General features: G+C 64.6%; 57 protein-coding genes and 1 pseudogene (2 of these 58 only partly in view). 34 read left to right on the forward strand and 24 right to left on the reverse strand.

Annotated features, from left to right (window positions below; genetic code table 11):
- On the reverse strand, window positions 1-79 hold the 5' end (the start) of the coding sequence (locus B3P22_RS15200; RefSeq protein ID WP_296271555.1) for an MFS transporter. It extends 1,082 nt beyond the left edge of the window; only the first 79 of its 1,161 coding nucleotides appear in the window; it begins with the start codon at window positions 77-79; its stop codon lies beyond the left edge, outside the window.
- 131 nt (window positions 80-210) lie between these two features.
- Between B3P22_RS15200 and B3P22_RS15205 the strand changes: the two genes are divergently transcribed.
- The 5 genes from B3P22_RS15205 to B3P22_RS15225 all read left to right on the forward strand — a co-directional run bounded on the left by B3P22_RS15205 (window position 211) and on the right by B3P22_RS15225 (window position 4,214).
- Complete coding sequence (locus tag B3P22_RS15205) at window positions 211-1,008, forward strand: hydroxymethylpyrimidine/phosphomethylpyrimidine kinase (protein WP_197855486.1); 798 nt, start codon at window positions 211-213, stop codon at window positions 1,006-1,008.
- Window positions 1,005-1,628, forward strand: a complete 624-nt coding sequence (gene thiE, locus B3P22_RS15210; protein WP_296271556.1) for a thiamine phosphate synthase — start codon at window positions 1,005-1,007, stop codon at window positions 1,626-1,628. Before B3P22_RS15205 ends, thiE begins: the two co-directional genes overlap by 4 nt.
- Before the next feature lie 21 nt (window positions 1,629-1,649).
- Complete coding sequence (hemL, locus tag B3P22_RS15215; RefSeq protein WP_296271557.1) at window positions 1,650-2,939, forward strand: glutamate-1-semialdehyde 2,1-aminomutase; 1,290 nt, start codon at window positions 1,650-1,652, stop codon at window positions 2,937-2,939.
- The gene (locus B3P22_RS15220; RefSeq protein ID WP_296271558.1) at window positions 2,939-3,571 is read left to right on the forward strand and encodes a DUF6962 family protein; all 633 of its coding nucleotides are present in this window, start codon (window positions 2,939-2,941) and stop codon (window positions 3,569-3,571) included. Before hemL ends, B3P22_RS15220 begins: the two co-directional genes overlap by 1 nt.
- A gap of 94 nt (window positions 3,572-3,665) precedes the next feature.
- Window positions 3,666-4,214 (forward strand): tetratricopeptide repeat protein, encoded by a 549-nt coding sequence (locus tag B3P22_RS15225; RefSeq protein ID WP_275546773.1) that lies wholly within the window; start codon window positions 3,666-3,668, stop codon window positions 4,212-4,214.
- Window positions 4,215-4,324: 110 nt separating this feature from the next.
- On the opposite strand, the gene B3P22_RS15230 is transcribed toward B3P22_RS15225, so the two are convergent.
- Window positions 4,325-4,648: a DUF1820 family protein gene (locus tag B3P22_RS15230; protein WP_197855491.1), complete on the reverse strand. Its 324-nt coding sequence runs from the start codon at window positions 4,646-4,648 to the stop codon at window positions 4,325-4,327.
- Window positions 4,649-4,823: 175 nt separating this feature from the next.
- Here B3P22_RS15230 and miaB point away from each other — a divergent pair, with 175 nt between their 5' ends.
- The 5 genes from miaB (at window position 4,824) to lnt (ending at window position 10,431) form a co-directional block, all read left to right on the forward strand.
- On the forward strand, window positions 4,824-6,167 hold the full coding sequence (miaB, locus tag B3P22_RS15235; RefSeq protein WP_296271559.1) for a tRNA (N6-isopentenyl adenosine(37)-C2)-methylthiotransferase MiaB: 1,344 nt from the start codon (window positions 4,824-4,826) through the stop codon (window positions 6,165-6,167).
- A 220-nt stretch (window positions 6,168-6,387) separates the two neighbouring features.
- Window positions 6,388-7,380 (forward strand): PhoH family protein, encoded by a 993-nt coding sequence (locus tag B3P22_RS15240; RefSeq protein ID WP_197855493.1) that lies wholly within the window; start codon window positions 6,388-6,390, stop codon window positions 7,378-7,380.
- Window positions 7,373-7,828 (forward strand): rRNA maturation RNase YbeY, encoded by a 456-nt coding sequence (ybeY, locus tag B3P22_RS15245; RefSeq protein WP_296271560.1) that lies wholly within the window; start codon window positions 7,373-7,375, stop codon window positions 7,826-7,828. Before B3P22_RS15240 ends, ybeY begins: the two co-directional genes overlap by 8 nt.
- Window positions 7,829-7,952: 124 nt before the next feature.
- Entirely contained in the window at window positions 7,953-8,792 is an 840-nt protein-coding gene (locus B3P22_RS15250) for an HlyC/CorC family transporter (RefSeq protein WP_197855495.1), read from the forward strand.
- A 115-nt stretch (window positions 8,793-8,907) separates the two neighbouring features.
- Window positions 8,908-10,431 carry an apolipoprotein N-acyltransferase gene (gene lnt / locus B3P22_RS15255; RefSeq protein ID WP_296271561.1) on the forward strand — a complete coding sequence of 508 codons (1,524 nt, stop codon included), beginning with the start codon at window positions 8,908-8,910 and terminating at the stop codon, window positions 10,429-10,431.
- 107 nt (window positions 10,432-10,538) lie between these two features.
- Here lnt and B3P22_RS15260 read toward each other — a convergent pair whose 3' ends face one another.
- Both B3P22_RS15260 and B3P22_RS15265 read right to left on the reverse strand, forming a co-directional pair.
- On the reverse strand, window positions 10,539-11,309 hold the full coding sequence (locus tag B3P22_RS15260) for a YdcF family protein (RefSeq protein WP_296271562.1): 771 nt from the start codon (window positions 11,307-11,309) through the stop codon (window positions 10,539-10,541).
- Between the two features lie 88 nt (window positions 11,310-11,397).
- A complete protein-coding gene (locus B3P22_RS15265) occupies window positions 11,398-11,826 on the reverse strand; it encodes a hypothetical protein (protein ID WP_197855498.1) in 429 nt (142 codons plus the stop codon).
- A gap of 178 nt (window positions 11,827-12,004) precedes the next feature.
- Between B3P22_RS15265 and leuS the strand changes: the two genes are divergently transcribed.
- The 6 genes and pseudogenes from leuS to lipA all read left to right on the forward strand — a co-directional run bounded on the left by leuS (window position 12,005) and on the right by lipA (window position 19,296).
- Entirely contained in the window at window positions 12,005-14,617 is a 2,613-nt protein-coding gene (gene leuS, locus B3P22_RS15270) for a leucine--tRNA ligase (protein WP_296271563.1), read from the forward strand.
- Between the two features lie 53 nt (window positions 14,618-14,670).
- Entirely contained in the window at window positions 14,671-15,282 is a 612-nt protein-coding gene (gene lptE / locus B3P22_RS15275) for an LPS assembly lipoprotein LptE (RefSeq protein WP_275546778.1), read from the forward strand.
- Between the two features lie 55 nt (window positions 15,283-15,337).
- Window positions 15,338-16,366, forward strand: a complete 1,029-nt coding sequence (gene holA / locus B3P22_RS15280; RefSeq protein ID WP_296271564.1) for a DNA polymerase III subunit delta — start codon at window positions 15,338-15,340, stop codon at window positions 16,364-16,366.
- Between the two features lie 249 nt (window positions 16,367-16,615).
- A pseudogene (arfA, locus tag B3P22_RS15285) lies at window positions 16,616-16,753 on the forward strand (alternative ribosome rescue factor ArfA); the annotation flags it as partial.
- Window positions 16,754-16,843: 90 nt separating this feature from the next.
- Window positions 16,844-18,100 carry a lytic murein transglycosylase gene (locus tag B3P22_RS15290; protein WP_296271565.1) on the forward strand — a complete coding sequence of 419 codons (1,257 nt, stop codon included), beginning with the start codon at window positions 16,844-16,846 and terminating at the stop codon, window positions 18,098-18,100.
- A gap of 143 nt (window positions 18,101-18,243) precedes the next feature.
- On the forward strand, window positions 18,244-19,296 hold the full coding sequence (lipA, locus tag B3P22_RS15295; RefSeq protein WP_296271566.1) for a lipoyl synthase: 1,053 nt from the start codon (window positions 18,244-18,246) through the stop codon (window positions 19,294-19,296).
- Window positions 19,297-19,362: 66 nt separating this feature from the next.
- Here lipA and lipB read toward each other — a convergent pair whose 3' ends face one another.
- From lipB to B3P22_RS15350, 11 genes are all read right to left on the reverse strand, one after another.
- Entirely contained in the window at window positions 19,363-19,980 is a 618-nt protein-coding gene (lipB, locus tag B3P22_RS15300) for a lipoyl(octanoyl) transferase LipB (protein ID WP_296271567.1), read from the reverse strand.
- A gap of 5 nt (window positions 19,981-19,985) precedes the next feature.
- Window positions 19,986-20,264, reverse strand: a complete 279-nt coding sequence (locus B3P22_RS15305; RefSeq protein ID WP_003240204.1) for a DUF493 domain-containing protein — start codon at window positions 20,262-20,264, stop codon at window positions 19,986-19,988.
- A gap of 201 nt (window positions 20,265-20,465) precedes the next feature.
- On the reverse strand, window positions 20,466-21,641 hold the full coding sequence (locus B3P22_RS15310) for a D-alanyl-D-alanine carboxypeptidase family protein (protein WP_197855505.1): 1,176 nt from the start codon (window positions 21,639-21,641) through the stop codon (window positions 20,466-20,468).
- A gap of 108 nt (window positions 21,642-21,749) precedes the next feature.
- The gene (locus B3P22_RS15315; RefSeq protein ID WP_197855506.1) at window positions 21,750-22,763 is read right to left on the reverse strand and encodes a septal ring lytic transglycosylase RlpA family protein; all 1,014 of its coding nucleotides are present in this window, start codon (window positions 22,761-22,763) and stop codon (window positions 21,750-21,752) included.
- Window positions 22,760-23,770, reverse strand: a complete 1,011-nt coding sequence (gene mltB, locus B3P22_RS15320) for a lytic murein transglycosylase B (RefSeq protein ID WP_296271568.1) — start codon at window positions 23,768-23,770, stop codon at window positions 22,760-22,762. The genes B3P22_RS15315 and mltB overlap by 4 nt, the downstream gene beginning before the upstream one ends.
- 18 nt (window positions 23,771-23,788) lie before the next feature.
- Window positions 23,789-24,892, reverse strand: coding sequence for a rod shape-determining protein RodA (gene rodA / locus B3P22_RS15325; RefSeq protein ID WP_174447369.1), 1,104 nt, complete (start codon window positions 24,890-24,892; stop codon window positions 23,789-23,791).
- Window positions 24,893-24,930: 38 nt separating this feature from the next.
- On the reverse strand, window positions 24,931-26,823 hold the full coding sequence (gene mrdA / locus B3P22_RS15330) for a penicillin-binding protein 2 (RefSeq protein ID WP_013717178.1): 1,893 nt from the start codon (window positions 26,821-26,823) through the stop codon (window positions 24,931-24,933).
- Between the two features lie 10 nt (window positions 26,824-26,833).
- Window positions 26,834-27,301 (reverse strand): 23S rRNA (pseudouridine(1915)-N(3))-methyltransferase RlmH, encoded by a 468-nt coding sequence (gene rlmH / locus B3P22_RS15335; RefSeq protein WP_013717179.1) that lies wholly within the window; start codon window positions 27,299-27,301, stop codon window positions 26,834-26,836.
- 9 nt (window positions 27,302-27,310) lie between these two features.
- A complete protein-coding gene (gene rsfS, locus B3P22_RS15340) occupies window positions 27,311-27,664 on the reverse strand; it encodes a ribosome silencing factor (RefSeq protein WP_026042034.1) in 354 nt (117 codons plus the stop codon).
- Between the two features lie 65 nt (window positions 27,665-27,729).
- The gene (nadD, locus tag B3P22_RS15345) at window positions 27,730-28,389 is read right to left on the reverse strand and encodes a nicotinate-nucleotide adenylyltransferase (RefSeq protein WP_181565213.1); all 660 of its coding nucleotides are present in this window, start codon (window positions 28,387-28,389) and stop codon (window positions 27,730-27,732) included.
- Window positions 28,390-29,655, reverse strand: a complete 1,266-nt coding sequence (locus B3P22_RS15350; protein WP_013717181.1) for a glutamate-5-semialdehyde dehydrogenase — start codon at window positions 29,653-29,655, stop codon at window positions 28,390-28,392. It abuts the gene before it with no gap.
- A gap of 248 nt (window positions 29,656-29,903) precedes the next feature.
- On the opposite strand from B3P22_RS15350, the gene B3P22_RS15355 reads away from it, so the two are divergent.
- Both B3P22_RS15355 and B3P22_RS15360 read left to right on the forward strand, forming a co-directional pair.
- Window positions 29,904-30,623 carry a DNA-3-methyladenine glycosylase gene (locus B3P22_RS15355; RefSeq protein ID WP_296271569.1) on the forward strand — a complete coding sequence of 240 codons (720 nt, stop codon included), beginning with the start codon at window positions 29,904-29,906 and terminating at the stop codon, window positions 30,621-30,623.
- On the forward strand, window positions 30,620-31,936 hold the full coding sequence (locus B3P22_RS15360; RefSeq protein WP_296271570.1) for a bifunctional DedA family/phosphatase PAP2 family protein: 1,317 nt from the start codon (window positions 30,620-30,622) through the stop codon (window positions 31,934-31,936). The genes B3P22_RS15355 and B3P22_RS15360 overlap by 4 nt, the downstream gene beginning before the upstream one ends.
- Before the next feature lie 9 nt (window positions 31,937-31,945).
- Here B3P22_RS15360 and B3P22_RS15365 read toward each other — a convergent pair whose 3' ends face one another.
- The 3 genes from B3P22_RS15365 to B3P22_RS15375 form a co-directional block, all read right to left on the reverse strand.
- A complete protein-coding gene (locus tag B3P22_RS15365; RefSeq protein ID WP_296271571.1) occupies window positions 31,946-32,530 on the reverse strand; it encodes an LON peptidase substrate-binding domain-containing protein in 585 nt (194 codons plus the stop codon).
- Window positions 32,531-32,591: 61 nt separating this feature from the next.
- Window positions 32,592-33,308 carry an LrgB family protein gene (locus B3P22_RS15370; RefSeq protein ID WP_296271572.1) on the reverse strand — a complete coding sequence of 239 codons (717 nt, stop codon included), beginning with the start codon at window positions 33,306-33,308 and terminating at the stop codon, window positions 32,592-32,594.
- The gene (locus tag B3P22_RS15375) at window positions 33,305-33,664 is read right to left on the reverse strand and encodes a CidA/LrgA family protein (RefSeq protein WP_197855515.1); all 360 of its coding nucleotides are present in this window, start codon (window positions 33,662-33,664) and stop codon (window positions 33,305-33,307) included. The genes B3P22_RS15370 and B3P22_RS15375 overlap by 4 nt, the downstream gene beginning before the upstream one ends.
- Before the next feature lie 387 nt (window positions 33,665-34,051).
- On the opposite strand from B3P22_RS15375, the gene B3P22_RS15380 reads away from it, so the two are divergent.
- From B3P22_RS15380 to B3P22_RS15400, 5 genes are all read left to right on the forward strand, one after another.
- Complete coding sequence (locus B3P22_RS15380) at window positions 34,052-34,507, forward strand: MaoC family dehydratase (RefSeq protein WP_296271573.1); 456 nt, start codon at window positions 34,052-34,054, stop codon at window positions 34,505-34,507.
- Between the two features lie 136 nt (window positions 34,508-34,643).
- Entirely contained in the window at window positions 34,644-36,368 is a 1,725-nt protein-coding gene (locus B3P22_RS15385; RefSeq protein ID WP_296271574.1) for a C13 family peptidase, read from the forward strand.
- A gap of 30 nt (window positions 36,369-36,398) precedes the next feature.
- Window positions 36,399-37,040 (forward strand): oxidoreductase, encoded by a 642-nt coding sequence (locus B3P22_RS15390; RefSeq protein WP_296271575.1) that lies wholly within the window; start codon window positions 36,399-36,401, stop codon window positions 37,038-37,040.
- Window positions 37,041-37,056: 16 nt separating this feature from the next.
- A complete protein-coding gene (locus B3P22_RS15395) occupies window positions 37,057-37,401 on the forward strand; it encodes a DUF5629 family protein (RefSeq protein WP_275547523.1) in 345 nt (114 codons plus the stop codon).
- Window positions 37,402-37,404: 3 nt separating this feature from the next.
- Window positions 37,405-38,016 carry a class I SAM-dependent methyltransferase gene (locus B3P22_RS15400; protein WP_296271576.1) on the forward strand — a complete coding sequence of 204 codons (612 nt, stop codon included), beginning with the start codon at window positions 37,405-37,407 and terminating at the stop codon, window positions 38,014-38,016.
- A 4-nt stretch (window positions 38,017-38,020) separates the two neighbouring features.
- Here the strand turns inward: B3P22_RS15400 and B3P22_RS15405 are convergent, their stop codons facing one another.
- Together B3P22_RS15405 and B3P22_RS15410 are read right to left on the reverse strand one after the other, a co-directional pair.
- Entirely contained in the window at window positions 38,021-38,662 is a 642-nt protein-coding gene (locus B3P22_RS15405; protein WP_296271577.1) for a response regulator transcription factor, read from the reverse strand.
- Window positions 38,663-38,684: 22 nt separating this feature from the next.
- A complete protein-coding gene (locus B3P22_RS15410) occupies window positions 38,685-40,598 on the reverse strand; it encodes a sensor histidine kinase (RefSeq protein WP_296271578.1) in 1,914 nt (637 codons plus the stop codon).
- A gap of 141 nt (window positions 40,599-40,739) precedes the next feature.
- On the opposite strand from B3P22_RS15410, the gene B3P22_RS15415 reads away from it, so the two are divergent.
- The 6 genes from B3P22_RS15415 to B3P22_RS15440 all read left to right on the forward strand — a co-directional run bounded on the left by B3P22_RS15415 (window position 40,740) and on the right by B3P22_RS15440 (window position 48,513).
- Window positions 40,740-42,359: an acyl-CoA synthetase gene (locus B3P22_RS15415; protein WP_296271579.1), complete on the forward strand. Its 1,620-nt coding sequence runs from the start codon at window positions 40,740-40,742 to the stop codon at window positions 42,357-42,359.
- Between the two features lie 100 nt (window positions 42,360-42,459).
- Window positions 42,460-43,833, forward strand: coding sequence for a solute carrier family 23 protein (locus B3P22_RS15420; protein ID WP_296271580.1), 1,374 nt, complete (start codon window positions 42,460-42,462; stop codon window positions 43,831-43,833).
- Window positions 43,834-43,890: 57 nt separating this feature from the next.
- Window positions 43,891-45,663: an acyl-CoA dehydrogenase C-terminal domain-containing protein gene (locus B3P22_RS15425; RefSeq protein ID WP_296271581.1), complete on the forward strand. Its 1,773-nt coding sequence runs from the start codon at window positions 43,891-43,893 to the stop codon at window positions 45,661-45,663.
- A gap of 128 nt (window positions 45,664-45,791) precedes the next feature.
- A complete protein-coding gene (locus B3P22_RS15430) occupies window positions 45,792-46,970 on the forward strand; it encodes an acetyl-CoA C-acetyltransferase (protein WP_296271582.1) in 1,179 nt (392 codons plus the stop codon).
- Window positions 46,971-47,007: 37 nt separating this feature from the next.
- Window positions 47,008-47,874, forward strand: coding sequence for an MBL fold metallo-hydrolase (locus B3P22_RS15435; RefSeq protein ID WP_296271583.1), 867 nt, complete (start codon window positions 47,008-47,010; stop codon window positions 47,872-47,874).
- A 159-nt stretch (window positions 47,875-48,033) separates the two neighbouring features.
- Entirely contained in the window at window positions 48,034-48,513 is a 480-nt protein-coding gene (locus B3P22_RS15440; RefSeq protein WP_296271584.1) for a YbaK/EbsC family protein, read from the forward strand.
- Window positions 48,514-48,636: 123 nt separating this feature from the next.
- Here B3P22_RS15440 and B3P22_RS15445 read toward each other — a convergent pair whose 3' ends face one another.
- From B3P22_RS15445 to mpl, 4 genes are all read right to left on the reverse strand, one after another.
- Window positions 48,637-48,924 carry a YceK/YidQ family lipoprotein gene (locus tag B3P22_RS15445; protein ID WP_296271585.1) on the reverse strand — a complete coding sequence of 96 codons (288 nt, stop codon included), beginning with the start codon at window positions 48,922-48,924 and terminating at the stop codon, window positions 48,637-48,639.
- Entirely contained in the window at window positions 48,921-49,205 is a 285-nt protein-coding gene (locus B3P22_RS15450; RefSeq protein WP_296271586.1) for a DUF2845 domain-containing protein, read from the reverse strand. Before B3P22_RS15450 ends, B3P22_RS15445 begins: the two co-directional genes overlap by 4 nt.
- A 14-nt stretch (window positions 49,206-49,219) precedes the next feature.
- Window positions 49,220-49,849, reverse strand: a complete 630-nt coding sequence (gene ubiX, locus B3P22_RS15455; protein WP_148119056.1) for a flavin prenyltransferase UbiX — start codon at window positions 49,847-49,849, stop codon at window positions 49,220-49,222.
- Between the two features lie 120 nt (window positions 49,850-49,969).
- Window positions 49,970-51,322, reverse strand: a complete 1,353-nt coding sequence (gene mpl / locus B3P22_RS15460) for a UDP-N-acetylmuramate:L-alanyl-gamma-D-glutamyl-meso-diaminopimelate ligase (protein ID WP_296271587.1) — start codon at window positions 51,320-51,322, stop codon at window positions 49,970-49,972.
- Window positions 51,323-51,568: 246 nt separating this feature from the next.
- Here mpl and B3P22_RS15465 point away from each other — a divergent pair, with 246 nt between their 5' ends.
- The 5 genes from B3P22_RS15465 to B3P22_RS15485 all read left to right on the forward strand — a co-directional run.
- On the forward strand, window positions 51,569-52,024 hold the full coding sequence (locus B3P22_RS15465; RefSeq protein ID WP_296271588.1) for a GNAT family N-acetyltransferase: 456 nt from the start codon (window positions 51,569-51,571) through the stop codon (window positions 52,022-52,024).
- Window positions 52,025-52,112: 88 nt separating this feature from the next.
- Window positions 52,113-52,940 carry a zinc-dependent peptidase gene (locus tag B3P22_RS15470; RefSeq protein WP_296271589.1) on the forward strand — a complete coding sequence of 276 codons (828 nt, stop codon included), beginning with the start codon at window positions 52,113-52,115 and terminating at the stop codon, window positions 52,938-52,940.
- A gap of 77 nt (window positions 52,941-53,017) precedes the next feature.
- Window positions 53,018-53,545 carry an inorganic diphosphatase gene (gene ppa / locus B3P22_RS15475; protein ID WP_197855527.1) on the forward strand — a complete coding sequence of 176 codons (528 nt, stop codon included), beginning with the start codon at window positions 53,018-53,020 and terminating at the stop codon, window positions 53,543-53,545.
- A 150-nt stretch (window positions 53,546-53,695) separates the two neighbouring features.
- Entirely contained in the window at window positions 53,696-55,321 is a 1,626-nt protein-coding gene (locus B3P22_RS15480) for a methyl-accepting chemotaxis protein (protein ID WP_296271590.1), read from the forward strand.
- Between the two features lie 2 nt (window positions 55,322-55,323).
- A protein-coding gene (locus tag B3P22_RS15485) for a chemotaxis protein CheW (protein WP_296271591.1) crosses the window boundary here: on the forward strand, window positions 55,324-55,500 show its beginning. 318 nt of this gene lie beyond the right edge of the window; only the first 177 of its 495 coding nucleotides appear in the window; it begins with the start codon at window positions 55,324-55,326; the stop codon falls past the right edge of the window.

Below are 55,500 nucleotides of genomic sequence, written 5' to 3' on the forward strand. Positions count from 1 at the left end.
GCGGATAGAAAGGAATGATCAGGTTGTCGGTGATCACCGCCAGGGCGGTCATCATGATCAGGCAGGTACGCAACGTCATCGGAGGCAGTCGGGCAAGGCGGCAGGGCGCGCATGATGCCATTTACCGGCTGGCCAAGGCCAATCCGGACGACAAACCCAGCGCCATGCCATGCAGCGTCTGACGGGTGGTTAGTGATAAGCTCGCGCACCATGAAAACGCCAAACTCCCGCCCCGTAGTGCTGTGCATGTCCGGTCACGACCCCAGCGGTGGTGCCGGCCTGCAGGCCGATATCGAAGCCCTGCTGGCTCAAGGCTGCCACGCCGCCCCGACGGTGACCGCCCTGACCGTGCAGGATACCGTCAACGTCACCGATTTCCGTGTGCTCGATCGCGACTGGGTGCTGGCCCAGGCCCGCGCCGTGATCGCCGACATGCCCGTGGCCGCCGTCAAACTGGGCATGCTCGGCTCGGTGGAAATGGTCGAGAACGTGCTCGAAGTGATGAGCCAGCTGCCGGGCGTACCGCTGGTCTGCGATCCGGTGCTGCGTGCCGGCGGCGGCGGTTCGCTGGGCAAGAACGACGTCGGCTACGCCATGCGTGAACGGCTGTTCGCCGTGTCTACCATCGCCACGCCGAACCTGCCGGAGGCGCGCATCCTCGCCGATCTGCCGGAGGGCAGTGCCGACGAATGCGCCGAGAAGCTGCTGCCCTTCATCGAGCACCTGCTGATCACCGGCGGTCATGGCGACGAGGTCGAGGTGCACAACCGCCTGTACAGCCGTGACGGCAGCCGCCACACCTTCACCTGCGCGCGCCTGCCCGGCAGCTATCACGGCTCCGGCTGCACCCTGGCCAGCACCCTGGCCGGCCGACTGGCGCTGGGTGAAGAGCTGGTCAGCGCTGTGAAGAGTGCCCTGGACTACACCTGGCGCACCCTGCGCGACGCCGAAGAACCCGGCCACGGCCAGTACGTGCCGCGCCGCCTGCCGCTGGATTTCTGCTCGTGAATCTTCGCGGCCTCTACGCCATCACCGACACACCGCTGCTGGCCGGTGGCAAGCTGCTGCCCTACGCCGAAGCGGCGCTGATTGGCGGTGCGCGCCTACTGCAGTACCGCGACAAATCCGCCGATGCGCTGCGCCGTTTCGATGAAGCGCAGGCCCTGGCCGAGCTGTGCCAACGCCATGGAGCTACGTTGATCATCAACGATGACCTGGAACTGGCTGCGCGCCTGGGCGTCGGCCTGCATCTGGGCCAGACCGACGGTTCGCTGGCCGCCGCCCGCGCCCGCCTCGGCGCAGATGTCGTGATCGGCGGCACCTGCCATGCCCAGCTGGAACTGGCCGAGCGTGCCGTCGCCGAAGGCGCCAGCTATATCGCCTTTGGCCGTTTCTTCAACTCCAACACCAAGCCCGGCGCCCCGGCCGCCACCGTGGAGTTGCTGGATCAGGCCTGCACGCGCTTTGCCCAGCCCATCGTCGCCATCGGCGGCGTGACCCAGGAAACCGCACCCGGCCTGATCGCCCGTGGCGCCAGCATGGTGGCCGTGATCCACGCCCTTTTCGCCGCGGACTCCGCCCTCGAGGTGCAAGACCGCGCCCGCGCCTTCGCCGCGCTGTTCGATTGATCCTTTCAGAGAGAACCTGCCATGTCCCGCTCCGAAATCCTCTTCGCCAACGCCCAGAAGCACATCCCCGGCGGCGTCAACTCGCCAGTGCGCGCCTTCCGCAGCGTTGGCGGCACGCCGCTGTTCTTCAAGCACGCCGAAGGCGCCTATGTGACGGACGAGGATGACAAGCGCTATGTCGACTATGTTGGCTCCTGGGGCCCGATGATTCTCGGCCACAGCCATCCGGACGTGCTCGAGTCCGTGCGCCGCCAGTTGGAGCACGGCCTGTCCTACGGCGCGCCGACCGCGCTGGAAACCGAGATGGCCGAGCTGGTCTGCTCGCTGGTGCCGTCGATGGAGATGGTGCGCATGGTCAGCTCCGGCACCGAGGCGACCATGAGCGCCATCCGCCTGGCCCGCGGCTACACCGGCCGCGACAGCATCATCAAGTTCGAAGGCTGCTACCACGGTCACTCCGACAGCCTGCTGGTCAAGGCCGGCTCCGGCGCCCTGACCCAGGGCGTGCCGAACTCCGCGGGCGTACCGGCAGCCTTCGCCAAGCACACCCTGACCCTGCCGTTCAACGACATCGACGCCGTGGCCGAATGCCTGGCGCAGGTGGGTAAGGAAGTGGCGTGCATCATTGTCGAGCCGGTGGCCGGCAACATGAACTGCGTACCGCCGGCACCGGGTTTCCTCGAAGGCCTGCGCGAGCAGTGCGACAAGCACGGCGTGGTGCTGATCTTCGACGAGGTGATGACCGGTTTTCGCGTCGCCCTTGGCGGCGCACAGGCGCACTACGGCGTCACCCCGGACCTGACCACCTTCGGCAAGATCATCGGTGGCGGCATGCCGGTCGGCTGCTTCGGCGGCAAGCGCGCGATCATGGAATGCATCGCCCCGCTCGGCCCGGTCTACCAGGCCGGCACCCTGTCGGGTAACCCGCTGGCCATGGCCGCCGGTCTGACCACGCTGAAGCTGATCAGCCGTCCCGGCTTCCACGCCGAGCTGACCGACTACACCACGCGCATGCTCGACGGCCTGCAACAGCGTGCCGATGCCGCCGGCATTCCCTTCGTCACCACTCAGGCTGGTGCGATGTTCGGCCTGTACTTCAGCGGCGCCGACGATATCGTCACCTTCGCCGACGTGATGGCCAGCGACAGCGCGCGCTTCAACCGCTTCTTCCACCTGATGCTGGAGGGTGGCGTGTACCTGGCGCCGAGCGCCTTCGAAGCGGGCTTCACCTCCATCGCCCATGGCGAAAAGGAGCTGGAGATCACCTTCGTCGCCGCCGAACGCGCCTTCGCCGAGCTGAAAAAAGCCTGATGCAATACAGCACCGCCTTCAGTGATGCGCTACTGGCCCTGGCGTGCGCCGCCTGCGTCGTATGGATCGGCCGGGCGCGCAGGCGCTACGGCGAGGGCGATCAGCCGGCGCTGTTCTGCGCCCTGCTCGGCTTTCTACTGCCGGCTGCGGCGGCCGGCGTTGGCGTGATTCGCTACGGCTTCGATCCGAGCTGGCAGGCCGCGCATTTGTGGCTCACCCAGGCCAGCAGCTTTCTCGGCCTGCCTTTGCTCGGCGCCGCGGCACTGGCGCTGGGGCGCGGCTGGGCCTGGAGTCGGCCGAACTGGGGGCGCATCGTCCTCGGCCTGTGCGCCTTCTTCGAGCTGTTCCGCCAGATGGGCTACCTGGAGGACTACCGCCTGGCGCTGAACCTGGCCACGCTGGTGCTGATTCTCTATGCCGGCGCAGTCCAATGGCCGCGCCGGGCGCCAGCGATCAGCGCAGCTGTTGTGGTGGGATTGTTCCTGATGGCCGGCCTGGCGGTCGGCACCGAGGGCGTGATTGGACCGCTGCGCCGTATCGACCTGTTTCACGTGCTGCTGATACCGGCCTATCTGTTGCTGGCATGGCTGCTGTTGAGCCTGCCAGGAAACGCGAACAAACAGCCTTTGTAACAAGCGCGCGGTTTATTCATAATGCGACGGTCGGCACGTTTTGCGCCGACCGGGCACGACACCCGCCCTGAACTGCCGAGGTCCCGTTATCCAGATGAACCGCACCGGCCGCACCCTGTCCCTGGGCTGCCTGTTGCTTTTCCTCCCGCTGTTTGCGTTCGCAGGCGGCAACTCCCTGCTGATCCCCGCCAGCGGCAGCTGTGCGCTGAACGCCTCTCCCGAAGAAATGCCCGATGCCCTGGCCAGTTGCCAGGAAATGGCGCGCGCCGGCAACATGCAGGCCGCCTTCGAGCTGGGCGAGTACTATTACGACGGCAAGCGCACCCCGCGCGATCTCAAGCAGGCCCTGACCTGGTTCGAGCGCGCTTCGTTGCAAGGACACGCCGAAGCACAGTTGCGTCTGGGCACCATGTTCTTCCGTGGCGAAGGCGTACCGGCCAACAACGTGCAGGCCTACATCGTGTTGAAGATGGCATCGGTCAATGGCTCGGACGAAGCCATGGACAGCGCCGATGTGGTATCGGCACAGATGCGTCGCGATGAACTGGAAATCGCCAGCCAGGTGCTGGGGCAGATCTTCCGCAGCTACCTGCTCGAACTGCAGACCGCCGAAGGCCGCTCACCTTTCGCGCCGTTGCCCTAAAACGGGCGGCGATCCGCTTCATCTGTAGGGTGGGCTTCAGCCCACCAAGTAGACTGGTGGGCTGAAGCGGAACGCCGCCCGGCCCACCCTACCTGACTGCAACTTGTCGCTTATTTGTCCGGCATCGGCATGGGGAATGGCATCACGTTGCCGCCGCCCTTGGCCTCGCTGATCTTCGCCGTGCCCAGGCGCTCCACCTCGTCGATGCGGATGATCGCGTGCATCGGCACGAAGCTGCGCACAACGCCTTCGAACTGCGCCTTGAGCTTCTCCTCACTGGGGTCGACCACCAGCTGGCTGCGCTCGCCGAAGACGAACTCCTCCACCTCCAGAAAGCCCCACAGATCGCTTTGAAAGATCTGCTTGGCATACATCTCGTACACCTGGCCCTGGTTCTGGAAAATCACCTTGTAGATGGGGTCGCGCTTGCTCATGGAGACTCGAAGGCAGGAAAAACGGGGCGCGCAGGATAGCACAGCGCCGCACGCGTAGCCCGGACGCAATCCGGCGATGGACGACGACGCGCTTGCCGTGGCCGCAAGCTTGTAGCCTGTCGCCCACCTCTCCCCTATAATGCGCGGTCATTTTTTAACCACCTCAGACAGTGCCATGACCAAGAAGCTCTATATCGAAACCCACGGTTGCCAGATGAACGAGTACGACAGCTCGCGCATGGTCGACCTGTTGGGCGAGCATCAGGCCCTGGAGGTCACGGAAAAACCCGAAGAAGCCGACGTGATCCTGCTCAATACCTGCTCGATCCGCGAGAAGGCGCAGGACAAGGTGTTCTCCCAGCTCGGCCGCTGGCGCGAGCTGAAGCAGGCCAACCCGGACCTGGTGATCGGCGTCGGCGGTTGCGTGGCCAGCCAGGAAGGCGCGGCGATCCGCGACCGCGCCCCCTATGTCGACGTGGTCTTCGGCCCGCAGACCCTGCACCGCCTGCCGGAAATGATCGACGCCGCGCGCGTGACCAAGGCCGCCCAGGTGGACATCAGCTTCCCCGAGATCGAGAAATTCGACCGCCTGCCCGAGCCGCGCGTCGACGGCCCCAGCGCCTTCGTCTCGGTGATGGAAGGCTGCAGCAAGTACTGCACTTTCTGCGTGGTGCCCTACACCCGCGGCGAGGAAGTCAGCCGCCCGCTGGTCGACGTGCTGATGGAGATCACCTCGCTGACCGAGAAAGGCGTCAAGGAAGTCACCCTGCTGGGGCAGAACGTCAACGGCTATCGCGGCGAAGCCCCGGATGGCCATATCGCCGACTTCGCCGAGCTGCTGCATGCCGTGGCGGCCCTCGACGGTATCGAGCGCATCCGCTACACCACCAGCCACCCGCTGGAGTTCTCCGATGCGATCATCCAGGCCCACGCCGAGATTCCGCAGCTGGTGAAATACCTGCACCTGCCGGTGCAGTCCGGCTCCGACCGCATCCTCGCGGCGATGAAGCGCAACCACACCGCGCTGGAGTACAAGTCGCGCATCCGCAAGCTGCGCGCTGCCGTGCCGGACATCCTGATCAGCTCGGACTTCATCGTCGGCTTCCCCGGCGAAACGGAAAAAGACTTCGAGCAGACCATGAAGCTGATCGAGGACGTCGGCTTCGACTTCTCCTTCTCCTTCATCTACAGCTCGCGCCCCGGCACCCCAGCCGCCGACCTGGTCGACGACACCCCGGACGAGGTTAAGAAACAGCGCCTGGCCCTGCTGCAGCACCGCATCAGCCAGAACGGTTTCGAGAACAGCCGGCGCATGGTCGGCACGGTGCAGCGCATCCTGGTCAGCGACTACTCGAAGAAAGACCCGGGCATGCTCCAGGGCCGTACAGAGCAGAATCGCATCGTCAATTTCCGCTGCGATAACCCGCGCCTGATCGGCCAGTTCGTCGACGTGTTCATCGATGACGCCCTGCCGCATTCGCTGCGCGGTACTTTGCTCGATGAACAGACGCTGCACTGACGCACACGTGCTCCCAACGGGCGACTCCATCGCCGTGGGAGCGGACTTGTCCGCGAATGTTTCCGGATAACACTCGCGGACAAGCCCGCTTCCCAAAATAGTTGCGAGATGCCATGCAGGGGGCTCTTTCCACGGCATTCGCCAACCGGGCTTTGCGCCACGAGCGACCGGCGTTATGCTGCCTTTCACTACTCAGACAAGTGACGATCACACCATCACCTTGAACGCCTCTCTAGAACCTCATCGTTTCACCCTCGAACCCTTCGAGGCCCGCCGTTTCGCCAACCTCTGCGGCCAGTTCGACGAGCACCTGCGCCTGATCGAAGAGCGCCTCGGCCTGGAAATCCGCAACCGTGGCAACCAGTTCGAGATGCTCGGCAGCGCCGACAAGACTCAGGCCGCCGAGCAACTGCTGCGCAAGCTGTATCGCGAAACCAAAGCCACCGAGCTGTCGCCCGACCTGGTGCACCTGTATCTGCAGGAATCCGGCGTCGAGGAACTGGTCAACCCGAGCAACCTGCCGCAGGTGACCTTGCGCACCAAGAAGGGCGTGATCAAGCCGCGTGGTGCCAACCAGCAGCGCTACGTCAAGGCGATCCTCGACAACGACATCAACTTCGGCATCGGCCCGGCCGGTACCGGCAAGACCTACCTGGCCGTGGCCTGCGCGGTGGACGCGCTGGAGCGCGAGCAGGTGCGCCGCATCCTGCTGGTGCGTCCGGCGGTCGAAGCGGGCGAGAAGCTCGGCTTCCTGCCCGGTGACCTGGCACAGAAGATCGACCCCTACTTGCGCCCACTCTACGACGCGCTCTACGAAATGCTCGGCTTCGACCATGTGGCCAAGCTGATCGAGAAGCAGGTGATCGAGATCGCGCCGCTGGCCTACATGCGCGGCCGTACGCTTAACAACAGCTTCATCATTCTCGACGAGAGTCAGAACACCACCGTCGAGCAGATGAAGATGTTCCTCACCCGTATCGGTTTCGGCTCCACCGCGGTGATCACCGGCGACATCACCCAGGTCGACCTGCCACGCGGCACCAAGAGCGGCCTGGCGCACGTCATCGAAGTGCTGCGTGATGTGCCCGGCATCAGCTTCACCCACTTCAAGCCGAAGGACGTCGTGCGCCACCCACTGGTGCAGCGCATCGTCGAAGCCTACGAGCGTCACGATGCACGCCTGAACGGCAAGGGCGACAGCCACGATGCTTGAGCTCGACCTGCAACTGGCCACTGACGGCCAGCACCCGGACGAGGCGCAACTGCGCCGCTGGTGCGAACTGGCCCTGCGCCAACGCACGGCCGATTCGGAGCTGACCATCCGCCTGGTCGACGAGGCCGAAGGCCGCGAGCTGAATCACACCTGGCGGCACAAGGACTACGCCACCAACGTGCTGTCGTTTCCCGCCGAGATTCCCGAGGGCATCCTCGACATCCCGCTGCTGGGCGACCTGGTGATCTGCGTGCCGGTGGTCGAACGCGAAGCCGCCGAGCAGGGCAAAACGCTGGAAGCACACTGGGCTCACCTGGTGATCCACGGCTGCCTGCATCTGCTGGGCTATGACCATATCGAGGAAGAAGAAGCCCTCGAGATGGAAGAACTGGAACGACAATTGCTCGCTGAGCTGGGTCACCCCGACCCGTATGCCGGCGACGCATGACTTGGCTATGTTCGCGTTAAGCGTGGCACGTCCTGTAGAAAAATCGCGAATGAATTCGCGCCTGCAAAAGCTAACGCGCACGCAGCCAACAACTTCTCCTGACAAGGACCCCGAGTAAAACGCCATGAGCGAAGACCGATCGAGCAACGAGCAGAAGTCCTGGTTCAACAAGCTGACCCAGGCTTTTGCTCATGAGCCGAGAAACCGCCAGGAACTGCTGGAAGTCCTGCGCGAAGCCCACCAGAACAAACTGCTCGACAGCGAAGCGCTGGCCATCGTCGAAGGTGCCATCCAGGTCGCCGACCTGCAGGTACGCGACATCATGGTGCCGCGCTCGCAGATGATCAGCATCAAGGCCAGCCAGACCCCGCGTGAATTCCTTCCAGCCATCATCGACGCCGCGCATTCGCGCTACCCGGTGATCGGCGAAAGCCTCGACGACGTCATCGGTATCCTCCTGGCCAAGGATCTGCTGCCGCTGATCCTGCAGGGCGACCAGCCCAACCTCAACATCAAGGATCTGTTGCGCCCGGCCACCTTCGTGCCCGAGTCCAAACGCCTCAACGTGCTGCTGCGCGAGTTCCGCGCCAACCACAACCACATGGCCGTGGTCATCGACGAATACGGCGGTGTCGCCGGCCTGGTGACCATCGAAGACGTACTGGAGCAGATCGTCGGCGACATCGAGGACGAGCATGATGTCGAGGAAGACGGCTACATCAAGCCGCTGCCCTCCGGCGATTACCTGATCAAGGCGCTTACGCCCATCGACAGCTTCAACGAGACCTTCGACAGCGAGTTCTCCGACGACGAGTACGATACCGTCGGCGGCCTGGTGATGAATGCCTTCGGCCACCTGCCCAAGCGCAACGAAGTCACCGAGATCGGCGAATTCCGCTTCCGCGTGCTCAACGCCGACAGCCGCCGCATCCATCTGCTGCGCCTGACCCCAGTTAGCCGCTGACGACTGGTATCCGGGGTTGGCTAGAGAGCCGCCCCGGATTACATCCGGGCTACGACTTGCCGCCCGCCCCTGCCTGCCCCTACCCTTGCGCCACCCCGATTCCAAGGATCTGCCCATGCTGCAATGGATCACTCGTCCGGGCTGGCCCGGCCACCTGCTCGCCTGCGGCGCAGGCGCCCTGACCACCCTGGCGCTCGCCCCTTTCGACCTCTGGCCACTGGCCGTGCTGTCCATTGCCCTGTTCTACCTCGGCCTGCGCCATCTGCGCCCAGGCCAGGCAGCGCTGCGCGGCTGGAGCTACGGCTTCGGCCTGTTCGCCGCCGGCACCAGTTGGGTGTATGTCAGCATCCACGATTACGGCGCCGCCTCGCCGGCACTGGCCGGTATCCTCACTCTGGGTTTCGTTGCCGGTCTGGGCCTGTTCTTCGCCCTGACCGCCGCCCTCTGGGCACGCTGGATACGCCGTAGCGAAGCGCCGCTGGCCGACGCCCTGGCGTTCGCCGCGCTATGGGTCGCTCAGGAAGTGTTTCGCGGCTGGTTCCTTACCGGCTTTCCCTGGCTCTATGCCGGTTACAGCCAGCTCGAGGGCCCGCTGAGCGGCCTGGTACCGGTCGGCGGCGTCTGGCTGGCGTCCTTCGTCGTCGCCCTGTCGGCGGCGCTGATCATCAACCTGGAGCGCCTGCGCCCGCATAAACCGCGCTACGTCTGCGCGCTGCTTCTGCTGCTGAGCCCCTGGCTGGCTGGCTTGGCCCTGAAGGATCACGAGTGGACCCGCGCGTCAGGTGATAGCCTGAGCGTCGCCCTGATGCAGGGCAATGTCGAGCAGAACCTGAAATGGGACCCGGCCCAGCTCAACGCACAACTGGCGCTGTATCGCGATCTCAGCTTCAGCGCCAAGCAGGTCGACCTGCTGGTCTGGCCGGAGACCGCTATTCCGGTGCTCAAGGACATGGCCCAGGGATATATCGGCGTGATGGATCGCTTCGCCCGTGACCGCAACAGTGCGCTGATCACCGGCGTACCGGTGCGTCAGTCCAACGAACGCGGAGAAATTCGTTACTACAACGCCATCACCAGCTTCGGCGAGGCCCAGGGCACCTACCTCAAGCAGAAGCTGGTGCCGTTCGGCGAATACGTGCCGCTGCAGGATCTGCTGCGCGGTTTGATCGCCTTCTTCGACCTGCCGATGTCCGACTTCGCCCGCGGCCCGGCAGACCAGCCACCGCTACTGGCCAAGGGGCATCGCATCGCGCCGTTCATTTGCTACGAGGTGGTCTACCCGGAATTCGCAGCGGCGCTGGCGGCGGACAGCGACATCCTGCTGACGGTGAGCAATGACGCCTGGTTCGGCACCTCCATCGGCCCGCTGCAACACCTGCAGATGGCGCAGATGCGCGCACTGGAAGCCGGGCGCTGGATGATCCGCGCGACCAACAACGGCATGACCGTGGTGATCGACCCGCAGGGCCGCATCCAGTTCGCCCTGCCGCAGTTCGAACGCGGCGTACTGTACGGCGAAGTGGTGCCGATGCAGGGGCTCACGCCTTACCTGCAATGGCGCATCTGGCCGCTGGCGATCCTCTGTGCCCTGCTGCTGGGCTGGGCGTTGCTGGCCAGCCGCATGGCCAAGACGGTGTAGGCCGACTGCTGGCGAGCGTAGCCCGGATGAAATCCGGGAGTTAGCGCCACGATTCCCCGGATTGCATCCGGGCTACGCACTACCGGCTATCGCGAATACAGTCGCTTTCACGGCTTGCCGTAGATGGCGGGATAAGCCAGCAACCCAATCACTTCGTTGAGCAGCTGACTGCTCTGCCAGATCACCCGCGACTCCGGCAGCCAGCCGCCCAGCGGCCGTTCATAGCCGGCGCTGAGATAGCCCATCGGCGCAGTGATCACCTCGAAGCCGGCCTGCTCGAAACTCCAGCGTGCTCGTGGCATGTGCCAGGCCTGGGTGACCAGCACCACGCGACGCACGCCCTGCGGCTGCAGCAACTCGGCACTCAACAGCGCGTTTTCCCAAGTGGTGCGGCTCTGCTCCTCCAGCCAGCGAATGTCCAGGCCGTAATCGCGCTTCATGGCATCGGCCATCAATGCCGCCTCGCTGGGCGGCTGGCCGTAATGCAAGCCACCGGTAGCCGCCATCGGCAGGCCGGATGCACGCGCCAGGCGAGCGGCGTAGCGCAGGCGCTCCAGGGCCATCAGCCCAGGCTGATCGGTTCCGCCCCAGCCCGGATCGTTCTGCTCACGCCCGGCGCCGAGAATCACGATGGCATCGGCGCGCTGCGCCAGCGTCGCCCATTGCGCCTCCTCCAGCACCGGCTCACGTTCGAGCAGGCCCGCGCTCCATTGCATCACCGCAGGCAGGCTCATCAGCCAGAGTCCGCCGAAGCCGGTGGCAAAGCAGGCCACAGCCAGCCGCGGAAAGCGGCGGCGCAGCCACCAGCCCAACAGGATCAGCAGAAGCAGGATGCCTGGCGGCATCAGCAGTTGTTTGAGGATGTAGCGAATCGGCATCAGGCACCTCCGGGGCGCCCAAGCCTAACAGCTCGCTGAAAAATCAGGCGAGGCAGGAAGCACGACCGCAGCGGTGGCCAACGGCCAACTAACGCGGATTGCCACTGCGAAACAACTTCGAACCACAGGCCTGACAGGCTTGCGCATCCTGCCCGCGATGCCAGCTCACCGGTGTACCGCAGAGTGCGCAGCAAAGCGCCTGGCGACGCTTCATCAAGGGCTTGAGCTTGCCCATCGCCTTGCTGCCAGCGGACTTGGCGCTGCGCAATGGCTGACGCTGGATCAGCGCCAATTCCTCGGCCGCCGCGTGCCAGCCACGCAGCCAGTGCAGGTCACGATTGAGGTAGGCGCGGATCAGTTCCAGCTCCGCCGGGCTGAGCCCGTCGAGCTCCAGTTCACGCAGCGGTTCGGCATGCAGACGGCTGGCGGTATCGGCCTCCTCCAGCGCCAGGGCAAGACGCTGCAGCAGCCGCTCGTAAAGGCCGCCACCTCGTTCCGACTGCCGTGCATCAGCCATCGCCCACCTCGCGAGGCCCGTCACGCGCGGGCCTTGAATGAAGCTTAGCGAAGGCTCTGCAGGCAGCCCGGCGCCGCGACAAACGGCGGCCCCGGCACAATCTGGGTTTCCCTCGATAGACGGCGCTCATGTATGCTACGACGTTTTCCGCAAGCCCCAATCCTTCAGCGCCAGAGCCATGCACGAACAGTACTCGCCCCGTGAAATAGAAGCCGCCGCACAGTCCCACTGGGACGCGCAGAAATCCTTCGTCGTCAGCGAACAGCCGGGCAAGGACACCTTCTACTGCCTGTCGATGTTCCCCTACCCCAGCGGCAAGCTACACATGGGGCACGTGCGCAACTACACCATCGGCGACGTGATCGCGCGCTACCAGCGCATGCAGGGCAAGAATGTGCTGCAGCCGATGGGCTGGGACGCCTTCGGCATGCCGGCGGAAAACGCCGCGATGAAGAACCAGGTAGCGCCGGCCAAGTGGACCTACGAGAACATCGCCTACATGAAGTCCCAGCTGCAATCGCTGGGCCTGGCCATCGACTGGACGCGCGAAGTCACCACCTGCAAGCCGGACTACTACCGCTGGGAGCAGTGGCTGTTCACCCGCCTGTTCGAGAAGGGCGTTATCTACCGCAAGAACGGCACCGTCAACTGGGACCCGGTGGACCAGACCGTACTGGCCAACGAGCAGGTCATCGACGGCCGTGGCTGGCGTTCGGGCGCGCTGATCGAGAAGCGCGAAATCCCGATGTACTACTTCAAGATCACCGCCTATGCCGAAGAGCTGCTGAGCAGCCTGGATGAGCTGGATGGCTGGCCCGAGCAGGTCAAGACCATGCAGCGCAACTGGATCGGCAAAAGCTTCGGTGCCGACATCGTGTTCGACTACGACGTCGCCAGCATCGGCATCGACGGCCAGCTCAAGGTCTACTCCACTCGCCCCGACACCCTGATGGGCGCCACCTATGTGGCCGTGGCCGCCGAGCATCCGCTGGCCCAGCGCGCTGCCGAAAGCAACGCCGAGCTGCAAGCATTCATCGCCGAGTGCAAGGCCGGCTCCGTGGCCGAGGCCGACATGGCCACCATGGAGAAGAAGGGCCTGGCCACCGGCCAGTTCGTCATTCACCCGCTGACCGGCGACAAGCTGCCGGTATTCGTCGCCAACTACGTGCTGTGGGGCTACGGCGAAGGCGCCGTGATGGCCGTGCCGGCGCATGACGAGCGCGACTTCGAATTCGCCAACAAGTACGACCTGCCGATCCAGCAGGTCTACACCGGCGAAGGCAAGGACTACGACACCAGCACCTGGCAGGACTGGTATGGCGACAAGGCCGGCCTGACCACCATCAATTCCGGCAAGTACGACGGCCTGGACTTCGGCGCCGCCTTCGACGCCATAGTCGGCGACCTGGAAGCCAGCGAGCACGGCGCGCGCAAAACCCAGTTCCGCCTGCGCGACTGGGGCATCAGCCGCCAGCGCTACTGGGGCTGCCCGATCCCGATCATCCATTGCGACGCCTGCGGCGACGTACCGGTGCCGGAAGACCAGCTGCCGGTGGTGCTGCCCGAAGACGTGGTGCCGGACGGCGCCGGCTCGCCGCTGGCGAAGATGCCCGAGTTCTACGAGTGCAGCTGCCCGAAATGCGGCGCGCCGGCCAAGCGCGAAACCGACACCATGGACACCTTCGTGGAGTCGTCCTGGTACTTCGCCCGCTACGCCAGCCCGAACTACGAGGGCGGCATGGTCGACCCGGCCGCTGCCAACCACTGGCTGCCGGTGGATCAGTACATCGGCGGCATCGAGCACGCCATCCTGCACCTCTTGTACGCACGCTTCTTCCACAAGCTGATGCGCGACGAGGGCCTGGTGTCCTCCAACGAGCCGTTCAAGAACCTGCTGACCCAGGGCATGGTGGTCGCCGAGACCTATTACCGTACCCTGGAAAACGGCGGCAAGGACTGGTTCAACCCGGCCGACGTCATCGTCGAGCGTGACGCCAAGGCCAAGGTTATCGGCGCCAAGCTGAAGAGCGACGGCCTGCCGGTGGAAATCGGCGGCACCGAGAAGATGTCCAAGTCGAAGAACAACGGCGTCGACCCGCAGGACATGATCGATGCCTACGGCGCCGATACCTGCCGCCTGTTCATGATGTTCGCCTCGCCGCCCGATCAGAGCTGCGAATGGTCGGATGCCGGCGTCGAGGGTGCCAACCGCTTCCTGCGTCGCGTCTGGCGCCTGGCCCACGGCCATGTCAGCGCCGGTCTGCCGGGCAAGCTGGATGTCGCCGGCCTGAATGATGAGCAGAAGGCCGTGCGCCGTGCCATTCACCTGGCGATCAAGCAGGCCAGCAACGATATCGGTCAGCACCACAAATTCAACACCGCCGTCGCCCAGGTGATGACGCTGATGAACGTACTGGAAAAGGCCGCCACCGCGACCGAACAGGATCGCGCGCTGGTGCACGAAGGCCTGGAAATCGTCACCCTGCTGCTGGCGCCGATCACCCCGCACATCAGCCATGAGCTGTGGCAGCGCCTGGGTCACGCCGATGCGGTCATCGACGCGCAGTGGCCGCAGGTCGACGAATCCGCACTGGTGCAGGACAGCCTGACCCTCGTGGTGCAGGTCAACGGCAAGCTGCGCGGGCAGATCGAAGTACCGGCCTCGGCCTCCCGCGAGGAAGTCGAAGCCGCCGCCCGCGCCAACGAGAACGTGCTGCGCTTCACCGAAGGCCTGAGCATCCGCAAGGTCATCGTGGTGCCGGGCAAGCTGGTCAACATAGTCGCCAACTGATTAAGCTCGGCGCCACAGAGAGTGGCGCCGTGATCCGCCAAGGGGATATGAGAATGATGAAACGGAATCTGCTGGTCATCGGCCTGGCCGGTCTGCTCAGCGCCTGTGGTTTCCAGCTGCGCGGCACCGGCGACGTGCAATTCGCCCTCAAGGAACTCGACGTCAGCGCACGCGACGCCTACGGCGATACCGTGCAGCAGGTGCGTGAAGTGCTGGAGAACAACGATGTTCGCGTTTACGCCGGCGCCCCCTATAAGCTGGTGATCAGCCGCGAAACCGAGAACCGTCGCACGGCCAGCTACAGCAGCGGCGCACGTACCGCCGAGTACGAACTGACCATGGGTCTGGAGTATGAGATCCGCGGCGCACAGAACCTGCTGCTGACCGGCAACAAGGTGGAAGTGCAGAACTACTACCAGCAGGACGACAACAACCTGGCCGGCTCCGACCAGGAGGCCGCCCAGCTGCGCAGCGAACTGCGTCGCGAGATGATCCAGCAGCTCACGCAGAACCTGCAGCAAATCACCCCGGCCCAGCTCGAACAGCTGCAGCAGACTGCCGAAGCCCGCGCCAGGGCCGAAGCCGAAGCGCTGGAAGCAGCTCGTCGCGCTCGCGAGAGCCAGGTCGCCCCGCAGCAGTCGCCGATCGAACTGCCGATCCAGTAAGGCAGCGGGGCCGCGCTTGCGGCCCCTCGCCCACACGCCTCATGACATCACCTCGATGAAGCTTGCCCCCGCCCAGCTCGGCAAACACCTGCAAGGCTCGCTAGCACCTGTCTATGCGATCAGCGGTGACGAACCGCTGCTCTGCCAGGAAACCGCTGACGCCATCCGCAACGCCTGCCGTCAGCAGGGGTTCGGCGAGCGCCAGGTGTTCAATGCCGAGGCCAACTTCGACTGGGGCAACCTGCTGCAGGCCGGCGCCAGCCTCTCGCTGTTCGCCGATAAACGCCTGCTGGAGCTGCGCCTGCCGTCCGGCAAGCCGGGAGACAAAGGTGCCGCGGCGCTGCTGGAATACCTGGCCCGCCCGCCGGAAGACACCGTCCTGCTGCTGAGCCTGCCCAAGCTCGACGGCAGCACGCAGAAATCCAAGTGGGCCAAGGCACTGATCGACGGCCAGGCGAGCCAGTTCATCCAGATCTGGCCGGTGGACGCCAACCAGTTGCCGCAGTGGATTCGCCAGCGCCTGGCTCAGGCCGGCCTCAGTGCAAGCGCCGATGCGGTGGAAATGATCGCTGCGCGGGTTGAAGGCAACCTGCTGGCCGCCGCCCAGGAAGTGGAAAAACTCAAGCTGCTTGCCGACGGCAACCAGGTCGACGCCGAGACCGTTCAGGCGGCCGTGGCTGACAGCGCCCGCTTCGACGTGTTCGGTCTGATCGACTGCGCACTCGGCGGCGATGCCGCACACGCGCTACGCGTGCTCGAAGGCCTGCGCGGCGAAGGCGTGGAAACTCCGGTGATCCTCTGGGCGCTGGCTCGCGAAATTCGCCTGCTGGCCGGCATCGCCCATCAGCAAAGCCAGGGCATCCCCCTGGATAAAGCCTTTGCCAGCGCCCGCCCGCCGGTCTGGGACAAACGCCGGCCGCTGGTATCCAAGGCCCTGCAGCGCCATAGCAGCAAGCGCTGGGGCCAGCTGTTGCAGCAGGCGCAGTTGATCGACGCACAGATTAAGGGCCAGGCGCCCGGCGATCCCTGGAGCGACCTGGCCATGCTGACCCTGCAACTGGCCGGACAGCGCCTGCGCCTGTAATTGTTGCTGCCTACTTCCTTGTAGGGTGGGCCGGGCGGCGATCCGCTTCAGCCTACCGCCGTTGGTAGGCTAAAGCCCAGCCTACGAGCTGCGCCTGTAACCGTGGGAGCGGACTTGTCCGCGAGTGGTTCGAGCAAAGGACTCGCGGTCAAGGCCGCTCCCACAGGTTCCATCTGGACATTTTCTGTACAGCGGCGCATAGTCCGCGCCGTCTGCATTGGCGCAGGCACATCTGCATGAGGAAACGCCATGAGCAAGAAGACCGGCAAACGGCCGAACAAGGCCAAATCGATCATCGCCCAGCCCCTGTTTCGCTCCCGCCAGGAACGACCGCAGAAAGGCAAAGGCAGCTACCGCCGCGAAGCCTCCCACAATTGGGAGGCTTCTTGCTTTCTGGGCCTCATCAATGCGCTGATAGCCCAGAATTCGTCTCGGGCATGCTAAGGTAACCGCCTGCTTAAACGCCTTGAGATAGACATGCCACACCAGCTTCCACGTCGCGCCCTGGCTCTGCTTCCTCTCCTGCTGCTGGCGGCCTGCGCCCAGGCCCCGGCGGAAAACCTGCCCACAGCAACGACCCCGGCTGCGGCCCAGACCACCGCCGAAGAGGCGCTGCCCAGTTTCGCCGACTGGCGCCAGGCGCTGCGCAGCGAAGCGCTTGCCGCCGGCATCGACGCGGCCTTGTTCGATCGCGTGTTCGCCAGCGTTACCCCCGACCCGGCGGTGCTCAAGGCCGACAGTAGCCAGCCCGAATTCACCCGCCCCGTATGGGAATATCTTGACGGCGCCGTTTCCTCCAGCCGTATTGGCCGCGGCCGGGTACTGTTGGCGCAGCACGGCCTGGTACTGCAACGCATCGAACAGCGGTACGGCGTCGAAGCCCCGATTCTGGTCGCCATCTGGGGTCTGGAAAGCAATTTCGGCAACAACATCGGCAGCCACAGCGTGATCCGTTCGCTCGCGACGCTGGCCTATGACGGCCGCCGCCAGGGCTTCTGGCGCGTGCAGTTGCTGGCTGCGCTGCAGATCCTGCAGAACGGCGATGTAGCCAGCGAGCGCATGATCGGCTCATGGGCCGGTGCCATGGGGCAGACCCAGTTCATGCCGACTACCTACAACCAGCACGCAGTGGACTTCGACGGCGACGGCAAGCGCGACCTGTGGAATTCCTCGACCGACGCCCTGGCTTCGGCCGCTCACTACCTGCAGGCTTCAGGTTGGCAGCACGGCCAGCCCTGGGGCTTCGAGGTCAATCTGCCGAACGACTTCGACTACGCCCTGGCCGACCCGGACCAACGCCGTACGCTGGCCGAATGGGCCGAACTCGGCGTGCGTCCACTGGCTCCGACCGGCGCAGCCGCCAGCTCCCGCGCCAGCCTGCAACTGCCTGCCGGCCACAAAGGGCCGGCCTTCCTGCTGCTGGACAATTTCCGCAGCATCCTCAAGTACAACAATTCCACGTCCTATGCGCTGGCCATCGGCCTGCTCGCCGACAATCTGCTGCGTCCAAGCGAAGTCAAAGGACAGTGGCCACGCAGTGAACGCCAACTGGGTCGTAGCGAGCGTGTCGAACTGCAGGAGCTGCTGACCAAGGCAGGATTCGATCCCGGCCCGGCTGACGGCATCATCGGTGCCAACACGCGCAAGGCCATCCGTGCCCTGCAGCTGCAACTGAACTGGCCGGCCGATGGCTATCCGAACGGCGAACTCCTGCAACAGCTGCGCGCCCGCTGAGCCCGAGCGGCGCTGATACACGCCGCCTCGCCGATGCATTTGTCGACAGGCGGCCTCAGCGTCTGCATACACCTTCTGTGGTAGACTGGCGGGCGGCCAAAAGCCACCTGCCCACGGAGCCTCTACCGGAGCCCAGATTTCCGATGTCCGACACCTCCTCGCCCAAATCCGTCGCCAGCGGCGAAAAATTCCGCACCGCCCAAGGCATCACCGCGATCAAGGATGGCCAGAAGCGCCGTGCTGCGGCAGAACCCCAGGTTTTCGAACCCAAGCCCAAGTGGCTGCGGGTCAAGGCACCGGGCGGCAGCCGTTTCGAGGCGGTCAAGCGCAACGTCGGCGAGCACCGTCTGAGCACCGTGTGCCAGGAATCGCACTGCCCGAACATGGGTGAGTGCTGGTCCAACGGCACCGCCACCATCATGCTGATGGGCTCGGTGTGCACCCGCGCCTGCCGCTTCTGCGCCGTGGACACCGGCAACCCCAATGGCTGGCTGGACCTGGAAGAACCGCAGAACACCGCCAAGTCGGTGGAGCTGATGGCCCTGCGCTACATCGTGCTGACCTCGGTGGACCGTGACGATCTGGAGGACGGCGGCGCCGGGCACTACGCCGCCTGCGTGCGCGCCATCAAGGAAAACACCCCGCAGGTGGTGGTCGAAGCCCTGACCCCGGATTTCGATGGCGATCATCAGGCCATCGAGCGTGTCGTCGACTCCGGCCTGGAAGTCTTCGCGCAGAACGTCGAGACGGTCAAACGCCTCACTCACGTGGTCCGCGACCCGCGTGCCGGCTACGAGAAAACCCTCAAGGTGCTCGAACACGCCAAGAAGCACCGTCCCGACGTGCTGACCAAGACCAGCCTGATGCTCGGCCTGGGCGAAACCGACGATGAAATCATCGAGACCATGGATGACCTGCGCGCCATCGGCGTGGACATCCTCACCCTCGGCCAGTACCTGCAGCCGACGCGCAACCACCTCAAGGTGCAGCGCTGGGTCAGCCCTGAAGAGTTCAATCGCTTCCGTGACATCGGCCTGGAAAAAGGCTTCATGGAGGTCGCCGCCGGCCCGCTGGTGCGCTCCAGCTACCGCGCTGACCGCGTGTTCGAGAAGAACAACCTGGGCCTCGCCGCACCGGTTCCGGTGCCGGGCCAGGAAGTCAACGCCAGCCTGATTCCGGCGCTGAACCTGAACTGATCAGCAGTCGCCGGATAAACGAAAGGGGCGCCATGGCGCCCCTTTCTGCTTCTTCAGCACGACCGCTTACTGATATCCCAGTCTCTGCCGCAGGGCCTGCTCCAGGTGTTGCGCCACCTCGTCGAACGCAGGCGGCGCTTGCAACAGGTCGCGCATCTGCACCATCTTCAGCCCGGCGTAGCCGCACGGATTGATGCGCAGAAAGGGCGTCATGTCCATGTCGACGTTCAGCGCCAGGCCGTGGAACGAGCAGCCACGGCTGACGCGCAGGCCCAGAGAAGCGATCTTGTCGCCTGCCACGTACACGCCCGGCGCATCCGCCTTGGGCGCCGCCTCGATGCCATAGCCGGCCAGCAGATCGACCAGGCTCTGCTCCATGGCGGTGACCAGTTCGCGCACGCCGAGGTCGAGGCGACGCAGATCGAGCATCAGATAAGCTACCAACTGGCCCGGGCCGTGATAGGTCACCTGGCCGCCACGCTCGACCTGAATCACCGGGATATCGCCCGGCGCCAGCAGGTGCTCGGCCTTGCCAGCCTGGCCCTGGGTGAAGACCTTGGGATGCTGCAGCAACCAGATTTCATCCGCAGTCTGCGCGTCGCGCTCGGTGGTCAGACGGCGCATGGCGTCCAGCGTGGGCTGGTAGTCGACCAGCCCGAGGTGACGAACGACTAGCTCAGGCATGAGGGTCACAGCACCATGTGCACGCGACCGGTCGCGCGCAGGTCGACGTGAATCGCCTGCAGTTGCTCGACACTGGTCGCGGTGATCAGCACCTGCACGGAGAGGAAGTTGCCATTGCGGCTGTCGCGCATCACCAGCGTGGAGGCATCCAGGTCCGGGGCGTGACGCTGGATCACTTCGATCACCAGATCGGAGAAGCCCTCACCGGCGGTACCGATCACCTTGATCGGGTAACGCTCGCAGGGAAATTCGATTTTGGGCGGTTGAACGTCGCTATCGGTCATGTCATCAGCGGGCTCATGGCCCGTCCAGAAAGGTCCGCCACATATTGGGAGCGGACTGGATAAGTCAGGCGCCTCGACGAGGCGGTTAGTACAAGGCGGCTAAATGAAACGGCGGAGCAGCACCCTTTACAGTACGTAAATGGGCCCTGCTCCGCCGTTTTCAATGCTCAGCGACAACATCGTCGCTGCCAGCGTCTGCGGTCAGTTGAACAGGCCGAAGAAGAACAGGCGGATGCTGTCCCACAGACGACGCAGCAGGCCGCCCTCTTCTACCGACTGCAGCGCCACCAGATCGGTGCTGCGCACCACTTCGTCACCCAGTTTGACTTCGACCTTGCCGATCACGTCGCCCTGCTGGATCGGTGCGATCAGTTGCGGGTTAAGGGTCATGCTGGCCTGCAGCTTTTCCAGTTGGCCCTTGGGCATGGTCATGGTCAGGTCTTCGGCCAGGCCGGCCTTGACCTGATTCGCGGTGCCCTTCCACACGGTGGCCTGGGCCAGCTCGGCGCCTTTCTGATAGAAGGTGCGGCTTTCGAAGAAGCGGAAGCCATAGGTCAGCAGCTTCTGGGTTTCCGCAGCACGGGCCTGCTCGCTGTCGGTACCGAACACCGAGGTGATCATGCGCGCGCCATCACGCACGGCCGACGCCACCAGGCAGTAGCCGGCTTCGGAAGTGTGGCCGGTCTTCAGGCCGTCGACGGTGCGATCACGCCACAGCAGCAGGTTGCGGTTGGGCTGCTTGATGTTGTTCCAGAGGAATTCCTTCTGCGAGTAGATCGCATAGTGCTCGGCGTCTTCGTCAATGATCGCGCGGGCCAGGATCGCCATGTCATGGGCGCTGGAGTAGTGCTCGGGATGCGGCAGGCCGGTGGCGTTCATGAAGTGGCTGTTCTTCATGCCCAGGCGCTCGGCAGTGGCGTTCATCATGTCGGCGAAGGCGTCTTCGCTGCCGGCGATGTATTCGGCGATGGCGATGCTGGCGTCGTTGCCGGACTGGATGATGATGCCGTGCAGCAGGTCGTCGACCGTGGCCTGGCTGTTCAGCGGCAGGAACATGGTGGAACCACCGGAAGCGGCACCGCCGGTGCGCCAAGCGTGCTCGCTGATGGTCACCAGGTCCTGCTCGCCGATCTTGCCGTTACGGATTTCCAGGGTGGCGATGTAGGCAGTCATCAGCTTGGTCAGACTGGCTGGCGGCAGGCGCTGGTCAGCGTTGTTCTCGACCAGGACATTGCCGCTGGCGGCGTCCATCAGCACATAGGATTTGGCGGCCAGTTGCGGCGCCGCAGGCACCACCTGCTGGTTGGCCATCGCGAGGGGCGCAGCCAGAAGGGTAAGAACCAGTGAAGCACGTTGCACGAAGCTGGTGATGTTCATCCGTCTCTCGAAAATCGTTGCATGGGTTGTACGGCCCCGAGGGGCCATCTTTCGACTCGCCACCCGGCAAGCCTCGGATTAGTCCGGCAAACGCCGGTTAAGTTGCCATCAGTCGGCACGTACCAGCGTGGGCTGGCCAAGGTTGGCCAGGCGCACGCTGCTCTGCAGCTGTTCAGCCTCGCCCTGGTTGCTGATCGGCCCCATTCGGACCCGATGCAGGATCTGTTGGTCGCGCACCACTGAGCTGATGAACACCGGCACACTGCTGGTCTGGGTCAGCTTGGACTTGAGCAGCTCCGCAGCGTCCGGATTGGCGAAGGCTCCCACCTGGAGATACAGGCCAGAGGCTGCGAGTGAATCGTTTTTTTTTGCGTCGATCTGCACCGGCACCACCGCAGCGGCGTGCTGTGTAGGCGGCGGCGCGTACTGCTCGACGACCTGCGGTACAGGCTGTGCAACGGGCTTGGCAACGGCAGCCTTGGCCGGCTGATTGTTGGCCAGCACCAGCGGCACCGGACGGCCCTGTTGCGCCCACCACTCGTGCGGATCGATACCCTCGACCTTGACCCGTGCAGTGCCCTTCTCGGCATAGCCGAGCTTCTTCGCCGCAGCGAAGGACAGATCGATGATGCGGTCGGAGTAGAACGGCCCACGATCGTTGACCCGCAGGATCACCACCTTGCCGTTCTCCAGGTTGGTCACGCGTACATAGCTGGGCAGCGGCAGGGTCTTGTGCGCTGCGGTCATGCCGTACAGGTCATAGGTCTCGCCGTTGGCGGTGGCCTGGCCGTGGAACTTGGTGCCGTACCAGGAAGCCGGGCCGACTGCCTGATAGCGACGGGCATCCTGAATCGGGTAGTACTGCTTGCCGAACACCACATAGGGACTGGCCTTGACCGGCCCGTAGTGCGGCATGGGGATGGCGTCCTGAATCTTCGAAACGTCGACGTCCCACCAGGGTGCGCCATCGCGATGCGGGCGGTTGAAGTCCTCTGGGCCGGAGATACCGGCAGACTGACCGGGCGTTACCGCAGGTTGCGGTGCCCGATTGGAGGAGCAGCTCGCCAGCAACAGCGCTGCCGTTACGCAGGCTGCCAGCGGCAGCAGTTTGGACGCACTCATCGATTACCCCGTGCTTCGACCAGCAGCTCGGCCAGTTGGTTGACCGCCATGGCATACATCACGCTGCGATTGTAGCGGGTGATGGTGTAGAAGTTGGGCAAACCGAACCAGTATTCGTCGCCTTCGGCACCTTCCAGACGAAACGCCGTCACCGGCACGTCTTCGGCCAGCTTGTCCTGGCTCTGCCAGCCCAGTTCGCGCAGCTCGGCGACGTTCTTCACCGGGTCCAGCCCCTGGGTCAGGCCCTCGTCGACACGTGTTCCGCTGACCTCGACGCGACTGGCCACCTGGCCGCCGGCCTGCCAGCCGTGGCGTTTGAAATAGCTGGCAACGCTGCCGATGGCATCGGTCGGGTTGCTCCAGATGTTGATGTGGCCGTCGCCGTCGAAGTCCACGGCGTAGGCGCGGAAGCTGCTCGGCATGAACTGCGGCAGGCCCATGGCGCCGGCGTAGGAGCCCTTGAGCGAAAGCGGATCGACCTGTTCCTCACGGGTCAGCATGAGGAACTCGCGCAGCTCCTTGCGGAAGAACGGCGCGCGCGGCGGATAATCGAAGGCCAGGGTGGACAGCGCATCCATTACCCGCCAGCTGCCGGTGTTGCCACCGTAGAAGGTCTCGACACCAATGATGGCGACGATGAACTGCGGCGGCACGCCGTACTCGGCCTCGGCCTTCTCCAGCGCAACCTGATTCTTGCTCCAGAACTCAACACCCTGGGCGATACGCTTGTCGGTGATGAAGATAGGCCGGTATTCCTTCCAGGGTTTGACCTTCTCAGCCGGACGCGAGATAGCGTCGAGAATCGCCTGCTTGCGCTCGACATCGGCGAACAGGGCATACAGTTGCTCGCTGGCGAAACCGTAGTCACGGGTCATTTCCTCGACGAACTCGGTCACCTGCGGCGAGTCCTGGTAATCCGCCGCCAACGCCTGGGCGCCGGTGCCGAGCATGCCGGCGATGCCGACTCCGATGAACGTACGAGCAGCCCAACTGCGCAGAGAATGCATTAACTCAAAACCCCCAAATCAAACCTGGGCGATCCACTTTCTGTGGGTGTGGATCGCCATCAATATCCCGAAGCCTGACAACAGCGTGACCAGATGGGTTCCGCCATAACTAATGAAGGGCAGCGGCACCCCAACCACCGGCAGCAGCCCGCTGACCATGCCGATGTTGACGAATACGTAGACGAAGAAGGTCATGGTCAGCGCCCCGGCCAGCAGCTTGCCGAACAGCGTCTGCGCCTGGGCGGTGATCACCAGGCCGCGCGCCAGCAGCAGCAGATAGAGCAGCAACAACAGACAGACGCCAACCAGGCCGAACTCCTCCGCGAGCACGGCAATGATAAAGTCCGTATGGCTTTCCGGCAAAAAATCCAGGTGCGACTGAGTACCCAGTAGCCAGCCCTTGCCCAGCACGCCGCCGGAACCGATCGCTGCCTTGGACTGGATGATGTTCCAGCCCGACCCCAGCGGATCGCTCTCGGGATTGAGGAAGGTCAGCACGCGGCGTTTCTGGTAGTCATGCATGACGAAGTACCACATGCCCACCGCGACCGGCACCACGGCAGCGGCGGCGCCGATGATCCAGCGCCATTGCAGGCCGGCCATGAACACCACGAATGCGCCCGAGGCGAGGATCAGCAACGAGGTGCCCAGGTCGGGTTGTTTGACGATCAGTACGAAAGGCACACCGATCATCGCCAGGCTGATGACGATGTGCTTGAAGCGCGGCGGCAGGTTGTGCCGCGACAGGTACCAGGCGATGGTCATCGGCATGATGATTTTCATCAGCTCCGACGGCTGGAAGCGGATCACCCCGGGGATATTGATCCAGCGTGTGGCGCCCATCGCGGTATGGCCCATGACCTCCACCACCATCAGCAGCGCGACGCCTATCACGTAGGCAAGAGGTACCCAGCGCGCCATGAAGCGCGGGTCGAACTGGGCGATCACCACCACCGCGAGCATGCCGATGCCGAACGAGGACGCCTGCTTGAGCAACAGGTCGATATTCTTGCCACTGGCCGAATAAAGGATGAACAGGCTGCCAGTGCCGAGAATCAGCAGCAGTAACAGCAGCCAGCCATCGATATGCATGCGCTGCAACAGGCTGGCGCGACGACGCAGTACGTCCTCGTCGGACAGGGTACGGTCGAAATTGCTCATCATCGTTGGCTGACCTCGGCAGGCTTGGGCATCGCGAACTCGGCCTTGAGCTGACCGGTTTCCTTGTCCAGCAGCCAGGCGTCCATGACCTGCTTGACCACTGGCGCGGCGACGCCAGAGCCGGATTCCCCGTTCTCCACCATCACCGCCACGGCGATCTGCGGGTTGTTCGCAGGCGCGAAACCGATGAACAGCGCGTGGTCGCGGTGGCGCTCCTGAACCTTGTTGCGGTCGTACTTCTCGCCCTGCTTGATCGCCACCACCTGAGCCGTGCCGCTCTTGCCGGCGATGCGATAGACCGAACTGTCGCCGACCTTGCGCGCCGTGCCGCGAGGGCCATGCAGCACTTCTTCCATGCCATGGATGCCGTAATCCCAGAACTTCGGGTCACGTAGGACGATGTCGGGCATCGGATTGGGGTCCACCGGCAGACGACCATCGACGCTCTTGGCCAGGTGCGGGCGAATCCACTTGCCACGTGTGGCCATCAATGCGGTGGCCTGCGCCAGTTGCAGCGGCGTGGTCTGCATGTAGCCCTGGCCGATGCCGAGAATCAGCGTCTCGCCGGGATACCAGGGCTGGCGATAGCGTGCCCTTTTCCAGTCGCGCGACGGCATCAGGCCGGCGGTTTCCTCGAACATGTCCAGCGCCACGCGCTGGCCGAGGCCGAAGCGGCTCATGTAGTCGTGCATGCGATCGACGCCCATCTTGTGCGCCAGATCGTAGAAATAGGTGTCGTTGGAACGGGCGATGGCCAGGTTGAGGTCGACCCAGCCGTCACCGCTACGGTTCCAGTTGCGGTATTTGTGGCTGTGGTTGGGCAACTGATAGAAGCCAGGGTCGAACACCCGCGAGGTGGGCGTGACCACCCCGGCATCGAGGCCAGCCACGGCCACCATCGGCTTGATGGTCGAGCCAGGCGGGTAAAGGCCGCGCAGTACCCGGTTGTACAGCGGCTGATCGATGGAGTCGCGCAACTCGCCATAGGCCTTGAAGCTGATGCCGGTGACGAAGGGGTTGGGATCGAAGCTGGGCTGGCTGACCATCGCCAGCACTTCGCCATTGTTCGGATCGATGGCCACTACCGCGCCACGACGACCACCCAGGGCTTTTTCCGCGGCCTCCTGCAGGTTCACGTCGAGGCTGAGGACGATGTCCTTGCCCGGTTTCGGATCGACGCGGTTGAGTACGCGCAATACGCGGCCACGGGCGTTGGTCTCGACCTCTTCATAGCCGACCTCGCCGTGCAGTTCGTCCTCGTAGAAGCGCTCGATACCGGTCTTGCCGATATGGTGCGTACCGGCATAGTCGGTCGGGTCGAGGCGCTTGAGCTCCTGCTCGTTGATACGCCCAACATAGCCGACCGAATGAGCGAAATGCTCCTGCTGCGGGTAATGCCGCACCAGCTGCGCAGCCACCTCGACGCCCGGCAGACGGAACTGGTTGACCGCGATGCGGGCGATCTGCTCCTCGCTCAGCTCGAACAGGATCGGTACCGGCTCGAACGGGCGCCGCCCCTGGCGCACGCGGCGTTCGAACAGCGCACGCTCATCCTCGCTAAGCTCCAGCACCTCGACCACGGTGTCGAGCACGCTGAGCCAGTCACCGGCACGCTCACGGGTCACGGTCAGGCTGAAGCTGGGACGGTTGTCGGCGATGATCACGCCGTTGCGGTCGTAGATCAGCCCACGGGTCGGCGGCAGTGGCTGCACGTGGATGCGGTTGTTTTCTGCCAGCGTACTGTGATGCTCGTACTGGATCACCTGCAGGTAGTACATGCGCATGATCAACACGCAGGTCAGCAGAATGATCACCACGCCGCCGACGAGCACCCGGCGCTTGACCAGGCGAGCGTCCTTTTCGTGATCCTTGAGGCGAATCGGCTGCGGCATGACTACTTGATCACTTGTGGTACGGGTGGCCGGACAATACCGTCCAGGCTCGGTAGATCTGCTCGCCGAGCAGGATACGCACCAGCGGATGCGGCAACGTCAGAGGCGACAGCGACCAACGCTGCTCGCTGCGCGCGCAAACCTCAGGCGCCAGCCCTTCCGGGCCGCCGACCATGAGGTTGACGTTGCGTGCGTCGAGACGCCAGCGGTCCAGCTCTGCCGCCAGTTGCTCGGTGCTCCATGGCTTGCCATGGACCTCCAGCGTGACGATACGTTCGCCGGGCTGCACCTTGCTCAGCATGGCCTCGCCCTCCTGACGGATCAGGCGGGCAACATCGGCGTTCTTGCCACGGGTGTTGAGGGGAATTTCCACCAGTTCCAGCGGCAACTCGGCCGGCAGGCGCTTGACGTACTCCTGCCAGCCCTCCTCGACCCAACGCGGCATGCGCGAACCGACGGCGATCAGTTTGATCCGCACGGTTTGCGCTTACTCTGCGCTGTGCTGGGCGCGGCTCTGCTCGGCGCCCTGCCACAGGCGCTCGAGGTCGTAGAACTGGCGCGCGGTCGGCAGCATCACGTGCACGACGATGTCCCCGAGGTCGAGCAGCGCCCATTCGCCGCTGTCCAGACCTTCGCTACCGATCGGGCGTACACCCTGTTCCTTGACCTTTTCCAGTACGTTTTCCACCAGTGACTTGACCTGACGGCTGGAGCTACCGCTGGCGATCACCATGAAATCGGTGATGCTGGTCTTGTCCTTGACGTCGATCACGGTGATGTCGGTCGCCTTGATCTCTTCCAGCGCCGCCACGGCGATCTTGACCAGCTCGTCGCTGGGCATGTTCTGCTTACTCATAAAAACTCATTTGCCTCGTGTAATGGACGCCAGCGCACATGCATGGCGTTTCAAGCATTGGGCGCACGGTACAGATCGTGCGCCTGGATATAGGCCAGTACCGCATCCGGCAGCAGATAACGCGCCGAGCGGCCAGTTGCCAACAAGTGGCGAATCTGCGTGGCGGAAATCGCCAACGGAGTCTGCCAGATGAAACTGATTTGCCCGCCTGCACCCACCAGGCTCAACGGGTCGCTGACACTGCGCGCGGCCAGCAGATCGCGCAGCGCCTCCGGCGCTTCACTGTCGGCATCCGGCCGTTGCAACACCAGCAGGTGACAGTGCTCGAGCAGCTCCTGCCAACGATGCCAGCTCGGCAAACCGCAGAAGGCATCCCAGCCCAGCAGCAGAAACAGCTGATCGTCCGCTGCCAGCTCGGCACGCACCGACTCCAGCGTGTCCACGGTGTACGACGGCTTGTCGCGGCGCAGCTCGCGGTCATCGACCGTCAGCCGCGTCTCGCCTGACACCGCCAGTTCGACCATGGCCAGACGCTGCTCGGCCGTCGCCTGCGGCGTGTCGCGGTGCGGTGGTCTGGCGCTGGGGATCAGCCGCAGCTCGTCCAGCACCATGAATTCGGCCACCTCCAGCGCGGCACGCAGATGCCCGATGTGCACCGGGTTGAAGGTACCGCCGAGCAGGCCGATGCGTCGGGCGCCGATCCGTTTCATTTATGTACGAATGTGTCCGTCGCCGAAGACCACGTATTTCTCGCTGGTCAGGCCTTCCAGGCCGACCGGGCCACGTGCGTGCAGCTTGTCGGTGGAAATGCCGATCTCCGCCCCCAGGCCGTACTCGAAACCATCGGCGAAGCGGGTCGAGGCGTTGACCATCACCGAGGAAGAATCCACCTCGGTGAGGAAACGCCGCGCATCGCTGAAGTTCTCGGTGATGATCGAGTCGGTGTGCTGCGAGCCGTAATGATTGATGTGCTCGATGGCCGCCTCCAGCGAGTCGACGATGCGAATCGCCAGGATCGGCGCGTTGTACTCGGCGAACCAGTCGTCCTCGCTCGCTTCCAGCACATCGCCGCCGAGCAGCTCGCGGGTGGCGGCATCGCCACGCAGTTCAACGCCCTTGTCACGGTAGATGGCGGCCAGCGGCGGCAGCACACGTGCAGCGACAGCCTGATGCACCAGCAGGGTTTCCATGGCATTGCACGGCGAGTAGCGCTGGGTCTTGGCGTTGTCGCAGACGCGGATGGCCTTGTCGAGGTCGGCGGCGACGTCGACATAGACGTGGCAGACGCCGTCCAGATGCTTGATCACCGGCACCTTGGCATCGCGGCTGATGCGTTCGATCAGGCCCTTGCCGCCGCGCGGGACGATCACGTCGACGTACTCCGGCATGGTGATCAGCTCACCGACGGCAGCGCGGTCGGTGGTTTCCACCACCTGCACGGCAGCTGCCGGCAGGTCGGCCTCGGCCAGGCCCTGCTGGATGCAGCGGGCAATCGCCTGGTTGGAGTGAATGGCCTCGGAGCCGCCACGCAGGATGGTGGCGTTGCCGGACTTCAGGCACAGGCTGGCGGCATCGATGGTCACGTTCGGACGCGACTCGTAGATGATGCCGATCACCCCCAGCGGCACACGCATCTTGCCGACCTGGATGCCGGACGGCAGGTAGCGCATGCCCTGAATCTCGCCGATCGGATCGGGCAGGGTCGCTACCTGGCGCAGCCCTTCGATCATGCTGTCGATCACCTTCGGCGTCAGCGCCAGGCGGTCGACCATGGCCGGTTCCAGACCACTGGCACGGGCGGCGGCCAGGTCCAGTTCGTTGGCGGCAGTCAGCTCGGTGCGAGCGGCATCGAGGGCATCGGCGGCAGCGTGCAGCGCGCGATTCTTCTGCGCGGTGCTGGCGCGGGCGAGCACCCGCGAAGCCTGGCGGGCGGCCTGGCCCAGGCGGGTCATGTAGTCGTGCACGGACTCGGTCATGGCGGCGGAGGTCTGGCAGTTGGAAAAAGGGGCTGATTATAGCCGGCTCACAAGGCCGCGCCCAGCGGCGTCTGGCAAGCGGTAACCAGCGCGTCCGTTCAGGGCGAAGGCCGGACGACAGCAGCCTTGGCTGGCGATGCGCAACGGACCGCACGGGGGCTGGTCTGGCGCGGGGCCGTTCAGGCATTTTTAAGCTTGCTGTTGTTATGCTCGCCGCCCCGAGACCCCGCCCGAGCCCGATGCGACAGATGACGCCCGCCGCCCCCACCCTCAGTTTGCCCTGGCCGGATGCCAGGCCACTGCCCGACACCTTCTTCGACCGCGACGCGCAGTTGCTGGCGCGCGAGCTGCTGGGCAAGGTGATTCGCCACCGCGTCGGCGAGCTGTGGCTGAGTGCGCGGATCATCGAGACCGAGGCCTACTACCTGGTGGATAAGGGCAGCCACGCCTCGCTCGGCTACACCGAGAAGCGCAAGGCGCTGTTCGCTGATGGCGGGCACATCTATATGTACTACGCACGCGGCGGCGACTCGCTGAACTTCAGCGCGCACGGCCCTGGCAACGCGGTGCTGATCAAATCCGCCCACCCCTGGCTCGATGCGGTCAGCGGCGCCGACTCGCTCGCCGCGATGCAGCACAACAATCCCGACACCCTTGGCCAGCCGCGCGCGCCCGAACGCCTGTGCGCCGGGCAGACTCTGCTGTGCAAGGCGCTCGGTCTGAAGGTAACGGACTGGGATGCGCGCCGCTTCGATTTGCAGCGATTGTTCGTCGAGGATGTCGGCGAACAGCCGCACTCGATCATCCAGTGCGCGCGCCTGGGCATTCCCAAGGGCCGCGACGAGCATCTGCCGTATCGCTTCGTCGACGCGCTGTACGCACGCCATTGCACGCGCAACCCTTTGCGCCGTGGACAGGTCGAAGGGCGTGACTATCGATTGTTGAGCGTTTCGGGAGCAGAAGGATGAGTGTCTGGCTGGATAACCTTTCCACCTGGCTGAGCGGCAACCCGCAATGGCTGGGCCTGGCGATCTTTCTCATCGCCCTGCTCGAATGCCTGGCCCTGGTGGGCATCGTGCTGCCCGGCGTGGTGATGCTGTTCAGCGTCGCCCTGCTCGCCGGCAGCGGCGTGCTGACGCTGTGGCAGACGCTGCTGCTGGCCTATGCCGGCGCGCTTTGCGGGGACATGATGTCCTACGCCCTGGGCAGAGGTTTCAAGCACAACATCAGCCGCTTGCCGGTACTGCGCCATCATCCGCAGTGGATCATGCGCGCCGAGCTCTACTTCCGTCATTACGGCGTGGCCAGTCTGCTGGTCGGTCGCTTCATCGGCCCGCTCCGGCCCATGCTGCCGATGGTGGCCGGCATGCTCAACATGCCGTTGCCGCGCTTCATCCTGGTCAGCCTGGTGGCAGCGGCCGGCTGGGCGGTGGCCTATCTGTTACCGGGCTGGGCCACCGGCGCAGCCCTGCGCCTGCCGATGGCAGAAGGTTTCTGGACCGAGGCGGCGGTGCTGTTGGGCGGTATCGGCATCATCCTGCTGCTGACCGTTCAGGCCAGCCTGGCGGAAAAACCGCGGGCCACTCTACTGGGCGGCGGGCTCAGCCTGGCGCTGCTGGTGGCCATCGTCATCGGCTGGCCGCATCTCGATGCGCTGGACCAAGGTTTGATGACCCTCGTGCAGGAGCAGCGTCAGGCACATCTGGACCAATGGATCGGCACCCTGACCCGACTGGGCGACTTCCATATTCAGTTTGTCGCGGCTGCGGTGCTGTGCACCCTGCTGTTCCTCGCGCGCCGTTGGCGCCACCTGCTGTTCGCCGGCTCGACATTGCTGGTCACGGCCCTCGGCAACACCACGCTCAAGCACGGCTTCGCCCGGGCACGCCCGGATGTGCTGAGCGAACCGCTGACCACCTTCAGTTTTCCCAGCGGCCACAGCTCGGCAGCCTTTGCTTTCTTCCTGGTGCTGGGGGTACTGGCCGGGCGCGGGCAATCGGCGCGCCTGCGCCTGGCCTGGCTGGTGGTGGCAAGTCTGCCGGCCTTGGCGATCGCCTTGTCGCGGGTCTACCTGGGCGTGCACTGGCCCAGCGACATCATCGCCGGCGCCTTGCTGGCCTCGGCCGTGTGCGGCCTGAGCCTGAGTTTGTGCCAGCGCCAGGAGGTGCTGCCGGCACTGCCGGCGCGCCTGTGGTGGATCATCCTGCCGGCCTGTCTCGCGGTACTGGGGGGGATGGCGACCTGGCAGCTGTCCAACGCGCTGCTGCGCTACGCTTACTGACGCGTCGCCTCAGGCATCGCCCTGGAGCATTTCCAGCATGGCGTGCAGCTGCTCCAGGCGCAGGGCTGGATCGTCGAGCTGAAGCAGCTGCAGTTTCTGCGCCGATTCCAGCGGCAACAGGTAGGCCAGCTGATTGGCCAGTTGTTGCTGGCTGGTGACCACGCCCGGCATGGCCAGGCCCGCCACTAGCGGATGCTCGGCCAGCGCAGCGTGCAAAGCGGCAAGGTCGGCGTGTTCGGCCTGCAGCGGGCTATCTGGCGGCTCCTCCAGCCACTGCACGTCGGCGACAGTCAGTTGGTCAGGCAGAACCTGGGCACGCTCGACGCGAAAGCGCCGCCCGCCTTCGACGCGAATACCCAGCAGCCCGTTGCTGCGCTGTTGAAAGTCGCGCACCAGCGCCTCGCAGCCGATGGCGGCGAAACGGCTGGCGGCTTCGCCCACCTCCTCGCCCTCGACGATGCACACCACGCCGAACCCCTCGCCCTGCTTCATGCAGCGGCCGATCATGTCCAGGTAGCGCGCCTCGAATATCTGCAGGTCGAGCACGCAGCCGGGAAACAGTACGGTGTTGAGCGGAAACAGCGGGAGTTTCATGGTTTTACGGCCTGTTATCTACGCAAGGCTGCCGGGGCATCAGGGATGGTCAGGCAGGCTCTCACAGGAGCATGACAATCGCCAGAGGCAACAGCACGGCGGTGATCACTCGCATCAGGCTCATCGCCAGCGCGGCGAAGGCGCCGCACTCGTCGCTTTCCTGCAGTGCGCGCGCCGTACCCACGGCGTGTGCGGTGATGCCCAGCGCCATGCCCTGCGCCGCCGGGTGGCGGACCCGGCACAGACGCAGAATGGATGGCCCGACAATGGCGCCGATGACCCCGGTGATCATCACGAACACCGCAGCCAGCGCCGCGATACCGCCGATCTGATCGGCCACCAGCATGGCGATCGGCGAGGTCACTGACTTCGGTGCCATGCTCATCAGCATCAGTCGTTCGGCGCCGAACAGCCAGGCCAGCCCTGCCCCAAGCACGGTGGCGAAGGTACCGGCGACCAGCAGGGTGAGGATGATGGGCCAGAACAGCTGGCGAATTCGCCGCAGGTTGAGATACAGCGGCACGGCCAGGGCCACGGTGGCCGGACCGAGCAGCAGGGTCAGCGCCGCGACGCTGTTGCGATATTCGGCGAAACTCAGGCCACACAGCAGTAGGATGCCGATCACCGTAAGCATCGACACCAGCACCGGCTGCAGGAATACCCAGCGAGTGCGCTCGTAGGCTGCCATCGCCAGTTGATAGGCGCCCAGGGTGATGCCGATGCCGAACAGCGGGTGATGCGTCAGCGCCTGCCAGGCGCCCTGCCAGTCCGGACTCATGCGTCCTCCCGGCGCTGCTGGCGCTCGATCAGTTTCTGCATCAGCCAGCCGGCGAAGGCCAGCGACACCAATAGCGACAGCACCAGCGCGCCGACCACGGCCCAGAAATCGGCGGCGATATCACTGGCATAGGCCATCACGCCCACGGCGGGCGGTACCAGAATCAGCGGCAGGTACTTGAGCAGGCTGCTGGAGGCGACGCTCAACGGCTCGCCTACTTCGCCACGCACGATCAGAAAGGCGAACAACAGCAGCATGCCGATGATCGGCCCCGGCAGCATCGGCAGCAGCAGGACGTTGAGGACGGTTCCGAGCAACTGGCACAGCACCAGCCATGAAAGGCCGCGAAGCAGCATGTTTAAGGTCTCCAGAAGACGAGCGATGGCCGTACTTCCGCTCGCGAGTAGGCCGTTGAAAAACGTAGGCGAGGCAGTCAGTGCAAGGCAAAAACAGGCGAAAAAGCGGAGTTTACGAGCTGTAAATGAGCATTTTGAACCTGTTTTTAACGCAGCAATGACCACGCAGGTAGTTTTTCAGCGGCCTACTAGAGGGGATTCCGGGCATCTATTGGGGCATGTCGGCCATTATAGGCCGGCTGGCCTCTGGATTGCTGCGTCAGGCTGGCCTATGCCGCGTCATTCAGTACCCGAGGCAGGCTTGACCTGCTGCTGCCCCCCATGCTGATCTAGACCGCAACGGTTTTACGCAAACAAAAACAACACACGCGTCCTCAAGGAGGAACTATGCCGTTCGTACCCGTAGCAGAGCTCAAGGACTATGTTGGCAAGGAACTCGGCAAGTCCGAGTGGCTGACCATCGATCAGGAGCGCATCAACCAGTTCGCCGAGTGTACCGGCGACCATCAGTTCATCCACGTTGACCCGGAAAAGGCCAAACAGACCCCCTTCGGCACCACCATCGCCCACGGTTTCCTCTCGCTGTCGCTGGTGCCGATGCTGATGGAAAAGATCATGATCATGCCGCAGGGGCTGAAGATGGCAGTGAACTACGGTCTCGACAGCGTGCGCTTCATTCAGCCGGTCAAGGTCGACTCCAAAGTGCGCCTGACGGTGACGCTGACTGACGCCACCGAGAAGAACCCCGGCCAGTGGCTACTCAAGGCCCGAGCTGTTCTGGAAATCGAAGGCCAGGAGAAACCGGCCTACATCGCCGAGCCGCTGTCTCTCTGCTTCGTCTGATCACCGCCTGCTCCCGTTTCCGGCCCTCCCCGCCGGAACGGGAACCCTATCGCGTCAGCAATGCGTGCAATGCGACAGCGCAAGCCTTCTGGCTTGCGGCATACTGCGGACCAAAGCACCGACCTGGACGTCCGCCATGAATCCCCTTGCCCTGCGCCTGCTGCCTCTTTGCCTGTCCCTGCTGATCGCCGGTTGCGAGGAAGCACGCCCGCTATTGCCGGCCAATGCCACCCTGCCCGACGGCGGCCAGTATCGCGGCGAGATCGTCGACGGGCTGCTACAAGGCCCGGGCCGCCTGGACTATCGCAATGGCAGCTGGTTCGTCGGCCAGTTCCAGGACGGCATGCTCGAAGGCCGCGGCGAGTGGCAAGGCCCCGGTGGCGAACATTATCTGGGCGAGTTTCATCAGGGCATGTTCCACGGCCAGGGCACCCTCACCTACAGTGACGGTAGCCGCTACGAAGGCGGGTTCGAACGCAATAGATTCAGCGGCGTCGGCCTGCTCGAACAGGGCGGCCAGCGTTACCAGGGCGAATTTCTCAACGACCGCTTCCACGGTCTGGGCAAACTGGAAACGGCCGACGGCAGCAGCTTCCAGGGCCAGTTCGTCAAAGGGCAGCCGGAGGGCCAGGGCGTACGCATCGACGCCTACGGCAATCAGTTCAGCGGCGTGTTCGCCCAGGGTCTGCTCAGTGGCCAGGGCAGCTACCAGAACGCCGATGGCGACAACTACAGCGGCGGCTTCCAGAACGACGAGTTTCACGGCAAGGGCCGCTACCAGAGCGCCGCAGGCGAGACCTGGGCCGGAGAGTTCGTCGAGGGTGTGATGCAGGGCCCCGGCGAATACACCGATGGTGAAGGCACACGCTACCTCGGCGAATTCGCCGACTGGCAGTACGAAGGCGAAGGTCTGCTCACCCTGCCAGACGGCAGCGCCTACCGTGGCCATTTCTCCGGCGGTGAATACAGTGGCGAGGGCACCCTGACTCTGGCCGATGGCAGTCGTCAGTCCGGCATTTGGCAAAGCGGGCGCCTGGTACGTGACGAACAGGGCCAGGCGCTGCCCGACAGCCTGGAGCTGGGCCTGTTGCGACAGGGACAGTTGCTCGATGAAGCCATCGCCGCAATTCCCGCCTCGACACCGGCACGCGAACTCTATGCCCTGACCCTCGCGGGCGACGGCAAGCAGAGCGTATTCATGCGCGAGGCCGATTATGTCAGCAGGCTGATGCGCGATCGCTTTGGCGCTCACGGCAGCATCAGCCTGATCAATCACCGCGACCATCTTGCCGACCGCCCGCTGGCCACGCGCGAGAACCTCACCCGTGTGGTGCAGGCGCTGGCCGAGCGCAGCGGCGAGGAAGACCTGATCTTCATCTATCTGACCAGCCACGGCTCGCGTCGCCATGAACTCAACCTCGACCAGCCGCGCCTGCAGTTGGCCGACCTGCCGGCCAGCGAGCTGGCGGCGTTGCTCGCCCCGCTCAAGCAACGCAATAAGGTGGTAGTAGTTTCGGCCTGTTATTCCGGCGGTTTCATCCCACCGTTGAAAGATGAAAAGACCCTGGTGATGACCGCCGCACGCGCCGACCGGGTGTCGTTCGGCTGCAGCGAAGAGAACGACTTCACCTATTTCGGCCGCGCCCTGTTCGCCGAGGCGCTGGGCGAGACCGACAATCTCGAACGAGCCTTCGAACTGGCCAAGGAACGCGTTGCCGAACGTGAACAGAGCGACGGTTTCGAACCTTCCGAACCGCAGATCTGGGCGCCACGCGGCGTGCTCCAGCACTGGCGCGATCTGCGTCAGAGTCAGGCCGAGCGTGCGCTCGGTGCCGTGGCCAGCGGTCCGGCAAAGGACTAAGCTGAACTGTAACGGACAAGAGAGCACTGCATGTACCTGACCCCGCAGCACATTCTTATCGCTGGCGCCACCGGACTTACCGGTGAGCACCTGCTCGACCGCCTGCTCAGCGAGCCGACGGTGGCCCGCGTGCTGGCGCCGACCCGACGACCACTGGCTGCCCATCCGCACCTGGAAAACCCGGTGGGTGATCTGCAGGCGCTGCTGCCACAACTGTCCGGCCAGGTCGATACCGCCTTCTGCTGCCTGGGCACCACCATCAAGCAGGCCGGCTCGCAGGAGGCCTTCCGCGCTGTCGACCACGATCTCGTGCTGGCTTTCGCCCACCGCGCTCGCGAGCTCGGCGCACGCCATCTGGTGGTGATCAGCGCCCTGGGCGCCAACCCCGGCTCAAGGGTGTTCTACAACCGCGTCAAGGGCGAAACCGAAGAGGCGCTGAAAGCCATGGACTGGCCGCAACTGACCATAGCCCGTCCGTCGCTACTGCTCGGGGCACGCCATGAGTTTCGTCTTGGCGAGCGCCTCGCGGCACCGCTGCTGCGCTGGCTGCCGGGCACGTACCGTGGCATCGATGCCTGCGCCCTGGCTCGCGCCCTCTGGCGCCTGGCCCTGGAAGAGGAAGACGGCGTGCGCGTGATAGAGTCTGCCGACCTGCGCCGCCTGGGGCGCTGATGCCGTGGATGAAGCGATGAAACCGACAAGCCTGATCGAAGCCCTGCAAGACGCCGATATGCTCGAGATCGACGGCCTGTATGCCTGGCAGTTCGACCTCGACACCGAATTGCTGGCGCAGATCAGCGCCGGCACCGCTGGCAGCGACAGCGCAGCCAAACCGCTGTTGCAGGTGCACTGCATCGATGGTCGCGAGCGCCGCCTGTGGAAATTCTCCCTGGCTTCGGTGCAGGCCGCGCGCTACAGCGAAACGGACGACAGCTGGCTGATCGAAGGCAGCGAAGTCAGCCACACCCTCAAGTGTTTCGCCGCCTTTCGCGGCGACAACGATGAGGACGATGAAGGGCACGGCGAAGCCTGAACCATGGGCCTGTATGACCGCCATGTCCTGCCGCACCTGATCGATTTCGCCTGCGGCATGGGCGCGGTGATGAAGGTGCGCTCGCAGATCGTGCCGCTGGCTCGCGGACGCGTGCTGGAGATCGGCATCGGCAGCGGTCTCAACCTGAGCTTCTATGACCCGCAGCGGGTCGAAATGGTAGTCGGTGTCGATCCGTCCGCCGAGATGCAGAACCTGGCCCGCGAACGCGCCGCCCGCTGCCAGGTGCCGGTGGAGATGATCGCCCTGGAGCTGGGACAGATTCAGGCTGCAGATGCCAGCTTCGACGACATCGTCTGCACCTTCACCCTGTGCACCATTCCCGATGCGGTCGCCGCCCTGCGCGAGATGCGCCGCGTACTCAAGCCTGGCGGGCGCCTGCTCTTCTGCGAGCACGGCCTGGCGCCGGATCTGCCGGTGGTGCGCTGGCAAAAGCGCCTGACGCCAATGTGGAAACCGCTGGCCGGCGGCTGCCATCTGGATCGCGACATACCTGCGCTGATCAACGCTGGCGGCTTTCATATCCGCGAGCTGAGCACCGGCTACCTCAAGGGGCCAAGGCCGATGACCCACGTCTATCGCGGCTGGGCAGACTGAACGACTAGCTGCTTACCGCGCCGGAACGCAACGCCAGCGGATCGACCAACCCGGCGGCGATAATCATGCCCACCAGCTCCGGCAGCGTCTCGGCCTGCATGCGCTTCATCACCCGCGAGCGATACAGGTCGACGGTCTTCACGCTGATATCGAGCTGCTCGGCCACTTCGCGGTTGGTGTAGCCGCGCACCAAGGGCAGCAGCACGTCACGCTCACGCGGGGTGAGCTGATCGAGCCGCGCCTGAACCTCGGCCAGACGCGCGTCGCGCTTTGGCCGGGCCAGGCGGCGATCCAGCGCCTGCTGCACGCTGTCGAGCAACAGTTGCTCGTTGTAGGGCTTCTCGATGAAATCCACCGCGCCGGCCTTGAACGCGCGCACCACGATGGGCACGTCGGCATGACCGCTGACGAAGATCACCGGCAAGTCGATACCACGCGCGCGCATCTCCTCCTGCACGTTCAGCCCACCCATGCCGGGCATGCGCACATCGAGCAGCACGCAGGCATTGGCAGTCGGTTCGCAAGCCTCAAGAAAGGCCCGACCGCTGGTGAAAGGCACGCCTGTCAGGCCAACCGACTCCAGCAGCCAGAGCGTCGAGTCGAGCATGCCCTGGTCGTCATCGACTACATAAACCCGTTGTTGCATCTGCGTGCAGCTCCTCTTGTTTTTATACGTCGTCCCTGCCCAACGGCAAACGACATTCCAGACACAGCCCACCACCCTCGGCCGGGAACGCCTCCAGCGCACCGCCGAAACCCTCGATGATGCTGCGGCTCATGGACAGGCCGAGCCCCAGGCCGTCCGCCTTGCTGGTGTAGAAGGGCGTGAACAGCTTGGTCATCTGCTCGTCGCTGACGCCCGGCCCCTGATCGATTACCCGGATGGCCAGGCAGCCGTCAGCTTCGCTAGCCTCCAGACGCACCTGCGAAGGCGCGCCGGGGTGACGTTCGCGATTGGCATCGATGGCATTGCGCAGCAGGTTGAGCAGCACCTGCTCGAGCAGGACGCGGTCGGCGAATACCGACGGCAGATTGTCCGGCAAGACGTCGCTCACCGCCACCTGTGCCGTACCGGCCTCCCAGTTGCACAGACGCACCGCTTCGCGCGCCACCTCGGCCAGGTCCAGCGCCTGCATGCGCCGCTGGCCCTTGCGCAGAAAGGCGCGCAGGCGCTTGATCACGGCCGAGGCGTGGTTGGCATGTTCGGTGATGCGCGCCAGGCCCTGGCCCACCTTGTCGACACCGGCCGGATCGCCGCCGATGCCCTGTAGGTAGCGCTGGCTGGCGCTGGCGTAGTTGACCACCGCCGCCAGCGGCTGGTTGATTTCGTGGGCGATGCCCGAGGCCAGTTCGCCCAGGGTGATCAGCCGCGTGGTGTGCGCCAGCTCGTCCTCCAGCCGACGCTTGTTCTCCTCGGCCTGGATGCGCGCGGTAATTTCGCGCGACACGCTGACCACCTCCACCACCGCGCCGGTGTAAGTCTCGCGGATCGCGCGGCTGGCGGTCTCGAACCACAGGTAATGACCATCGCGATGACGAATGCGATAGGTCATGGTGTGGTAACCATCCTGCTCCAGCGCCTCGCGCGATTGCCTGGCTTGCTGAGCCTGATCCTGCGGATGCAGCAGACTGTCGACCGCCATGCCGCGCAGTTCTTCCGGCCAGTAGCCGAGTAACGTCCAGCTGGCAGGCGTGGCGTCGAGGAACACGCCTTCCGGCGTGTGCCGGGAAATCAGGTCGGTGGTGTTCTCGGTGATCAGCCGATACAAGCGCCGCGCACGCGCGGCCTCACGCTGCTCACGAACCTCGCGGGTGGCCTCGCGGCAGCGCGCCAGCACGCGGCGCTCGGCGACATCGGGAATGAAACTCCAGATCAGGATGCGCTCGCCATCCTGCGCTTCCACCGACTCCACGGCGCGCGACTGCTCCAGGCAGGCGCGCACCAGCGGCAAATGGTTCACCGGCAGCAGCTCGCCCACCTGCGCCAGCGCACGTTCACCGAGCAGCCCCTGCAACGCCGCGTTGCTCTCCAGCAGACGCGCCCCGGCGTCGAGCAGCAGCGCCGGCTGCGGGTCAGATGACAGCAGCGGCGCACTGCGCGCCAGCCCCGAGGCCAGCTCGACCATCTGCACCAGCAGCTCGCGCAGCCAGGGCAGCCATTCCAGCCCGGCCGCCTCGTCGACCTGCAACAGCAGCACGCCGGGCTGGCCGGCCTGCAGCTGCAGGGCTAACGCCTGGCCATGATGCAGCGCGGCGCGGCGTAGACGCCCGGCCAGCCAGCAGGGCAGCCGGCGCAGGGCGTCGAAGGGCAGGCTTGGTTGCTCACCAAGGGCAGCGAACAGCGTCTCGTCACTGGCCTCCAGCGGGTCGCCCATGCCTGGCGGCAGGCGCGGCCCCCCGTCCTCCTGGGCATAGGTGCGGCTGGCAGGCTGCCAGGCCAGGTACCAGGCCTGGCGCACCTGCGGGCAGCCCAACAGGGCCTGGCGCAGCGCCTCGGCCCGCTCGCCCAGCGGCGGCGCTTCGCGCTGGATGCGCAGCCAGGACTGCAGGGGAACCGCGGAGAGATGAGCGTCAGTTTTCATATAGTAATTACGCTATAAAACCTTAGTGCAATTTCCATAAAAAATAGAAATGACCTATAAATTATCACCAGCAAGCTTCGGTAATGCCTGCATCATTACCGGAATAACCAGAGCTAACAATCAGCCAAAGGTGTATCCGCCATGTCGATCTACGAGCAGGGCCTCGGCCGCGCCGCCGTCAATCACGTCGCCCTCAGCCCCCTGAGCTTCATCGAACGTACCGCGGCGGTATACCCGCACTATCCGGCGGTGGTGCATGGCTCGATTCGCCGCAACTGGGCCGATACCTACGCGCGCTGCCGACGCCTGGCCTCGGCGCTGGCCGGCCGTGGCATCGGCAAGGGCGACACGGTAGCGGTGATGCTGCCGAACATTCCGGCCATGCTCGAAGCGCATTTCGGCGTGCCGATGATCGGCGCGGTGCTCAACACCCTCAACGTGCGCCTGGATGCCGAGGCGATCGCCTTCATGCTGCAGCATGGCGAAGCCAAGGTGGTGATCGCCGACCGCGAGTTCTTCGATGTGATCCATGCCGCCATCGGCATGCTCGACCACCCTCCGCTGGTGATCGACGTCGACGACCCCGAGTACGGCGAGGGCCAGGCGGTCAGCGACCTGGACTACGAGGCCTTCCTCGCCGAGGGTGACCCCGAATTCACCTGGCAGTGGCCCGCCGACGAGTGGCAGGCCATCAGCCTCAACTACACCTCCGGCACCACCGGCAATCCCAAGGGCGTGGTCTATCACCACCGCGGCGCCTTCCTTAATGCCATGGGCAACCAGATGACCTGGAACATGGGCAACCACCCGGTCTACCTGTGGACCCTGCCAATGTTTCACTGCAATGGCTGGTGCTACCCCTGGACGGTCACCGCGCTGGCGGGCGTGCATGTGTTCCTGCGCCGCGTCGACCCGGCGAAGATCCTCACCCTGATCCGCGACGAGCAGGTCACCCACCTGTGCGGCGCGCCCATCGTGCTCAACGCCCTGGTGAACATGCCGGCCGAGGCCAAGGCGGCCATCGACCATCCGGTCAAGGCCATGGTCGCCGGCGCCGCGCCGCCCGCCAAGGTGATCGGCGCGGTGGAGGAGATGGGCATCCATGTCACCCATGTATACGGCCTGACCGAGGTCTACGGCCCGGTGACCCTGTGCGCCTGGCACGCGGAATGGGACGAACTGCCGCTGGAAGAACGCGCCACCATCAAGGCGCGCCAGGGCGTGCGCTACCCGACCCTGGAAGGGGTTATGGTGGCCGACCCGAAAACCCTGGAGCCGGTGCCGCGTGACGGTCAGACCATCGGCGAGATCTTCATGCGCGGCAACACCGTGATGAAGGGCTACCTGAAGAACCCCAGCGCCACCGCCGAGGCCTTCGAAGGCGGCTGGTTCCACACCGGCGACCTGGGCGTGTGCCACGCCGATGGCTACGTGGAAATCCGCGACCGCCTCAAGGACATCATCATCTCCGGCGGCGAGAACATCTCCACCATCGAGGTCGAAGGCGTGCTCTATCGCCACCCGGCGGTGCTGGAGGCGGCGGTGGTCGCCCGCCCGGACGAGAAATGGGGCGAGACGCCCTGCGCCTTCATCACCCTCAAGACCGGCCAGCAGGCCAGTGAAAGCGAGATCATGACCTTCTGCCGCGAGCACCTGGCCGGCTTCAAGGTGCCCAAGACCGTGGTCTTCACCCAACTGCCCAAGACCAGCACCGGCAAGATCCAGAAGTTCGTCCTGCGCGATATGGCCAGGGCGCTCTAGAAGCGCCCCTCTCCCCCGGCCCCTCTCCCGGTGAGAGAGGGGTGAATGAACCGTTTTCACAACAACAAGAACCGGCCCAGGCGGCCGACGGAGAACCCTCATGCAAATTTTCAAGCGCCGTGACGGCGACGAGCAACCGTACTGGCCCCTCGGCCCGTTCAAGCTGCGCCTGCCGTTCGTGCATTACCGCTGGGAAACCGCGGAGATGCTGCAGGCACTGATCATGTTCGTGGTCAGCCTGGCGATGATCCCGCTGCTGGAGAAATACCTCGGCCTGCCCTACGACGTGGCCCTGGCCTATGTGGTGGTGTGCGGCATCGGTTTCATGCTGCCAGCGCTGCTCGGCGTGCCCTTCGTACCCGGCTGGATCACCCCCGGCATCCCCGTGGTGCTGCTGTTTCTCGGCAATTTCGAACCCGGCCCACAGGCCATCCAGGCGCTGTTCGCCCTGCAGTTCCTGGTTTTCGTGATCTTCCTCGTGCTCGGCGTCACCCGCCTGGGCAGCGCCCTGGTGCGGCTGATCCCCAACTCGATGAAGGGCGGCATAATCATCGGTGCCGGCATCGCCGCGCTGATGGGCGAAATCAGCGCCGGCGGCCGCCTGGCCAACACGCCGATTTCCCTGGTGCTGGGCAGCCTGATCTGCCTGTACCTGATGTTCTCGGTGTCGTTCAAAGGCCTGACCGAGCGCGTGCCCTTCGCCCGCAAGATCGTCAACTACGGCATGGTGCCGGGCATGCTGATCGCCATTTTCATCGGTATCGCCGTGGGCGAGTACAAGATGCCGGACGTGAAATGGGGCATAACCGCGCCAGCCTTCGGCGAAATGTGGAACTACCTGCCGTTTAACGTGGGCTTCCCCGGCCTGGACGTGTTCCTGCTGGCCGTGCCCACCGCGGTGATTGCCTACGTGATCGCCTTCGGCGACATCATCGTCGGTCAATCGCTGATGCAGCGCGCCGATGAACTGCGTACCGACGAGGTGATCGAAAACAACGTCGACCGAGTGCACCTGGTGACTGCCATTCGCAACGCCCTGCATGCCTTCTTCGCGCCCTACCCTGGCCTGGCCGGTCCGCTGTGGACAGCGGTGGCTGCAACCATGGCCGAGCGCTACAAGTACGGGCGCAAGGCGATGGACTCGATCTACAGCGGCGCCGGCACCTTCTGGATCACCGGGTTCGCCGCGCTGTTCATGCTGCCGCTGGTCAGTTTCTTCCAGCCGGTACTGCCGATCGCACTGTCGCTGACGCTGATCCTCACCGGCTACATCTGCCTGATGGTTGGCTTCGAGCAGCTCAACAACAACACCGAGCGCGGCATCGCCGGCACCATGGGTGTGGTGCTCGCCGTCTACGGCGCGGGCTGGGGCCTGGCCGCGGGCGCTGCGCTGTACATCTTGGTCGAACGCACCCATCTGCTTAAATTCACCAGCATCAAGGATAAGTCGCGTAGTCCGGCGGAAGCTGACTGACGCATTTCGTTCCACGCGCCGCGCCTGTCGCGGCGCCTCCGCTGTCGAGGTTGCACCATGCCCGAATTCAACGCCCCGCTGCGCGATATGCGCTTCGTCCTCCATGAAGTCTTCCAGGCGCCGAGCCTGTGGGCACGTCTGCCGGCCCTGGCAGAAACCGTCGATGCCGACACCGCCGACGCCATCCTAGAAGAAGCGACCAAGGTCACCGGCAGCCTGATCGCTCCGCTGAATCGCAGCGGCGACGAGGAAGGCGCCCAGTGGGTCGATGGCGACGTGCGCACCCCAGCGGGTTTTCGCGAGGCCTATGCCACCTACACTGAAGGCGGCTGGGTGGGCCTGTCCGGCAACCCGCAGTACGGCGGCATGGGCATGCCCAAGATGCTCGCCGTGGCCTTCGAGGAAATGCTCTACGCCGCCGGCTCCAGCTTCGCGCTGTATTCCGCTCTCAGTTCGGGCGCCTGCCTGGCCATCGACGCCCACGCCAGCGAAGAGTTGAAAACTACCTATCTGCCGCCGATGTACGAAGGCCGCTGGGCCGGTTCCATGTGCCTGACCGAGGCCCATGCCGGCACCGACCTTGGCATCATCAGAACCCGCGCAGAGCCGCAGGCGGACGGCAGCTACAAGGTCACAGGCAGCAAGATCTTCATCACTGGCGGCGAGCAGGATCTGACCGAGAACATCATCCATCTGGTGCTGGCCAAGCTGCCGGACGCACCGGCCGGGCCGAAGGGCATCTCGCTGTTGCTGGTGCCCAAGGTGATGGTCAATGCCGATGGCAGCCTCGGCGCGCGCAACGCGGTGAGCTGCGGCTCCATCGAGCACAAGATGGGCATCAAGGCCTCGGCTACCTGCGTGATGAACTTCGACGGCGCCACCGGCTACCTGATCGGTGAAGTGAACAAGGGTCTGGCGGCGATGTTCACCATGATGAATTACGAGCGCCTGTCCATCGGCATCCAGGGCATCGGCTGCGCCGAGGCGTCCTATCAGTCGGCCGTCAGTTACGCCCGCGAGCGCATCCAGAGCCGCGCCGCCACCGGCCCGGTGAACCGCGACAAGGTCGCCGACCCGATCATCGTCCACGCTGATGTGCGTCGCATGCTGCTGACCATGAAGGCGCTGAACGAGGGCGGCCGGGCCTTTGCCTGCTACGTCGGCCAGCAGCTCGACCTGGCCAAGTACGCCGAGGACGCCAGCGAGCGGCAGAATGCCGAAGCCCTGGTCGCTCTGCTCACCCCGGTGGCCAAGGCCTTCTTCACCGACACCGGGCTGGAAAGCTGCGTGCACGGCCAGCAGGTATTCGGCGGCCATGGCTATATCCGCGAATGGGGCCAGGAGCAGTTGGTGCGTGACGTGCGTATTGCGCAGATCTACGAAGGCACCAATGGCATCCAGGCGCTTGACCTGCTCGGGCGCAAGGTGGTGGCCAACGGAGGTGCCGCGTTGCGCCTGTTCGCCGGCGAAGTGCGCGACTTCGCCCATGCCCATGAATCGCCCTTCGGCGATCGCCTGATCGAGGCCCTGGAGCGCCTGGAGGCGGTCAGCGGCTGGCTGCTGGAGCAGGCCAAGAGCGAGCCCAACGCCGTCGGCGCTGCTTCGGTGGAATACCTGCACCTGTTCGGCTACGTCGCCTATGCCTACATGTGGGCGCGCATGGCGGCCGTGGCGCAGAACAAACGGAGCGAGGACGACGCCTTCTACGGCGGCAAGTTGGCCACCGCGGAGTTCTTCTTTGCTCGTCTGTTACCACGCACCCTGAGCCTGGAGGCGAGCATTCGTGCCGGCAGCCAGCCGCTTTACGGTCTGGCTGCCGAACAGTTCTAAGCGTAGGGCGGATGCAACCCGCCGCCGAGCCGGCGACCCTACAAGGTTGAGCGTGTTGCGCGGCGCTTCGGCGTCGCGCTTTTTTATTCGAGCCTCGGCTGGCCCCGCCCAGCCGACGAGGAGTCCTTATGCGTGAAGTCGTGATAGTCGCCGCCTGCCGTACCGCCATCGGCAGCTTTCAGGGTGCGTTGAGCCGTATACCCGCGCCGCAACTGGGCGCCGCGGTGATCCGCGAACTGCTCGCCCGCACCGGCATTGCAGGCGAGCAGATCGACGAGGTGATTCTCGGCCAGGTGCTCACAGCAGGTTCCGGGCAGAACCCGGCCCGGCAGAGCGTGCTGCTCGCCGGTCTGCCGCATACGGTGCCGGCCATGACCCTGAACAAGGTCTGCGGCTCCGGCCTCAAGGCGGTGATCCTCGGCGCTCAGGCCATTCGTGGCGGCGACGCCGAGATCGTCATCGCCGGCGGCCAGGAGAACATGAGCCTGGCGCCCTATGTCATGCCCGGCGCCCGCAGCGGCCTGCGCATGGGACATGCGCAATTGGTCGACACGATGATCCAGGACGGCCTGTGGGACGCTTTCAACAATTACCACATGGGTATCACCGCCGAGAATCTGGCCGAGCAGTACGGCGTCACCCGCGCCGAGCAGGACGCCTTCGCCCTGCGTTCGCAGCAGCGTGCCCAGGCCGCCATCGACGCCGGACGCTTCGCTAGCGAGATCGTCCCGGTGGAAATCCCCCAACGCGGCGCCGAACCGCTGCGTTTTGCCCAGGATGAACAACCGCGCGCCGGCACCAGCCTGGACAGCCTGGGCAAGCTGCGTCCGGCGTTCAAGAATGACGGCACGGTGAGCGCCGGCAACGCATCGACGCTCAACGACGGCGCTGCCGCAGCGCTGCTGATGAGCGTCGAGAAGGCCGACGAACTAAAACTGCCGATCCTTGCGCGCATCGCCGCACACGCCAGCGCCGGGGTCGATCCGGCGGTGATGGGCATCGGCCCGGTATTCGCCAGTTGCAAGGCGCTGGAGCGCGCCGGCTGGAGCCTGGAACAGCTCGACCTGATCGAGGCCAACGAAGCCTTCGCCGCCCAGGCCATCGCCGTCGGCCGCGAACTGCATTGGGACAGCGCCAAGGTCAACGTCAACGGCGGAGCCATCGCCCTCGGCCACCCCATCGGTGCATCCGGCTGCCGCATCCTGGTCAGCCTGGTCCACGAGATGCAGCGCCGCGATGCCCGCCGCGGCCTGGCCACCTTGTGCATCGGCGGCGGCCAGGGTGTGGCCCTGGCCATCGAACGCTGAAACAATCGCCGCGAACGGACAAGAACAAGAGAGAACCATGCGAACCCTGACCACCCTGACCGGCAACAGCCAGAAACTCGATGGCGGCGCCATGTTCGGCAACGCGCCCAAGGCCCTTTGGCAGCGCTGGATGCCGGCCGACGAACTGAACCGCATCGATCTGGGCTGCCGCGCCCTGCTGGTGCAGGAAGACGAGCGCAACATCCTGGTGGAAACCGGCATCGGCGCCTTCTTCAGCCCCGAGCTGAAACAGCGCTTCGGCGTGCAGGAAGACCACCACGTGCTGCTCGACGAGCTGGCGAAGGTCGGTTTGAGCGATGCCGACATCGACATCGTAGTGCTCACCCACCTGCACTTCGATCATGCCGGCGGCCTGCTCGCCGCCTGGCGGGCGGATCAACCCGCGCGCCTGCTGTTTCCCAACGCGCGCTTCCTCACCGGCCGGCGCCAATGGCAGCGCGCCTGCAATCCACACGCCCGGGATAGAGCCTCCTATATCCCGGAACTGCTCGATCTGCTGGAAAACAGCGGCCGCCTGCTGCTGATCGATGAAACCGACCGCTGCGAGCTGCTCGGCCCGGACTGGCGCCTGCACTGGAGCGATGGCCACACGCCCGGCCAGTTGCTGCCGGAAGTGACCATGCCAGGCGGGCCGGTGGTATTTCCCGGCGATCTGATCCCCGGTGCGCCCTGGGTGCACCTGCCGATCACCATGGGCTATGACCGCTTCCCCGAAGGCTTGATCGAGGAGAAGGAGGCGCTGCTGGCCGACCTGATCGCCCGCGGCGGCCGTCTGGTATTCACCCACGACCCAGACGTGGCCATGGGACGGGTGACGCGAGACGAAAAAGGCCGCTACGGGCTCGATGAGGCGGTAAAAGCGGCTCATCTGCTGGCAAACTGATGCCATCGGGCCTTGACGTGCCGGCCATGCAGCGCGAGCATAGCCGCTTGTATTTCGCCGTGGTCACGACCACACCAGCGCCCCGGGAAGGGGCTGCGCCTGGTCAGCATCAGACTGGCCAGCGTGTCGTGCCCACCTCGACACCCTGGGAACCGCTTCATGAGCCTGGCCTCTGTACGCGCCTTCTTCGCCGCCAAGGCGCCTGATATCGCGATCATCGAACTGCAGTCCAGCACCGCTACCGTGGCGCTGGCGGCCGAAGCGCATGGCGTGACGCCGGGCCAGATCGCCAAGACCCTGGCCTTTCGCATCGCCGAACGCGACGTGCTGATCGTTGCTCGTGGCGACGCACGCATCGACAACCGCAGGATGAAGGAATGCTTCGGCGCCAAGGCGCGCATGCTCGATGCGCAGACGGTGATCGAGCTGACCAGCCACCCGGTCGGCGGCGTCTGCCCGTTTGGTCTGGCCACGCCCTTGAGCGTCTATTGCGACCGCTCGCTGCTGGCCTTCGACGAGGTGCTGCCGGCCGCCGGCGCTACTCATAGCGCCGTGCGCATCGCCCCGCGGCGCATGGCCGAGCTGGTCGATGCCGAATGGATAGACGTGTGTCAGGAAGTGGAGACCGAGACCTGCTGAACAGCACGCGCACCGAGGCATTTCCCGGATTGCATCCGGGCTACGAATTTCCAGGCACCGGAGTCTTCTGCAGCCGGATGCAATCCGGGGCTGGACTATCAGAGGGGGGCATATCGCGTTGGCCTACAACCCACCGCTAACCCCAAGGTTGACACCCAGCGCGGTGGCCAGGGAAAACGGCAGCAGTAAGGTATCGAGCAGCGCACTGCCGGGCAGATCCAATCCCGCATAACGCGGCGCCTCGGCACCGAAACGGTCCAGCGGGCAGCAACCGCCATTGATCGTGTACCAGTCCAGCCGCGTGCCGGCGTAGACCACCGGCGCACCTGGCTTGGCTGCGTCCAATGTGCGCACGGTGGCGCAGCCGCTCAGGCTCAGCAGCGCCAAGCCTACGACCAGCCCTCGCCTCATCCGCGCGCGACCCGAATCTCGACCAACTTGCCGTCGAGAAAGCGCAGGTAACGATACATGCCGTTGCTTGGCCCGTAGACCCACTGCTCCACCGTTACCCCACCACCCTGCGGGCTGCTGGGTGGGATCACCTCACGGTGGTCGGGCTCGCCGCATTTGCGTCGGACGTCCACCGTCAGATCGCCCTCGCTAATCAGCGTAGTGCCGCAGCGCATCGACGCCTGCGCAGCAGGCATCAGCGACAGGGCCAACAGGCAGCCCAGCAGGTAACGAATGGCCATGGACATCGATCTCCCTATTCGTCCGACACCATATGATGCTCGCCCCAACGCGGCAGCATGTCCTGGGGTATGCCCAGGCAGTTGAGGATACGCGCAACCACGAAATCCACCAGATCATCCAGGGTCTGCGGCTGGTGATAGAAACCGGGAGATGCCGGCAGGATGGTCACGCCGAGGTTGGACAGCTTGAGCATGTTCTCCAGATGGATACTCGAATACGGCGCTTCGCGTGGCACCAGGATCAGCTGACGACGCTCCTTCAGTGCCACGTCGGCGGCGCGTTCAATCAGGTTGTTGCAGGCGCCGGTGGCGATGGCGGACAGGGTGCCGGTGCTGCACGGCACCACCACCATGGCAGTGGGCGCGCCGGAGCCGGAGGCGGCTGGCGCCATCCAGTCTTCCTTGCCATAGACGCGGATCTGCCCAGGCGCTGCGCCGGTGTATTCGGTGAGGAACTGCGCCATCGCCTGCGGCTTGGCGGGCAGTGCCACGTCGGTTTCGGTGGCCATGACCAATTGCGCGGCCTTGGAAATCAGGAAGTGCACTTCGCGCTCCTCCTGCACCAGGCAATCGAGCAGGCGCAGGCCATATTGCGCGCCCGAGGCGCCGGTCATGGCCAGGGTGATGCGTTCAGGGCCGCTCATAAATTCACTCTCAAATCTGCTGCGCTTGCTTATGCTGCGTTGCGCGACTTCGACTGCGTAGGGCGGGAGCAACCCGCCGGTTTTCATGCCTGGCGGGTTCCACCCGCCCTACGGCCAGCGTCAGGCCAGGGCCTGGGCCAGCTTGCCATGCAGGCCGCCGAAGCCACCGTTGCTCATGATCACCACCTGGGTGCCGGGGCGCGCCAGGGCCTTCACCCCATCGATGATCGACTCCAGCGAGTCGCACACACGCGTCGGGTTGCGCGCCTGCGCTACGGTGGCCGCCAGGTCCCAGCCGAGATTGGGCGGAGCGTACCAGAACACGGCATCGGCCTGTTCGGCCGACTCGGCTAGACCGTCTCGATGGGCACCGAGCTTCATCGAATTGGAGCGCGGCTCGATCACGGCAATCACCTGAGTATCGTCGCCGACGCGCTTGCGCAGGCCATCGAGCGTGGTGGCGATGGCCGTGGGGTGATGGGCGAAATCGTCGAAGAGAGTCACACCACCGACCTCGGCGACCTTCTCCATGCGCCGCTTGGCGTTGATGAACTGGCCCAGCGCCTCGATGCCCAGCGCCGGCACCACGCCGACATGGCGCGCCGCCGCGAGCACGGCCAAGGCGTTGGCAACGTTGTGCCGGCCGGTCAGGTTCCACTCCACAATACCCTCGACCTTGCCGTCGAAGCTTACCTCGAAGCGCGAGCCATCGGCGCTGAGCAGGCGCGCCTGCCATTGGCCGCCTTCGCCGGTGGTCTGCACGGGCGTCCAGCAGCCCATCTCGATCACCCGCGTCAGTGCGGTTTCGCTGGCCGGATGGATGACCAGGCCTTCGCTCGGGATGATGCGCACCAGGTGATGAAACTGCCGCTCGATCGCCGCCAGGTCCGGGAAGATGTCCGCGTGGTCGAATTCCAGGTTGTTGAGGATGGCCGTGCGCGGGCGGTAGTGGACGAACTTGCTGCGCTTGTCGAAGAAAGCGCTGTCGTACTCGTCGGCCTCGACCACGAAGAACGGCGTATCGCCCAGGCGCGCGGAAATGCCGAAGTTCTGCGGCACGCCGCCGATCAAAAACCCCGGCGCCATGCCGGCGTGCTCGAGCACCCAGGCCAGCATGCTCGAGCTGCTGGTCTTGCCGTGAGTACCGGCTACCGCCATCACCCAGCGGCCCTGCAGTACATGGTCGGCCAGCCACTGCGGGCCGGACACGTAGGGCAGCCCCTTGTTGAGTACATACTCCACCGCCAGGTTGCCGCGGCTCATGGCATTGCCGACCACCACCAGGTCAGGCGCCGGCTGCAGGTGCGCCGGATCGAAGCCCTGCATCAGTTCGATGCCCTGGGCTTCGAGCTGGGTACTCATGGGTGGGTAGACATTGGCGTCGGAGCCGGTGACGCGGTGGCCGAGTTGCTTGGCCAGCACCGCGAGCGAGCCCATGAAGGTGCCGCAGATGCCGAGAATATGGATGTGCATTGATGACCTCTTAAGGAGCCCTACTCATAGGGCTTAAAGCGATGGCCGCAGGTTAGCACAGCGCCCACCGGGCGGCTGCTGCGCCCTGTTCAGACAAAGGCGCGTAGACCAAGTTGCCCGACCACGAAATCAAACGCTTGCTTGGATTGCACTTTCAACTGGCTTTGAGGCAGCATCGACCGACCCGCTGGCACAACAGCTGCATCGCCACTTCTGCCCCATTACACAGAGAAGCCGAGGCCCACCATGCGCATCGTCCAAGCCACCCTAGAGCACCTGGACCTGTTGACCCCGCTGTTCGTCAAATACCGCGAGTTCTACAACGAGCTGTCCTACCCCGAGTCGTCGCGCAAATTCCTTGAGAAGCGCCTGCGGCGCAAGGAATCGGTGATCTACCTAGCCCTGGCCGACGATGAAGACAAGCTGCTTGGCTTCTGCCAGCTCTATCCCAGCTATTCCTCGCTGTCGCTCAAGCGCGTGTGGATTCTCAACGACATCTATGTGGCCGAGGATGCCCGCCGCCAGCTGGTCGCCGACCGCCTGCTGCATACCGCCAAGCAGATGGCCCGCGAAACCAATGCCGTGCGCATGCGCGTCGCCACCAACCGCGACAACGAGGTGGCGCAGAAGGTCTACGAGTCCATCGGCTTCATCGAGGACGAGCAATTCAAGAACTACGTGCTCCCCATCAACTCGGACTGATCGCGCTGGGCGCCCCTGTGCGCGACCGACTTGTGGCGAGAAACACGCGCCCTTATCGTGACGCAGTCTTCCCAACGAGCCTCCATGCATGTGGTCCTTCAAGGCCTGGCGCCGCCGTCGCACCCTCGAACGCAACCCTGTCGACCCCAATCACTGGGCCGAAGTACGCAGGCGTCTGCCGATCCTCGATGGCCTCGACCAGCGCGAAGAGCAACAACTGCGCGAACGCGCCGTATTGTTCCTGCATGACAAGCACCTGACGGCCCTGCCCGGCCTGCAGCTCGGCCAGGTCGAGCAACTGCTGCTGGCCGCCCAGGCGCAGTTGCCACTGCTGCACCTGGGCGATCTGGACTGGTACCAGGGCTTTCACGAGATCGTGCTCTACCCCGATGATTTCCTCAGCCCGCAGCGCCACCGCGATGCCAGCGGCATCGAGCACGAGTGGGACGACGCGCGCAGCGGCGAAGCCTGGCAACAAGGTCCGGTGATCCTGGCCTGGCCCGGCGTCGAGACCAGCGGCGGCTGGGAAGGCTACAACCTGGTGATCCACGAGTTGGCGCACAAGCTGGACATGCTCGAAGGCAGCGCCAACGGCCTGCCGCCGCTGCACCGCGACATGCGCGTACAGGACTGGGCAAGCGCCATGCAGAGCGCCTATGACGCGCTCAACGCCGAGTTGGATGCCAACCCCGAGGCGGAAACCGCCATCGACCCGTACGCCGCCGAAGACCCGGCGGAATTCTTCGCCGTGACCAGTGAATATTTCTTCAGCGCCCCGGATCTGCTGGCCACGGCCTTCCCCGAGGTCTACCGGCAACTGTCGCTGTTCTACCGCCAGGACACCCTTGCCCGATTGCAGCGGCTGCAGGCGGAACACCCCGACTACCGGACGGTCGAAACCGCGACCAATGGCTGATTCACCCGGCGTAGTAACGCCATGCGAATACGCCTATAATGCGCCCCACTTTTTTGGCCCTCCCTGGGAGTTCACCCATGAGCTACAGCAAGATCCCGGCTGGCAAAGACCTGCCGAACGACATCTACGTCGCCATCGAAATCCCGGCCAACCATGCGCCGATCAAATACGAGATCGACCATGACACCGATTGCCTGATGGTCGACCGTTTCATGGCCACCCCGATGTTCTACCCGGCCAACTACGGTTTCATCCCGCACACCCTGGCTGACGACGGTGACCCCCTCGACGTGCTGGTCGTGACCCCTTATCCGGTCGCGCCGGGTTCGGTGATCCGCGCCCGTCCGGTCGGCGTACTGCACATGAGTGACGAAGCCGGCGGCGATGCCAAGCTGGTTGCCGTTCCGCACGACAAGCTGACCGTTCTGTACAAGGACGTTCAGGAATACACCGACCTGCCCGCGCTGCTGATCGAGCAGATCAAGCATTTCTTCGAGAACTACAAGGATCTCGAGAAGGGCAAGTGGGTCAAGGTAGAAGGCTGGGGCGGCGCTGAAGACGCCCGCGGCCTGATCAACAAGGCAGTCGCGGCATACCAGAAGTAAGCCCTGACACCTCCGAAAAGCCGGCCACAAGCCGGCTTTTTTATTGCCTTTCGCCAGGCAACCGGTACACATTCGTTACACCCGGGCAAAACGGCCACGCGCCGATATGCTGTAATCGAGTAGCAAAACTGACCTGCCAGGCCAATGGATATGATGAACCTGACCGTACGCAATCGAATCATTGTCAGCTTCCTGCTGATCATCGCCATTCTGGTCCTGCTGGCGGGCGCCTCATATGCACGGCTGGTGCAGATCGAGGGGCAAGCCGACCATATGCTCAGCGATTCGGTGCCTGGCGCGTATTACATCAGCAAGGCCCAAGGCGAATGGGACAGGCACATACTGGACACACAACGTCTACTGCTCAACGCCGTGGACAATTCCGAAACGGAAGTCCAGACCAATGTCCAGTTCACCGAGATAGAGGAACGTCTCGATCAGTTGCTCGGTGGCTATACGGCCACGATCAGCGACACCGATGAACGCGCGCTGGTTGATCGATTCAACCAGCTATATCAGCAGTACCTGCGAGCGCATGAACAGCTGATCCAGCACTTGCAACAAGGTAACCCGCAGCAGGCCCGCCAATTCGCTGCCGGACGGCTTTCCCCTCTCTGGGACCAGGCGCAGGGCTCGCTGGATACTTTGATTGAGCGCAATCGCCAGCGATCCGAACAGGCCGCCAGCGTGATCCGTGACGAAGTTCGAGTACTGGAGCTGGCTCTGCTGATCGCCCTTCTGCTGGCCATTCTGGCTTCGGCCGTTTGCGGCTGGCTGCTGATGCGCGCCATCACCACACCGGTCAATCGCATCGTCACAGGCCTCAAGGCGCTTGAGAGCGGCGACCTGTCGGCGAAGCTCGACCTGCATCGCCGTGACGAATTCAACGCCATCGAGCTGGGCTTCAACAGCATGGTGGGCGAGCTCAAGAATCTGGTCGGCAACGCCCAGCGCTCGGCCGTGCAGATGACCACCTCGGTCACCGAGATCGCCGCCACTTCGCGCCAGCAGCAGGCCACGGCCACCGAGACTGCCGCCACCACCACCGAGATCGGCGCCACCTCGCGGGAAATCGCCGCCACCTCGCGCGACCTGGTGCGCACTATGGGCGAAGTCTCCGACAACGCCGAGCAGACCTCGATTCTCGCCGGCACCGGCCAACTGGGCCTGGCCCGCATGGAAGAAATCATGCATCAGGTCATGGGCGCCGCCGACGTGGTCAACGGCAAACTGTCGATCCTCAACGAGAAGGCCGGCAACATCACCCAGGTGGTCACCACCATCGTCAAGGTGGCCGATCAGACCAACCTGCTGTCGCTCAACGCTGCCATCGAGGCGGAGAAAGCCGGTGAGTACGGCAAGGGCTTCGCCGTGGTCGCGGTGGAAGTGCGCCGACTGGCCGACCAGACGGCCGTGGCCACCTACGACATCGAACAGATGGTGCGCGAGATCCAGTCCGCCGTATCGGCCGGCGTGATGGGCATGGACAAGTTCTCCGAGGAAGTGCGCCGCGGCATCGGCGAAATGGCGCAGATGGGCGACCAGCTCAGCCAGATCATCCAGCAGGTGCAGGCCCTGGCGCCGCGCATCCAGATGGTCAACGAAGGCATGCAGGCGCAATCCATCGGCGCCGAACAGATCAACCAGGCGCTGGTGCAGCTCGGCGAAGCCAGCAGCCAGACCGTCGATTCGTTGCGCCAGGCCGGCGCGGCCATCGACGAGCTCAACCAGGTGGCCAACAACCTGCGCGTTGGCGTCAGCCGTTTCAAGGTCTGAGCATGCCGGCCTCCAGCAAAGCAGCGAAGGGCGAACTGCACCTGCAGTTCCAGCTCGGTGAGGATCGCTACGCCCTTCCTGCCAGCGAGGTGGTCGAGGTATTGCCGCTGCGCCGTCTGAAACAGGTTCCCGAAGCGCCACCCTGGGTGGCCGGGCTGTTCGAGCATCGCGGCAAGATG

Source organism: Pseudomonas sp. UBA6323, assembly GCF_002439135.1.
In the GTDB taxonomy this organism is placed as follows: Bacteria; Pseudomonadota; Gammaproteobacteria; order Pseudomonadales; family Pseudomonadaceae; genus Aquipseudomonas.

Bases quoted from the DNA above. Each gene is read 5' to 3' on its own strand.
- B3P22_RS15220 (WP_296271558.1), top strand. From the start codon at position 2,939: ATGCAATACAGCACCGCCTTCAGTGATGCGCTACTGGCCCTGGCGTGC.
- mltB (WP_296271568.1), bottom strand. From the start codon at position 23,770: ATGCATTCTCTGCGCAGTTGGGCTGCTCGTACGTTCATCGGAGTCGGC.
- B3P22_RS15380 (WP_296271573.1), top strand. From the start codon at position 34,052: ATGCCGTTCGTACCCGTAGCAGAGCTCAAGGACTATGTTGGCAAGGAA.
- lptE (WP_275546778.1), top strand. From the start codon at position 14,671: ATGATGAAACGGAATCTGCTGGTCATCGGCCTGGCCGGTCTGCTCAGC.
- B3P22_RS15400 (WP_296271576.1), top strand. From the start codon at position 37,405: ATGGGCCTGTATGACCGCCATGTCCTGCCGCACCTGATCGATTTCGCC.
- mrdA (WP_013717178.1), bottom strand. From the start codon at position 26,823: ATGCCGCAGCCGATTCGCCTCAAGGATCACGAAAAGGACGCTCGCCTG.
- nadD (WP_181565213.1), bottom strand. From the start codon at position 28,389: ATGAAACGGATCGGCGCCCGACGCATCGGCCTGCTCGGCGGTACCTTC.
- lipB (WP_296271567.1), bottom strand. From the start codon at position 19,980: ATGCCTGAGCTAGTCGTTCGTCACCTCGGGCTGGTCGACTACCAGCCC.
- B3P22_RS15410 (WP_296271578.1), bottom strand. From the start codon at position 40,598: ATGAAAACTGACGCTCATCTCTCCGCGGTTCCCCTGCAGTCCTGGCTG.
- ubiX (WP_148119056.1), bottom strand. From the start codon at position 49,849: ATGAGCGGCCCTGAACGCATCACCCTGGCCATGACCGGCGCCTCGGGC.
- leuS (WP_296271563.1), top strand. From the start codon at position 12,005: ATGCACGAACAGTACTCGCCCCGTGAAATAGAAGCCGCCGCACAGTCC.
- B3P22_RS15265 (WP_197855498.1), bottom strand. From the start codon at position 11,826: ATGGCTGATGCACGGCAGTCGGAACGAGGTGGCGGCCTTTACGAGCGG.
- B3P22_RS15395 (WP_275547523.1), top strand. From the start codon at position 37,057: ATGAAACCGACAAGCCTGATCGAAGCCCTGCAAGACGCCGATATGCTC.
- B3P22_RS15230 (WP_197855491.1), bottom strand. From the start codon at position 4,648: ATGAGCAAGCGCGACCCCATCTACAAGGTGATTTTCCAGAACCAGGGC.
- mpl (WP_296271587.1), bottom strand. From the start codon at position 51,322: ATGCACATCCATATTCTCGGCATCTGCGGCACCTTCATGGGCTCGCTC.
- B3P22_RS15450 (WP_296271586.1), bottom strand. From the start codon at position 49,205: ATGGCCATTCGTTACCTGCTGGGCTGCCTGTTGGCCCTGTCGCTGATG.
- B3P22_RS15250 (WP_197855495.1), top strand. From the start codon at position 7,953: ATGAGCGAAGACCGATCGAGCAACGAGCAGAAGTCCTGGTTCAACAAG.
- ybeY (WP_296271560.1), top strand. From the start codon at position 7,373: ATGCTTGAGCTCGACCTGCAACTGGCCACTGACGGCCAGCACCCGGAC.
- B3P22_RS15445 (WP_296271585.1), bottom strand. From the start codon at position 48,924: ATGAGGCGAGGGCTGGTCGTAGGCTTGGCGCTGCTGAGCCTGAGCGGC.
- B3P22_RS15435 (WP_296271583.1), top strand. From the start codon at position 47,008: ATGCGAACCCTGACCACCCTGACCGGCAACAGCCAGAAACTCGATGGC.
- B3P22_RS15310 (WP_197855505.1), bottom strand. From the start codon at position 21,641: ATGAACATCACCAGCTTCGTGCAACGTGCTTCACTGGTTCTTACCCTT.
- B3P22_RS15205 (WP_197855486.1), top strand. From the start codon at position 211: ATGAAAACGCCAAACTCCCGCCCCGTAGTGCTGTGCATGTCCGGTCAC.
- B3P22_RS15390 (WP_296271575.1), top strand. From the start codon at position 36,399: ATGTACCTGACCCCGCAGCACATTCTTATCGCTGGCGCCACCGGACTT.
- B3P22_RS15425 (WP_296271581.1), top strand. From the start codon at position 43,891: ATGCCCGAATTCAACGCCCCGCTGCGCGATATGCGCTTCGTCCTCCAT.
- rsfS (WP_026042034.1), bottom strand. From the start codon at position 27,664: ATGCCCAGCGACGAGCTGGTCAAGATCGCCGTGGCGGCGCTGGAAGAG.
- B3P22_RS15290 (WP_296271565.1), top strand. From the start codon at position 16,844: ATGCCACACCAGCTTCCACGTCGCGCCCTGGCTCTGCTTCCTCTCCTG.
- lnt (WP_296271561.1), top strand. From the start codon at position 8,908: ATGCTGCAATGGATCACTCGTCCGGGCTGGCCCGGCCACCTGCTCGCC.
- B3P22_RS15420 (WP_296271580.1), top strand. From the start codon at position 42,460: ATGCAAATTTTCAAGCGCCGTGACGGCGACGAGCAACCGTACTGGCCC.
- B3P22_RS15370 (WP_296271572.1), bottom strand. From the start codon at position 33,308: ATGAGTCCGGACTGGCAGGGCGCCTGGCAGGCGCTGACGCATCACCCG.
- B3P22_RS15470 (WP_296271589.1), top strand. From the start codon at position 52,113: ATGTGGTCCTTCAAGGCCTGGCGCCGCCGTCGCACCCTCGAACGCAAC.
- B3P22_RS15365 (WP_296271571.1), bottom strand. From the start codon at position 32,530: ATGAAACTCCCGCTGTTTCCGCTCAACACCGTACTGTTTCCCGGCTGC.
- B3P22_RS15375 (WP_197855515.1), bottom strand. From the start codon at position 33,664: ATGCTGCTTCGCGGCCTTTCATGGCTGGTGCTGTGCCAGTTGCTCGGA.
- lipA (WP_296271566.1), top strand. From the start codon at position 18,244: ATGTCCGACACCTCCTCGCCCAAATCCGTCGCCAGCGGCGAAAAATTC.
- B3P22_RS15305 (WP_003240204.1), bottom strand. From the start codon at position 20,264: ATGACCGATAGCGACGTTCAACCGCCCAAAATCGAATTTCCCTGCGAG.
- B3P22_RS15415 (WP_296271579.1), top strand. From the start codon at position 40,740: ATGTCGATCTACGAGCAGGGCCTCGGCCGCGCCGCCGTCAATCACGTC.
- B3P22_RS15350 (WP_013717181.1), bottom strand. From the start codon at position 29,655: ATGACCGAGTCCGTGCACGACTACATGACCCGCCTGGGCCAGGCCGCC.
- ppa (WP_197855527.1), top strand. From the start codon at position 53,018: ATGAGCTACAGCAAGATCCCGGCTGGCAAAGACCTGCCGAACGACATC.
- miaB (WP_296271559.1), top strand. From the start codon at position 4,824: ATGACCAAGAAGCTCTATATCGAAACCCACGGTTGCCAGATGAACGAG.
- B3P22_RS15315 (WP_197855506.1), bottom strand. From the start codon at position 22,763: ATGAGTGCGTCCAAACTGCTGCCGCTGGCAGCCTGCGTAACGGCAGCG.
- B3P22_RS15465 (WP_296271588.1), top strand. From the start codon at position 51,569: ATGCGCATCGTCCAAGCCACCCTAGAGCACCTGGACCTGTTGACCCCG.
- B3P22_RS15405 (WP_296271577.1), bottom strand. From the start codon at position 38,662: ATGCAACAACGGGTTTATGTAGTCGATGACGACCAGGGCATGCTCGAC.
- B3P22_RS15385 (WP_296271574.1), top strand. From the start codon at position 34,644: ATGAATCCCCTTGCCCTGCGCCTGCTGCCTCTTTGCCTGTCCCTGCTG.
- B3P22_RS15480 (WP_296271590.1), top strand. From the start codon at position 53,696: ATGATGAACCTGACCGTACGCAATCGAATCATTGTCAGCTTCCTGCTG.
- B3P22_RS15360 (WP_296271570.1), top strand. From the start codon at position 30,620: ATGAGTGTCTGGCTGGATAACCTTTCCACCTGGCTGAGCGGCAACCCG.
- B3P22_RS15355 (WP_296271569.1), top strand. From the start codon at position 29,904: ATGACGCCCGCCGCCCCCACCCTCAGTTTGCCCTGGCCGGATGCCAGG.
- B3P22_RS15260 (WP_296271562.1), bottom strand. From the start codon at position 11,309: ATGCCGATTCGCTACATCCTCAAACAACTGCTGATGCCGCCAGGCATC.
- B3P22_RS15430 (WP_296271582.1), top strand. From the start codon at position 45,792: ATGCGTGAAGTCGTGATAGTCGCCGCCTGCCGTACCGCCATCGGCAGC.
- B3P22_RS15440 (WP_296271584.1), top strand. From the start codon at position 48,034: ATGAGCCTGGCCTCTGTACGCGCCTTCTTCGCCGCCAAGGCGCCTGAT.
- holA (WP_296271564.1), top strand. From the start codon at position 15,338: ATGAAGCTTGCCCCCGCCCAGCTCGGCAAACACCTGCAAGGCTCGCTA.
- B3P22_RS15225 (WP_275546773.1), top strand. From the start codon at position 3,666: ATGAACCGCACCGGCCGCACCCTGTCCCTGGGCTGCCTGTTGCTTTTC.
- hemL (WP_296271557.1), top strand. From the start codon at position 1,650: ATGTCCCGCTCCGAAATCCTCTTCGCCAACGCCCAGAAGCACATCCCC.